Source organism: Brevibacterium salitolerans (assembly GCF_039531405.1).
In the GTDB taxonomy this organism is placed as follows: Bacteria; Actinomycetota; Actinomycetes; order Actinomycetales; family Brevibacteriaceae; genus Brevibacterium; species Brevibacterium salitolerans.
In genome coordinates this window covers 1-57671 of record NZ_BAAAPZ010000005.1, presented here as the reverse complement: position 1 = coordinate 57671, position 57671 = coordinate 1, and the positions used below count along the sequence as shown (strand labels likewise).

Genomic DNA, 57671 nt, shown 5'->3' with positions numbered 1-57671 from the left:
GAACACTGCGACCGTCACGCCCAGGTCCTCCTTGACGAACACGAGGAGGGCGATCGCCACCGCGGCCGGCAGCTTGCGGTCGCGGATCCACCACACGAGGCCGAAGGCCATGAGCGGCACCGCGAGCGCGATCTCGTGGAACTGGGCGGTCACGGCGTTGAGCAGGCCCCAGGAGAAGACGTAGGAGAAGGCGAGCAGCCACGTGCCCCGGACGGAGAGCCGGGTGGACGCCAGCGAGACCACCGGCCACACCGAGGCGGCGAAGAGGGCCGCCTGCGCGAGCATGAGGGTGAGTCCGGAGGGCCAGATCCAGAACAGCGGGGTGAGGACCATGAGCAGGGGGTGGAAGTGGTCGCCCCAGAGGTTGAATCCCGGTCCCTTGATATCCACGATGGGGACGCTGAACTCCGCGTACCGCGTCATCATCTGCGTGAAGATGCCGAGGTCCCAGGAGGGCGAGTAGAAGACCCGCCACATGATGACGGACAGCGCCCCGTAGAGCAGGAATGCCGCGACCGAGGCCACGGCGGGCTCCCGGCCGCGCAGCAGGCGCGCGCCCGCACGTGTGGAGCGGGACGGGCCGGAGGGAGCGGGCACGGTCGTCTCGTCGGAGAACTGAGTCGTCACACTGGGACAGTATCAACCGGGAACGAGCGAAGGCCCGGACTGATACTGTGATCAGTCCGGGCCTTCCCGCTGTGCGCCATGAGGGATTCGAACCCCCAACCTTCTGATCCGTAGTCAGATGCTCTATCCGTTGAGCTAATGGCGCTTGGTGTTGTCCGCGCTGCGCTTGGCAACGGAGATAACTATACACAGCGCCCGAGGCCGCCACAAACCACGGGCGGGCGATCTGCGTCACAGGATCCGCGGGCTCGGCTCACGGCTGAGCATCTGCAGGCAACACGAAACCCGCAGGGATCGCTAGAATGGCACACACAGCCTCAAGCCAGAAAGCGCGCTCCCCGCACGGCAGGGGTGAACCCAGCGTCAGCGCCTCGAAGGCCGCACGCTCTGCATGCGCCCCGCACAGCGGGGATGAGCGCCGGCGCGAGTGTCGGATGTGCGCACCCGGCACTCGCCCCAAGCGCCCTACAGGCAATTGAGAAGAAGGGCCGATCATGAGCACAGTCACTGTCACCGCTCGTCGCTGGGCAGGTGGCTGGGAGCTCATTCTCGGCAAGAATGACGCAACCCAGGTTCGCAACCCCGACCGCGCCATTCAACAGGTGCGCGACTACCTCGACACTCGCGACCCTCACATCGACCACTCTGGCGTCGAGGTTGTGGTCATACCTGAACCGGAGCGTCGCATAACGCCGGAGCATCCGAGGAACGGACCAGCGCAGGAGGAGAAACCTCTTCCATTCACCCGGAAACGAACGCGATCCGATCCCGCATGTCCCGACGGCGCCTCATCTCAACACTGAGGCAGGGAGCTGCGCTCGCACATCAAAGCGCACGCCCCTTCTCGCCCTCCATCTAGTCTATGGCAGCTCAAACCATCTATTTGGCAAAATACGTCACACTAATGATACAAACACAGCACACACCCCGCCTCTGTGAGTCAGTGCACAGCTTCTGGCGCCCAGAACGCCGGTTCCACCGCGCCACACGGGCCGTACGGTGAGTGTCATCCCGAGACGCACGGGACAAACCCCACCCCAGGAGATTGGCGAAACATGACTGTCATCGACACCGGCTCGGTCGAGGACCTGCTTCAGGGAGCACCCACCACCAATGCGCGTGTGCTGGACTTCGTCGCATCCGTTGCGAAGCTCACCACCCCTGACTCCGTCGAATGGATCACCGGCAGCGCTGAGCAGCGCGAGGCCCTCATCGCCAAGGCGGAGGCCGCCGGCACCATCGTCCGCCTCGCCAAGCAGAAGGACTCCTACTACGCCGCGTCCGACCCGGACGACGTCGCCCGCGTCGAGAGCCGCACCTTCATCTGCTCCGAGAAGGAGGAGGACGCCGGCCCGCTCAACAACTGGAAGGCCCCGGCGGAGATGAAGGAAACCCTGAACGAGGTCTTCACCGGCTCCATGCGCGGCCGCACCATGTACGTCATCCCCTTCGTCATGGGCCGCGCGGACGCCACGCACCCCATGTTCGGCATCGAGGTCACGGACTCCCCCTACGTCGTCCTCTCCATGGACATCATGGCCCGCTCCGGCTCGGAGGCGCTCGAGGCCATTGACCGCCTTGATGCGGACTTCGTCGAGTGCGTGCACTCCGTGGGCGCTCCCCTGGAGCCCGGCCAGCAGGACGTCCCGTGGCCCTGCAACCCCACCAAGTACATCACCCACTTCCCGGAGGAGCGTTCGATCTGGTCGTACGGCTCCGGCTACGGCGGCAACGCCCTCCTCGGCAAGAAGTGCTACTCGCTGCGCATCGCCTCGGCGATCGCCCGTGACGAGGGCTGGCTCGCCGAGCACATGCTCATCCTCAAGCTCACCAACCCGGCAGGCGAGGTCCGCTACATCGCCGCAGCCTTCCCCAGCGCGTGTGGCAAGACCAACCTCGCGATGATCGAGCCCACCATCCCCGGCTGGAAGGCCGAGACCCTGGGCGACGACATCGCCTGGATGCGGTTCGGCGAGGACGGACAGCTCTACGCGATCAACCCGGAGTTCGGCCTGTTCGGCGTGGCCCCCGGCACCGGCTACGACACCAACCCCACCGCCATGCGTGCCATCGAGGCCGGCGGCAACGTCTTCACCAACGTCGCGCTCACGGATGACGGCGACGTCTGGTGGGAGGGCATGACCAAGGAGAAGCCCGCGCACCTCACGGACTGGCGCGGCAACGACTGGACCCCGGAGTCCGACACCCCGGCCGCCCACCCCAACTCCCGCTTCTGCACGCCGCTGGCCAACGTGCCCACGATCGCGCCGGAGTGGCAGAACCCGGACGGCGTGCCGATCTCCGCGATCCTGTTCGGCGGTCGCCGCAAGACGACCATGCCGCTCGTCACGGAGACCCACGACTGGAACCACGGCGTCTTCATGGGCTCCACGCTCTCCTCCGAGACGACCGCTGCCGCCGAGGGCCAGGTGGGCGTCGTCCGCCGGGACCCCATGGCGATGCGCCCCTTCATCGGCTACAACGTCGGCGACTACCTGCAGCACTGGATCAACATCGGGAAGACGGAGGGTGCCAAGCTGCCCAAGATCTTCTACGTGAACTGGTTCCGCCGCGACGAGGACAACAGCTTCCTGTGGCCCGGGTTCTCGGAGAACTCCCGCGTGCTCAAGTGGGTCTTCGAGCGCACCGCAGGCACCGCCGAGGCCGTGGAGACCCCGCTGGGCTACGCACCTGCCGAGGGCGGCCTCGACCTCGACGGCCTGGACATCTCCCAGGAGCAGGTCTCCAAGGCGCTTGCGATCAAGCCCGAGGAGTGGGCGGCCGAACTCGCCTCCATCGACGAGTGGTACGACGAGCTGGGCAGCCACGTGCCGGCCGAGCTCCGCGCCGAGGTCGGCGAGCTGCGGGAGCGCCTGGGCGTGAAGTGATCGTGCCGGGCCCGGCTGCAATGCGTCGCAGCTGAGCCGGCCATAGCAAGAAGGACCTGCATCCTGAGCCGGGATGCAGGTCCTTCTTGCTGTTCGCAGCGCGCTCACGCATACCTCCGGGAGTGCCTCACTGCTCCGCGGCACCGTCCGCTCATGGACGGCGCCGCGGAGCAGCTCTCAGCCGGAGAACGCCCCGATCAGCTCGTTGACGCCCAGCACCACGAAGATCGCGGCGATGATGACGAGCACCACGTTGAGCCACCAGCTGTTCTTCCACTCCTTGGGCATGTGCCTGGAGTTGAGCAGGAACAGCAGCGTGATCGCGAGGAACGGCATGAAGAACGAGCCCAGCACGCCGTAGGTGATGATGATGCCCACCGGCTTGCCGATGAACAGCAGGAGCATCGGCGGGAAGGTCAGCCAGAGGACGTAGGCCTTGTAGTACTTGCCGCCGAGGCCCCGGTCCGGGTGATCCTCCGCCAGGCCGCGCGTGCGCCCCCAGAAGTCCGCGAACATCAGGGACACGCCGTTCCACACGCCCAGCACGGACGAGAACGACGAGGCCCAGAAGCCCACGAGGAACACGTTGGCCATGAACGCGCCGTGGCGTTCTGCGAGGACGTCCGCGAGGTCGAGGAGTCCCTGATCCCCGCTCTGGATCGCGATGCCGGCGGAGTAGAGGAACTCGGCGCCGATCACGAGCATCGAGATGACGAAGATGCCGGAGATGATGTAGGCCATCGAGTTGTCGATCCGCATGACGCGCATCCACGTGGGCGTGACCCAGCCCTTCTCCTTGAGCCAGTAGCCGTACGCCGCGAGCGTGATGGTCCCGCCCACGCCGCCTGCGATGCTCAGCGTGTAGATCACGCCGCCTTCCGGAATCATCGGGATGAGTCCCTTGAGGAGCTCCGGGACGTTCGGCAGCGTGGCGACCGCGAGACCCACCACCGTGACGAACATGAGGCCGACCAGGATCGCCACGATCTTCTCGAGCGCGTGGTACTTCCCGAACCACACGAGCGCAGCGCCGATCAGCCCTGAGATGATGCCGTAGAAGATGACGTCGTAGTTGGAGTGGAAGATCGGCAGCGCCGTCGCCAGCGGCAGCGCCGAGGCGGACATCGCCGTGGCACCGTAGACGAACCCCCACACCACGATGTAGGGACCGAAGTAGATCGAGGTCCACTTCCCCAGCCGTCGCCAGCCCTCGAAGATAGAGTGCCCCGTGGCCAGCGTCCACCGGCCCGCACCCTCCACGAGGAAGATCTTGATGACGACGCCGACCACTGCCGCCCAGAGGAGCGCGTACCCGTACATGGAGCCGGCGACCAGCGTGGCGACGAGGTCACCGGCGCCGATGCCCGTCGCAGCCACGACGAGACCCGGACCGATCAGCTTCCAGCGGGGCTTGCCCTCCGACGCGGCGACAGCGCTGCCGCCCGCCGGCTCTTCTGCACCTGCACCGGTGCTCTGCGTGTTCTCATTCACAGGGGAACCTTAAAGGAGGTTGTCCGTCTGCGCACAGGGTGCCTGGTGACGAGTGCGCCGGTCCGGGGCAGCGGAGGCCCGTCTCACACGTCGTCGTCTCCGGCGAGGCCGCCTTCGCCCTCCCAGTTCTCCACCCTCTCGGTCTTGTCCTCGGAGAACTTCAGCCGGACGCCGTGGCCGCGCCCGTTCGCTCCGTCCGCGAGGAAGAACGCCCCCAGACGCTCGAGCGTGTGCCTCAGGGACGCGAGCTGTGCCTCATCGAGGGAGCCCCGCCCCTTCTCGAAGTCCCGGAGCTGCCTGCGGGTGAGCCCCGCCGCGTCCGCGGTGTAGGTGGCCGAGGTCGCCACGAGTGCGCGCGCAGCCCGAGCGAGGCTGCCATTCAGGTGCATTGTGTTCTGCGTCATACCACAACTGTGCCAGATCCACACTGCACGGACTCCGCACCGCGCCGCCCGCGCAGCGAGGCGAGCAGGAGCCGTGCGCGACCCACGGGGCACGGAAAAGGCCCTCCCGCCCGCTTATGGATGCAAACGACAGGGCCTTTCGAAAAACGCGGAGCCGGTGGGATTTGAACCCACGGTCCCCCTAACGAGGGACTCCACCTTAGCAGGGTGGTGCTTTCGGCCGCTCAGCCACGACTCCCCACTGACCAGCGCGCCGGACAGCTTCTACAGACTACACAAGGGGACGCGCTCACGCCAAAGCAGGAAACGATGTGCGGCGAGGCTCACGCCGCTGCACCTCTCACCATGCGGCGGCGCGCCCGGAGATGTCACGAAAACCTCAAGTTCGGCCAATACTATGTACTGGCGATCAGGTATGCACTGGTGACCAGATCCGCACTGATCCACCGGAGACCACCGGAAGCGCCCCGCCGCTCCTCGCGAGGGACAGGGCGTGCACCACCCCCTGCACCACCGAGGAGACGCATCAGTGGCCGAAGACGAGAGCAGGCGGAGAGGCGAAAGCGCACAGGGCGAGGATCCCTCGGCAGCGCACAGCCCCATCCGCGCCTCCCGGCGTGCCCGCCTGCGCGGTCTCGACGGCGTCCGGCGTGATGACTACCGCCTCAAGGCGGACTCGGGCAGCCAGCCGGCAGCGAACTCATCAGCACAGCAGCCGTCTCCTCACGCGCCGCCCTCACGCGAAGAGCGCGCGGGAGCCACCCCGGCTCCCAGCGGTATGAGAGCTCCCAGCGAGATGCGGCCGGCCCGCGAGTTCCCCTCACGGCGCGAGCTCCGCGAAGCGGCCTCCCCCGCCTCGGGCGCTTCCGCGAGGGGAACCGCGGGTGGGGCCTCTGGACCTCCCCCGGGGTCGTCGCAGTCCGCGGTTCCGGCCCGCTCTCCCGAGGACACCGCACGCGCAGCACGTGCGCAGGACGCCCCTCAGGAGTCCGCCCCACGGTCGGCACCCTCCCCGTTCGACCAGATGACCACGACCGCGGACATCGCCCGCCTCCCCACCTCGTCGCCCAGGCACGCCACGCGGAGCCGGGACCCGCTGCCTCCCGGCTCCGCGGCAGGAGCCTCCGAGCTGGTGAATCAGGGATCTTCCTCCGGACGCCCCTCCGTCTTCCCCGGCGCCGAGGCCGCCTCCGGAACAGCGGGAGCCTCCGCAGGTGCGACGGCCGGAACAGGCGCGGGAGCCTCCGCAGGAGTTGCAGGCCAGACAGCCGCAACAGCGGCAGGAGCGGCCTCCGCAGCGGCAGGCCCGGCGTCCGCGAGCGCGGCGACGGGTGCTGCAGGCGCGGCAGCCGGCATGGCAGCATCGGCTGCCGCCCCGGGGGCTCATGCCGGCGATGAGTCCGCTCCCCTCACACGACGTGCGCTCCGCAGCCGCAGGGACGCGCGAGGTGCGCATAGCAGGAAGCATGCGGAATCCCGGCGCTCGGATCAGCCGTCCGCACAGGACCAGCCAACACAGAGCGCAGCGGCCGAGCGCACGACCGGCCACGGTGCGTCCGCACCGGAAGCCTCCGATGCCGGCCCCACTGTCGGCAGGACCACAGTCGGCAGCGCTTCAGCCGGCAGCGCCGCGGCCCCCGTCCGCCGCCGCCTCTCGGACAGCGCCCGCCCCCGCCATTCGCGGCGCGAGGGCGAGGCCTTCAGCTCCATCGTCCGCTGGACCACGCTCGGCACCCTGGTGCCCGGCCTCGGGCTCATCCACGGCAAGCACCGCCGCGGCTGGATCATCCTCCTCGGGTTCCTCGCCGTCATCCTCGCCGCTGCCGTCTGGGTCCTCTGGAGGGGGCCCGTCCGCGCGCTCTCCCGCCTCGCCGGGGACCCCGTGGTGCTCTACACGATCGCGATCGCGCTGGCACTGGCGATCGTCATCTGGGCGATCACCATCCTGCGCTCCTACCGGGTGCTGCGCGGCGGCCGGCGGATCACACGCGTCCAACGCGGCCTCGGCTGGGGGCTGGTCGCCTCGCTCATCCTGTGCGTGGGGGTGCCGCTGGGCGTGGGCTCCGCGTACTCCAAGGTGCAGGCGGACACCATCCGCTCCGTGTTCGGCGAGTCCGGCGGGTCCGTTCAGGACAAGGCGGCGCTGTGGGCGAACCAGCCGCGGATCAACGTCTTCCTCATCGGCCGCGACAACGGCGACGGACGCGAGGGCACCCGTCCCGACACCATGCTCGTCGCCTCCATCGACACGCGTTCGGGGGACACCACCCTCATCAGCGTCCCCCGCAACCTCAACTACGCCCACTTCCCCGAGGGCACTCCCCTGGCGGAGCGCTTCCCCGACGGCTTCGACGGCTTCGGCCCGGACGAGAGCCTCATCAATGCGGTCTGGACGTGGGCGGAGCAGAACCCGGAGGCCGTGGGCGAGACGGAGGAGGGCCTCGAGGTCGGCATGTACGCGACCATGCAGGCCGTCGAGGGCTCGTTGGGCCTGGAGCTGGACTACCACTCGAGCGTGGACATGGAGGGCTTCGAGGACGTCGTCGATGCGATCGGCGGCGTGAAGATCGATGTGGAGCGCCCCATCCCCATGGGCGGCGGCACCAACATGAACACCGGTCTGAAGAACCCCATCAAGGGCTGGATCGACCCCGGCGAGCAGGTGCTGCAGGGCAAGAAGGCCCTCTGGTACGTGCGCTCCCGCGACGGCGCGGACAACTACGACCGCATGTGCCGTCAGCAGCGCATGCTCAAGACCACCCTCGACCAGGTGAATCCGCAGGAGCTCGCCGCGGCCTATCCCAAGCTGGCGGGATCGGCCGAGCGCAACATCCAGACGGACATCGCGCAGAACGCCGTGCCCGCCTTCGTGGAGCTCGCCATCGCCATGCAGGGCGGCGAGATCAAGTCCGCCCAGATCACCAACGACGTCGTGTCCACGAGCAACCCGGACTACGACGTCCTGCACGAGTGGGTGCAGGAGCAGATCAACCCCGCTGAGCCCAGCCAGGCCGAGGAGGCCGCCCCGGCGGAGGAGGAGACGGAGGCTCCCGAGGAGGAGCCCACCCCGGAGGAGACCCCGGAGCACAAGGACGGCATCGAGGACGCCGACGGCAAGTGCTACCCCCGCGGCTACGAGCCCGGCTCCGGCTGGCCCGGCTACCCCGGCCCCGAAGGGGACCAGGGTTGAGCGGAGCTCTGCGGGTCGGCATCGTCGGTGCCGGCCCGCGAGGTCTGTCCGTGCTGGAGAGGCTGCTCGCGCACGCCCGGCGGTGCCGGGAGGAGAACCCCGCCGCCGAGGTGTCCCTCGACATCCGCCTCTTCGACCCCTTCCCGCCCGGGCCCGGCAGGGTGTGGCGCACCGACCAGTCGCCGCACCTGCTCATGAACACCGTGGTCGAGGAGCAGACCGTCTTCCCCGATGCCTCCTGCCGTGTGTCCGTGCCCGGCACCGGCCCCTCGATGGCGGAGTGGGCGCGGAGCGCAGACGGCGCAGGAAGCGCGGAGGAGGAGAACGCCTCGGCCCCCGCGACCGCGACATTCGCGCAGCGGCGTGAGTACGGCGCGTACCTCGCCGACGCCTACGACCGGATGGCTGCCCAGGCGCCGCCGGGAGTGACGATCGCGCACGAGCCGTGCGAGGTCCTGCAGATCCTCGATCTGCCGGAGAACGCCTCGGTCCCCTCCGGGCCCGGCACGCGCAGCTTCGCGGGCGTGCACCGTCCGGCGCCCACACGCGGCCCGGCCTCACAGGCCCGGGACCAGGAAGCGGGCGTGCCGCCCCTCCCGGAGGGCCGGACGCTCGCGTCCGCGCCGCAGGCGCTGCGCCTGTCCGACGGCCGCACGCTGGAGGCGGACGCCGTGGTGCTCTGTGTGGGGCACATCCCTGCCGCACTCAGCGACGAACGCGCAGGCTGGCAGCGATTCGCGGATGCCGCCAACCTCGTCTACCTGCCTCCCGGCCTGCCCGCGGAGACGCGCGTGGACCGGCTGCCGGCGGGAGAGCCCGTGCTCATCCGCGGTTTCGGGCTCAACTACTTCGACCTCCAGTCCCTCCTCACCCACGGCCGCGGCGGCCGCTTCGAGGAGACGGGCGAGGGCGAGCTGCGCTACCTGCCCAGCGGCTCGGAGCCGATCCTCGTGCCGGGCTCCCGCCGCGGCGTGCCGTACCGCTCCAAGCCCCTCACCTCCCGGCATCCGCTGCCGGTCCCGCCGGGCTCGCACCTCCGGTTCTTCACCGCCGAGCACATCGACCGGCTGCCCGCTCCCGAGGCCGGCCTCCGTTTCGACGCGCAGCTCTGGCCGCTCGTCCTCGCCGATCTCCGCCGCGCCTGGTACGCCGCGCTCGCGCGCTCCCGCCCGGAGGTCTTCCGGGAGGACCCCGCCGTGCTCGACTCCGCGCTCGCGGAGGCGGTCGCACGCCACCTGGACGACGGCGGGCGTTCCAGTGCCGCCCGGACCTCAGCGGTCACCGGCACCGCGCCCGTGCCGTCCACACCGGCGGCGGGGACTGCGGCAGGTGCCGCGACCCCTGCGGCCGAGTCCTGGCGCGAGACGGAGGAGCGCGTGCTCGACCCGGACGCGGTCAGCGCGGAACCCGGCCTGCTCCTCGACCTCCATCGCTACATCAGACCGCTGGGCCACACCGGCTTCGCAGACCGGGAGGAGCTGCGCGGCGCACTGCTGGCCTACCTCCGTGAGGATCTCGCCGCCTCGCGCCTGGGGCCGGCGCTCTCCCCGGAGAAGGCGCTGTTCCCGGTGCTCTGGCAGGCGCGGATGCTGCTCAAGGAGCTCGTCGCCCAGGAACGGCTGGAGCCGGCCAGCTTCGTCGCGGAGGTGCGCGGCTGGTTCGAGGACTTCGTCTCCGGGATCTGCGACGGGCCGCCTCCGCAGCGGTACGCGGAGCTCATCGCCCTGGCGGAGGCCGGGCTCGTGGACTTCGCCGGACCGGAGGTCCGCATCCGCACCTCGCGCACCGGGGAGCCTGCCGGGTTCGTCGCCACGACCTCTGCGGTGGACGGCGAGGTGCGCGCCCGCGCACTCGTGGACGCGAGCTCCCCGGCCAACCGCGTGACACAGGCCGACGACCGTCTCATCCGCGGGATGCTGGACCGCGGGCAGCTCCGCGTCGCCGAACACCGGCTCGATCCGACCACCGTCGTGCCGTCCTCCGGCCTCGCGGTCACGCGCCCGCCCTACCGCACGGTCGATGCCCGAGGCCGCGTGCACCCCGCACGCTTCGTCCTGTCCCTGCAGCTGTCCTCCGTCCAGCTGGGGCTGGCGATCGCCGCGAACCCGGACTCGGACGCCCGCACCTTCCGCGACGCGGACGCCGTCGCCCGCGCGATCCTCGACCTCTGCTGAGCGCCCTCGCCTGTGCTGAGCGCCCTCGCCCGCGCCTACCGTGACGAGGGCGAGCGGCGCAACGCTCCGGACGCGCACCCGGCGCGGAGGCGCACCTGGCGCGGGCGCGGCACACCCTGCGCGGACGCAGCGTACCCTGCGCGGGCGCAGGCTCTGCTACGAGGCCATCCGCTCCCGCGAGCCGCCGCGCCCGCCTGCGGGCGCCTCCGCGACCGTCTCCGCTCCGCTGACCTGCGCCCAGATCTCGTCCAGCGACAGATGCAGTTCCGCAGCGAGCACGGCGATGGTGGAGAAGGCCGGTGTGGCCACCCTGCCCGTCTCGATCTTGCGCAGGGTCTCCGCAGAGATGCCGGCGGCAGCGGCGACTGCAGGCATGGAGCGCTCGCCTCGGGCGCTTCGCAGCAGGGCTCCCAGACGCTGACCTCGTTCGATCTCTGCGGGGGTGAGCGGTAGTCGGACCATGAGTCGATGATAATGCCGTTATTATAGTACCGGCATTATCATCACACACCTGCATTCCCGCCCCACAGAGAGGCCCACCCATGGTCGAAATCCTGAGCCGCCGCCGGCTGTCCCTCGCCTCGGAGACGGGGCAGCTCGTCGGCACGATCCTGCGCACGCTCAGGGAGCGCGTCACCGTGGGAACCAACCTGCTGGAGATCGACGCCTGGACGGCGGAGATGATCGCCGAGGCCGGCGCGGAGTCCTGCTACGTCGACTACGCCCCGTCGTTCGGCCGCGGCCCCTTCGGCCATGTCATCTGCACCTCCGTCAACGACGCGGTCCTGCACGGCCTCCCCCGCGACCAGGTGCTCGCACCCGGCGATCTGCTCACGCTCGACCTCGCCGTCTCACTGCGCGGCGTCGTCGCGGACTCCGCGATCAGCTTCGTCGTGGGGGACGATCCCGCACCGGCCGACCTCGCGATGATCGAGACCACCGAACGCGCTCTCGAGGCCGGCATCGCCGCGGCGGGCCCGCACGCACGCATCGGCGATCTCTCGGCCGCGATCGGCGCGGTGCTCAGAGCGGCCGGCTATCCCATCAACATGGAGTTCGGCGGGCACGGCCTCGGCTCCACCATGCACCAGGACCCGCACGTGGCCAACGCAGGTGCACCGGGGCGCGGCGTCCGTCTCAGACCCGGCATGCTCCTGGCGCTCGAACCCTGGGTGATGGCGGACACCGCGGCGCTGCGCACGGATGCCGACGGCTGGACGCTGCGCAGCGCCACGGGGTGCCGGGCTGCGCACAGCGAGCACACCATCGCGATCACCCGCACGGGCGCGGAGATCCTCACGCTCCCCACGGCCTGACTCGGTCCGGCACGCCCCGGCGCGGCCTGACTTGCCCCGGCGCGCAGCCGAACGAGGCTGCACATTTCCATTGTCGTCTGATCACTTTCCCCAGCCACCGCCGCCTGCGTGGCTGGGGAAAGTGATCACACAGGGGGAAGGTGGGGAGGGAGGGTGGGAGCGCCCGCGGCCGCCCCGCCCTCAGGTGCCACCCCGTCCCCACGGCCTGGCTCGGCCCGGCGTGGCCCGGCACGTCCTCCGCCCAGCCCCCGCCCGGGCCTCAGGCGCCGGAGCCGGGGAGCTCCGCAGCCCTCAGGCTCCGGAGCGGGAGAGCCGCGCGAGGCCCGCACTGCCGGCCACCCGGCTGCGCACCACCGCCGTGATCGCGCCGATGACGCCCAGCACGCCCCACCCCAGCAGCCCGCCGAAGGCGGCACCCAGCCCCGGCGTGCCCGCCGCCAGCGCGGTCATGCCGTTCATCGCCGGGGTGAGCGGCAGGAGCGGCGCGAGCGCGTCGAACCAGGCCGGCGTGGCGCTGAACAGCCTGCCCGCCACGGCGGCCACCACCGCCGCGACGGAGAGGATCCGGCCGAATCCGCCCAGCCAGGCCGTGAGCGCGAAGTTCACGAGGGTGAAGACGAGCGCGGCGAACAGCAGCAGGCAGACCAGCGGCCCCAGTTCGAAGAGCGGGATGTCGAGGACCGCGACCGCGAGCACCGTGAGCACCACGGCCTGCACCGCACCCACGAGGAGCCCCGGCACCATGCCCCTGCCGAGGATCGCCCAGGAGGAGGTGCGGGAGGTCAGCGCTCTGGCCGGCACCGCGCGGAGCACGGTGTAGGTCACGAGCGCGCCGATCCACATCGCCATGATGACGAGCATCGCGATGGTGGAGTTCTGCGCCAGGCCGCTGAAGCCCTCACCGTCTCCCGCGACCGGTTCCGCGACCACCTCGGAGAGGTTGTCGCGCTCCTGCGCGCTGTAGCTCGGCACCTCGTCCGCGCCCTCGGCGATCCCGTCGGAGAACTCCTGCGTGCCGTCGGCCAGCTGACCGGTGCCCTCGGAGAGCTGGTCCACGCCCTGCGCCAGCTGGGAGACGCCGTCCGTGTACTGCCCCAGGCCGTCCTCGAACTCGCCCATGCCGCTGTCGAGCTCGCCCGCACCGTCGGCCAGCTGCGTGGCGCCGTCGGCCAGCGGGGTCATGCCCTCGGCCAGCTCACCGGCGCCGTCGGAGAGCTGCCCGGCACCGTCGGCCAGATCGGAGGCCCCTGATCCGGCGTCGCGGATGCCGTCGGCCAGCGGACCCATGCCATCGGCAAGCTGTCCCGTGCCGTCCGCGAGCTCACCGGTGCCGTCGGCCAGCCCGGAGGCTCCGTCGCGCAGCCCCTGCGAGGCCTCGAGCAGCTCCGGAGCCTGCTCCTCGAGCTCGGTGAAGCCGTCCGCGGCCTGCTGTGCTCCGTCGGCCACGCCCTCGGCACCGTCCGCCGTGCCCGCCGCGGCATCCTTGAGAGACATCCCGGTCGCCGGGTCCGCCTGGTCCAGCCCGGCAGCACCGGTGCCCAGACCGGTGGCCGCACCCGAGGCCGCGGAGGCGACCAGCAGCGGCTCCAGCTGCGCGCACAGCTGCCCGGAGTCGTCGGCGGCGCACACCTCGTCCAGCTGCGACTGCAGCGCACTCGCCTGCTCGGAGGTGAGGATCCCCTGCTGTGCGAGGCCGCTGAGCGAGGTGGAGCCGGGGTTCTGCGCCAGCTGCCCGGCACCGGCGGCGCCGTCTTCCAGCTGACCCTGGTACTCGCCGAGGCCGTCGGAGACTCCGCGGGCACCCGTCGCCACCTGATCCGCGCCGTCCGCGAGCTCGCCGAGGCCGCCGCCGTCGCCTGAGCCGTCACCTGCCAGGCCCTCGACGATTCCGTCGATGCCCTGCGTATAGGCGTCCACGCCCTCGGAGAGGTCCGAGGCGCCGTCGGAGACCTGCGAGGCCCCGTCCGCGAGCTCCTTCGTCTGGTCGGGCAGATCCTTGGCACCCGGCGAACCGTTCTCACCGTTGTACATGAGGTCGAGCCCGTCGGAGAGCTGGCCGGCACCGTCCGCGAGCCCGTCGGCACCGTCGGCCAGCTCCGAGGCTCCGTCGCCGGCCTGCCGCGCGCCGTCGGCCAGGCCGGAGGCGCCGTCGGCCAGATCGCCCACGCCGCTACGCATCTGGCCGAACCCGTCCGTGAGCTCGCTGCTGTTCGCGCTCAGCTCCTCGCCGCCCTCGGCCAGCTCGCCCACACCGCTGTCGAGCTCGCCGGCGCCGTCCGCGAGCTCGTCCGCCGCGTCGCCCATCTCGCGCATCTGCTTGCCCATGTCCGTGAAACCCACGAACACCTGGTCCAGGTAGTTCTGCGACCACATCGCGTTGAACTGCGAGGTCGCGGCAGAGGTGACGGCCTGCGCGATGGCGGAGTCGAGGAGCGGCGAGGAAGCGGAGCTCTTCACGTCCAGCGTGGCCTGACGGGCGCGCATGGGATCGTCGTCGCCGGAGGAGGTGACGGCCTCAGAGAAGCCCTCCGGGATCGTCACGACCGCGGCGTAGCGGCCGTCCGCCAGCCCCTCCTCGGCGTCCTCGGAGTCGGAGAGCTTCCAGGAGATGTTGTCCGCGGAGTCGCTGTCCACCAGACCGGCGGCGAGCTGGCGGCCCAGCGGCACCGTCTGCCCGTCGATCTCCGCGCCCTCGTCGGTGTTGACGATCGCGGCGTCCACCCGGTCCAGCCGGTCCCCCATCTTCCAGGTCGCGAAGACGAAGCCGGCGGCGATGAGCACCGGCACCAGGATGAGGCCCAGGACGGTGATCCAGGAGGCCCTGCGCGCCGTGTCCGCGCGTTCGAACGTCGCCATCAGTGCGCACCTCCGTGCTGAGAGAGCAGTTCTGCTTCAAGGTCCATCTGCGTGTACTGCGCGCCGGCCGGGATCATCCAGTCCGCGTCCGGGTCGACAAGCCCCAGCACCACCGCGCTGCCGCGCTCCAGTGCGGCGCGCACCAGCTGTGCGCACGCCTCGGCGGCCTCCCTGTCCTGGGGTCTGTCCGCGTGGTCGAGGATGAGCAGGTCCGGCGGGTTCGCCGCGGCGGCGCGCAGTGTGGCCGCATCGGCGATGAACTCCGGCTCCGGGGAGTCGAGGGTGAGGAAGGGGACCTCGCGGCGGATCTTGCGGCTCTCCTCCGGCACCACCATCCCGCCGATCTTCAGCCGCCCGGCATCCGGCGCGATCCGCCCGGAGAGCGTGAGCAGCAGCGCCGAGGAGCCGCGGCCGGTGGCTGTGAGCACCTCACCCGGCCGCACGGCCACGTCCACGTCGCGGTAGACGGAGGTGCCGTCCGCATGGTCGATCCGCAGCCCCTCGCCGTAGGCGGCGAAGTCTGCGTCCGGGTGCGGCCAGTCGCGCAGCTCCACCTGGTGCACGAGCCCCTCGCCCTCCACATCCACGTGCGGGAGGATCTTCTCCAGCCTGCGCGGCAGCTTCCACGACCAGTCGCCCAGCAGCGCGAGCACGGCGGGCACGAGCGTCATCCGCACGATGAACGCGTCCGTGAACACGCCCACCGCCAGGCCCAGGGCGATCGCCTTGATGATCGGCTCACCCGTGGGCACGAACGCGAAGAACACCGCGAACATGATGACCGCGGCGGCGGCCACGACGGAGGCCGAAGCGACGAAGCCCTTGACGATCGCGGTCCGCGCGTCCGCACCGTGCACGTACTCCTCGCGCATCGCGGTGACGAGGAAGACCTCGTAGTCCATCGCCAGGCCGAACAGGATTCCCATGAGGATGATGGGCAGGAAGCTGATGACCGGGCCGGTCTCCGTGAGTCCCAGCGGACCGGCGAGGAAGCCCTCGTGGAACACCAGTGCCACGGCGCCGAAGGCGGTGACGACGGAGAGGAGGAAGCCCACGGTCGCCTTGATCGGCACCACGATGGAGCGGAACACCACCATGAGCAGGACGAGGGAGAAGCCCACCACGAAGACGCCGAACGGCAGCAGCGCCCCGCCCAGCTGGGTGCTCACGTCGATGGCGAGCGCGGTGGCGCCGGTGACGGCCGTGGCGAAACCGTACTCGTCCATGAAGTGCGGCTCGAGGGCGCGCAGGCGCTCGACGGTGTCCTCCGTGGCCGGGTCGTCCGGCGCGGTGGTGGGGATGACCTGGACGATGCCGGTGTCCGCATTGCGGTTGGGGGTGGACAGCACCACCGTCTCCACGCCCTCGACGTCCTCGATCTCGTCCGCGAGCGCGTCCATGTCGCCCAGCGGGTCCGCGGAGGAGAGGATGTCCGCCTTCACCACGAGAGGGCCGTTGTAGCCGGGGCCGAACTCCTCTTCGATGAGGTCGTAGGCGACCTTCTGCGGGGTGCCCTCCTCCGCGCCGCCGCCGTTGGGCAGGGCGAGCGCGAGCTTGGAGGCCGGGAAGGCGAAGAGGCCCAGTCCCACGACGATGAGCACGATGGTGAGCACGGGGACCTTGATGGCCGCGCGCACCCAGCCCGCATAGAACCGCTGCATGCCGCGGTAGCGCGGGGCGGCGCCCTCGCCCGAGGCCGGCTGGGCCGGGCTGCCGGAGGCAGAAGCGGTGGCGGCAGGATCCGCATGGACGCCCGAGGCCGGTGCGCCCGTCGGGACGGGGGCACCGGCGCTCGCGGCGGCCTCGGGCGCGGGGTCCGTGCCTGCGGAACCGGCACGGACCTTGGGGCGCATGCGCTCGCCGGCGAAGCCCAGCAGCGCGGGCAGCATGGTGAGCGAGACCGCCACCGCGATCCCCACGGTGCCCGCGGCGGCGATGCCCATGACGGAGAGGAACGGGATCCCCGCCACGGCGAGACCGGTGAGCGCGACCATGACGGTGACGCCGGCGAACACCACGGCGGAGCCGGAGGTCGCGTTCGCGCGCGCGGCCGCCTCCTCCGCATCGCAGCCCTCCGCCATGAAGCGGCGGTGACGGGAGACGATGAACAGCGCGTAGTCGATGCCCACCGCCAGGCCCAGCATGAGCGCGAGCATGAGCGTCGTCGCGTTGACGGTGAAGAAAGCGGTGGAGAAGACCACCAGCAGGAGACCGATCCCCACCGCCGTGAGCGCCGTGACGAGCGGCATGCCGGCCGCGCGCAGGGAGCCGAGGGTGAGGAAGAGGACGACGAAGGCGATGATGACGCCCAGCGCCTCGACGAGGGAGACGTGGACGCCGGTGACCTGGTAGAGCTCGCCGCCGGGTGAGGCCTGCGACCCGGCGGGCAGATCCGCGGCGAGGGAGTCCACGGCGGCCGCGAGCTCGTCCTTCACCTCGTCCGCGGGGAGGTCCTCGAGCCCGGCGTCGTACTGCACGGAGATCTGCGCGGCGGTGGAGTCGTCGTTGACCGCGCCGTCGATCATGTCGTCGTAGGGCGAGGCCGCCGTCTCCACGTGGGGCAGGTCCGCGATCTCGTCGACGGCCTCCTCGATGCGTCCGGCGTAGGGATCCTGCGTGATGTCGTCGCCGTCGGCCGCCACGACGATCACCTGTGCGCTCGCGCCGGACATCTCCGGGAACGTGAGCTGCATGGCGTCCAGCGCGTCCTGCGCCTCCGCACCGGGCAGGGCGAAGTCGTCGTTGAAGTCCTCCGCGAAGGCGGCGACGAGCCCGGCCACCACCGCGAGGATCGCCAGCCAGACGGCGACGACCGTCTTGCGCTTCCTGAAGGCCTGCCGGCCGAGGTCGTAGAGGAAGGAGGACACGCGGAGCCCTTTCGCACGAGAGGTGGAGCGGGGCCGGCCGGAGCCCGGAGGCTGAGCGGCGCGGTCGTTCGGGTTCGATACAGGACTGTATCGGATACACTGCTGTATTCTTACGGTTCCGTCCTGCAGAAGCAAACCGAGACGGCGGCGCGCTCGTGCGAGGATCGGCAGGTGCGGGGCTCCCGGCCCCTGCGAGGACCGTCCGCCCGGGCCGGAGACGGAGCAGAAGAGGAGAACAGAGGACAGTGACCATCAGCGACCGGCGTCTGCGGACCAGGGCCGCCCTGCGCGACGCGGCGACCACGGTGTTCGCCCGTCAGGGCGTGGCCGGAGCCTCCATCGAGGAGATATGCGAGGAGGGCGGCTTCACGCGCGGTGCCTTCTACTCCAACTACTCGTCGAAGGACGAGCTGGTGCTCGACCTCATCGACCAGGTGCTCGCCGCGGTCGCCGCAGGGGCGAACGCGCTGCTGGCGGGCATGAGCGGGACGGACGCGGAGAGCGCCGGCGGGCTCGCGCCCGCGGCCGGGACCGCGTCTGCGGACGATGCCGGAGACGTGAGCACCACGGGTATGGGCACCGCCTGTGTGAAACCCGGACAGCCGATCACCCCGGAGGAGAAGCGGACGATCCTGTCCGACCTGCTGAGCCACTTCCGCCTGCCGTTCAGCGAATCCCGGACGGCGATCATCGCCGCGCGGGAGATCCGGCTGCACGCCCTGCGGAACCCGGCGCTGCAGGCGCGCATGGACGAGGTCCAGGAGGTGCACATGGGGCGGCTGCGGGCCGTCATCGAAGCACTGCTCTCCTCCCACGGCGCACGGCTCCTCATCAGCGCGGACGATCTCATCATGATCTGCGAGGGCTGCCACGACGTGGCCGCGGACGAGGCCGTGGCCGCCCATCCCGACGCGGAGCAGGTGACGGTGGACAGCAGCCGGCTGCTCATGGTCCTCATGGCGTTCGTCCGCTTCCCCTGCGAGGAGGACTGAGCCGGCGACGGGCCCTCGGCGCCTCGGCCGCTGTGAGGCCCGCCATGCCGTGCGAGGCAGAAGACATCTCAGGAAGATGACAGAACCCTCCCTGCTCTGATTAGGCTGTCCCCCATGACGCACGACCCCACAGCGCCCGCGGACGGCACTGCGCACGAGGAGGCCTTCGACCGCTTCCTCGCGACCATGCCCGAACGGCTGAGCAGCTTCGTCTCCGCCGGGCTGCCCGCATCCGTGACGGTGGGCGAGACGGAGCAGGAGTTCGTCAAGGACCTCTCCCCCGCCTCGCTGCCGTGGGTGGAGGCCTATGCGGTCTCGCGGCTCGCCTCCCCCGCGATGGCCTCGGCGCCGGCCAACCAGCGCCTGTCCGAGGACCTCATGCGGTACGTGGGCGAGACCTTCATCCGCACCCTCGGCGGTGCCTGGGTGCTCGATCCCGAGGACACGGAGCACGGCATGCCCGCCGTGGAGGTGCGCACCGCCGCGGGTGCTGACTCGGCCCTCGGCACGGAGACCGGGCCCGGAGCGAACGCGGACTCCCGGAAGGGCGCAGCGCCCGCAGAGGGTGCCCCGACCGTCACCGTCTCCCTCGTGGCCCTCCTCATGACGGCGCTCCGGCAGCGCACCGGGGAGGTCTTCGTCTCCGCCCTGGCGACCGCCGCGGGAGACCCCCCGGAGGAGGCTCTCGGTGCGGACGCGCCGCGCAGCGGTTCCGAAGGACGCTGCGGTTCCGAAGGACGCGGGGAGTGAGCATCGCACAGCAGGAGAAGCGGGAGGAGGACACCTGCTCGCTCGAGCGCGCAGAGGCCCTGGTGAACCCCGCGGATGCAGGACCCCGCGACGCCCGCCCCCTCTGGGCGATCCTGCTCCTGCTCTGCCTCGCGGTTCAGCTCACCGGCCTGTACTCGCCCAGTGACTCCGGTCCCGCACCGTTCCCGCATTCGGACAAGGTGTTCCACGCCGCGGCGTTCGCCGCGGTGACGGCCACGGCGCTGCTGGCCGGCATCCGCATGCGCTGGGTGCTCGCCCTCAACGCGGCACACGCGATCGCGAGCGAGCTGATCCAGGGGTTCTTCCTCGACGCCCGCACCGGCGATCCCCTCGACGTGCTCGCCGACCTCGTGGGGATCGGGCTGGGAGTGGCCGCCGTGGCAGTGCTCCGCCGCCTGCTGAGCCGCCTCTCGCGGAGCCGCGGGGCACGGTCCCGCTGAGCTCCGGGACCGCGGTCTCGCACAGGTGCCGGTACATGGCACCCGCTTCTCTCCCCAGACACCCGCTTCATCCGGCGAATATCCGGGTCCCTGGAATGAGAAGCGGGTGCCCTCGCGATGCGATGCGTGCCCATCCCTCCGCGACACGCGCACAGCGAACACCGCGCCGGGGCTCAGCCCCGCTGCCCCACCTCCGGCACCGCGAAGCCGACGTAGTGCATGTGCGCCGCCGTCTCCATGAGCGCGGCGTAGAGCTGGAAGCCCGTGAGCGATTCGAAGCCGCGCGCCCAGTGCATTCCCTGGCACAGCGAGTAGACGGAGTGGTCATCCGTCTCCTCCGCACGTGCGCGCAGCTCGGCCAGACGCTGGTCGTGGTGCGACCGGAGCTGATCGGCGCGGATCCGCAGACCCTCGAACCGGTAGCCGTGCGCGGGTGCCACGGCGGTGGTCTCCGGCAGGCGGCCCATGCGCTCGAGCGAGCCCAGGTAGTCGCCGAGGCTGTGGGAGATGGACGTGACGTCCAGCCCGATGTTCGGCGAGATGCTGGGCAGCACGTGGTCACCGGAGAAGAACACACCGAGCGCCTCGTCATGGAGTGCGATGTGGCCGAAGGTGTGGCCCGGCGTCCACATCACGCGCACGCTGCGGCCCGGGACCGGCAGCAGCTCGCCCTCGTCCACCGTGAGGATGTGCGCGGGCCAGGCGAAGCCGGCCATCGGGCTGTCCCCGCGCTGCGAGGACGGTGAGGTGAAGATGCCGGAGAACTCCGCGGCGCGCTCGGCCGGGATGCCCAGCAGCCGGCCGCCGTCGGCCACCACGTCGTTGGGCGCACCGCCCTGCGAGATGAGCTGGGAGACCGCCTCGATGTCGTGACGGTGCAGCGCCACCCACGCGTCCGGGTTCTCCGCGAGGATCGCGGGGACGAGGCCCAGATGGTCGCGGTGGTAGTGCGTCACGGTGATGCCGATGATGTCCCGGAGCGCGAACCCTGCCGTCGCCAGGCCGTCCGTGAACGCCTGCAGGCGCTCCTTCCCGTCCCAGCCCGGATCGATGATCGCCACACCGCTGTCCGCGGCGAGCGCATAGGAGTAGGTGTACCGGAGCGGGTTGTTCGGGATGGGGACTGGAATGGCCCAGGTGCCGTCCGCGATCTGCTCCGGCGGGGGCATCACCCGGTCCTTCCACGCCTGCGCCTGCACTGCGCTCAGCGCATGGATGTCGGACTGTGCGTCCCCGGGATGTGCGCTCATCGACTGCGTCCTCCTCATGGCAGAGCGGGCCTGCCCGTCTCCGTGCCGAATATATCTGTGCCGTGCTTCACCTTAACGGCCGTTCGCTCCGCCGCTGCCGCCGGGTCGCTCCCGCACGCTCGATACACTCGCTCCCATGTCCTCACCCCGCCTCCACGTGATCGCCCTGGGCGGCACCATCGCCTCGGTCCCCACCGCCTCCGCAGGCTCCGCAGGCGTCGTCCCCTCCGTGGGCGCCGAACAGATCGCGGCCGCCGCACAGCTCGACGACCTCCCCGCGGCGCCCGGCCTCCACGTCACCTTCGAGCAGCTCGCGCAAGTGGGCTCCGGCTCCATCACGCTGGCGCACCTGGAGGCCGTGGTCCGCTCCGCGCGCCGGGCGGCTGCGGAGGGCGCCTGCGGCGTCGTCCTCACCCAGGGCACGGACACGCTCGAGGACTCCGCCTTCGTCCTGGCCCTCCTCAACGACTCCGGCATCCCCGTTGCGGTCACCGGTGCCATGCGCAACCCCTCCCTGCCGGGCGCGGACGGCGGCGCCAACGTCCGGGCCGCCGCACTCGCCGCGCTCAGCCCTGAGATCCGTGCGCTGGCAGCGGAGAGGAGGCTCGCCTCCGTGCTGGTCTTCGCGGACGAGCTCCACGATCCGCTCACCGTCGTCAAGGCCCACACCACCTCCGTGGCGACCTTCACCTCCGGTCCGGGCCAGGGGCCGCTGGGGTGGGTGTCCGAGGACTGTGTGATCCTCCCGCACGTGCCGGCGGCCTCGCGCGCGGTGACGGGCTGGCAGGTGCCGGAGGAGCCGGACGGTGCCGAGGCCTCGGGCACCTCAGCTCACACCGAAGCCGCTGCGAGTGGAGCGGGCGACGCACCGCCGCAGGAAAGCGCGGCCCTGCCCCGCGTGGCTCTCGTCGAGGCCGGCCTGGACGACGACCTCGCGCTCCTCGACGCGCTCCCGCACGCGGGATACGCCGGGTGCGTACTGGCGGGTGTGGGCGGTGGTCACGTGCCGGCGGGGGCGGTCGAACGCGTGGGCGCCCTCGCCGCGCGGATCCCCGTGGTGCTGGCCTCCCGCACCGGTGCGGGAGCCGCGCTCCAGCGCACCTACGGGTACCCGGGTTCGGAGCTGGATCTGCTGAACCGCGGCCTGCTCACGGCGGGCACGCTCCACCCGCGCAAGGCACGCCTGGCGCTCGTGCTGGCACTGCGGTTCGGCACGGACTTCCCGGCGTGGCTGCGCTGAAGCAGCGCAGAACCGGGCAGACGGGCCAGGGGGCAGCCCGGCCCCTCCGGTCCTCTCAGTCCGCGACCTTGATGACGGTCTTGCCGAAGTTGCGGCCGGCGAGCATGTCGTTGAAGGCACCCACCACGTCGTCGAAGCCGTCGATGACGTCCTCCTGGTACCTCACCTGGCCGGAGCGGACCCACTCGGTCATGTCCCGGAGGAAGTCCGCGTGCATCGTCTGCACGAACTCCGTCTGGATGAAGCCGCGCAGCGTGAGGGACTTGGTGAGCACGGCCCGCATGAGGCGCTCCATGGAACCGGCCGGTGAGAGCGCGCCGGTGCCGTTGTAGCCGGCGACGAGTCCGCAGACGGGAACGCGCGCATAGGTGTTGAGGCGCGGCAGGACCGCGTCCCACACGTGACCTCCCACGTTCTCGAAGTAGACGTCGACGCCGTCCGGGGCAGCCGCCTTGAGCCGGCCGCGCAGATCCTCCTCACGGTGGTCGAGAGCCGCGTCGAAGCCCAGCTCCTCGAGCAGCCGGACCTTCTCCGGGCCTCCCGCGATGCCCACGGCGCGAGCGCCGCGGATCTTCGCGATCTGCCCCACGGCGGAGCCCACGGGCCCGGTCGCCGCCGCGACGGCCACGGTCTCACCCGGCTTGGGATCGCCGATCGCCAGCAGCCCCGCGTACGCCGTGAAGCCGGGCATCCCCAGGACGCCCAGCGCCGTGGTGACGGGAACCGCGTCCGGGTCGAGCACCCGCAGGGTGGAGGCGTCCTCCACGGAGTACTCGGACCACCCGCCGTAGCCCAGGACCACGTCGCCGGCCTGCACGGCCTCGGAGCGGGACTCCACGACCTCGGAGACGGTGGCACCCACCATCACCTGGCCGATCTCCACGGGCTTGGCGTAGGACTTCGCATCGTCCATGCGACCGCGCATGTACGGATCCAGCGAGAGGTAGAGGGTGCGGAGCAGGGCCTGGCCTTCCCCCGGCTCCGGCACCGGGGCCTCGGCGATCTCGAAGTCCTCCTGCGTGGGTGCGCCCTGCGGACGGGAGGCCAGCCGGTAGCTGCGGTAGGTCGAGGTCATCATCGTTCCTCTCGGAGGGTGCGGGTGCCACCCCTCACACTACCCGGCACGACTACCCTGGCTGCATGACATCTCACTCGCCGGGCCCCGGAGCCGCTGCCGCATCGGGACGACCACGCGTGCTGGTCACCGGGTTCGAACCCTTCGGCGGCGACCCCGGCAATCCCTCGGAGCATGCGGTCCGTGCGCTCGGCACGCAGCTGGACGATCTCGCGGACCTCACGGCGGAGATCCTCCCCGTCGAGTACGCGCGCGCCCAGGCCCGCCTGCGTGAGCTCATGGCGGAGACCTCACCTGCCGTGATCGTGTGCGTGGGGCTGGCCGGCGGGCGCGCGGAGATCACCCCGGAGCGCATCGCCGTCAACCTCGCGGAGGCGCGCATCCCGGACAACGCCGGGGCCCAGCCGATCGACGAACCGCTCGTGGCAGGTGCTCCGCCCGCACGGTTCTCCACGCTCCCGGTGGCCGCCATGGCCGAGGCCGTGCGAGCGGCCGGCGTGCCCGCAGCGGTCTCCTACTCGGCAGGCACCTTCGTCTGCAACGCCGTGATGTTCGCGGCGCTGGACGCGGCAGCGGCGATCGGCGCCTCCGGTTCCCCGGCGCCGATCGCCGGCTTCGTCCATGTCCCGCGTGCAGCGGAAGACGGTGGCAGCCCCGCCGGCGGTGCGGCGGAGGAGCACGCCCTGCCGCAGCACCTCATCGACGCCGGTGTCCTCGCGGCGGTGCGCGCCGCCGTGGACCACGCGGGGCGGTCCCCGATGGCCGGAGCCGCCCGCGGTGCCGTGGGCGCGGAGGACTGACCCAGACGCCTGCGCAGCGCATCAGGTCTGGGCGTGTGCCTCATCCTCGGCGGCATCGGCACGGGGTCCGCTCCCCGCGTCCGGCGCCTCCTCGGAATCGCCTTCCCGGTCCGCTCCCGGACCGCGGCCGTGGTCCTCGCGAGCACCCGGACCGCCGTCCCGGCTCTCGTCCCCCGGGCCGGGGCCGCGCTACCGGTCCCCGTCGTCCCACGGGCCGCCGGGCTGCTCGTCCCAGCCCGAGTCGTCCCACTCCTCGTCCCAGCCCGAACCGTCCGCGTCGTATTCGCCGTCGGTGTACTCCACCGCGATCTCACCGCTGGAGGTGCTCACCGTGAGCGGGAGGATCCCCTCGCCCGGCTGGCGCTGGGCGATCTCCACCCGGCTGCGGCCCACCTGGGTCTGCGCGGACACGGAGTATCCGGTGATGTCCGGATCGGCGATCTCCTGTTCCAGGGGCACCTCCACCGTGACCGCACCGCTCTTGGCCGCGACCTCCACGCCGTCCACCGGCACGCCGGCGGGGTCGAGCTCGAGGTCGATCCACCCGCTGCGGGTCTGCGCCTTCAGCAGCGAGTTCACACGTACGTCGTTCACGGAGATCGCACCGGTGCGGGTGGAGACCTGGAGGACGTCCATCGATCCGCCCCAGACGTCGACGGCTCCCGTGCCCGCGGACAGATCCGCCGTGCCGGTGATGACGTCCGCGGTCACCGCGCCCGTCTCCGTCTTCGCCGTCACGGACGTGTACTCGCCGGAGACGTCCACCATGCCGGTGCTGGTCGCGACGTCGAGGTCGAGGCCCTCGGCATACGCTCCCGGCAGGGTCACGGTGATCTCCGCGTAGCCCTGGAGCCAGGTGGTGGGGCCGTCCGGCGTGGGAACGTCGACCACCGTCCGGTCCCCGTCCTCCGTGACCACCGGTGCCGGGATGTCCCGCTTCCGCCCCTCGTAGCGGCTCTCCACCCGGGGCACCTCCGCCTCGTCGTCCACCTGGACGTAGACGGCGGCGTCGGAGGCCTCCACCCGCAGGGAGGCGGCCTCCGCGGGGAGGTCCGCGGAATGCTCGATCGTGGTCTGGTTGAGCTGGAAGTACGCGCCCGCGCCGATCGCCGCAGTCGGCACGGCCAGTGCGAGCACCGCCACCACGGCGATGAGCGTCCTGGCCGCGATGCGGCCGCCGCGCGTCACCGCGACCGGTTCGGCAGGACCGCCGGAGGCCGAGGTGGGGCCCTTGGGCGGGCGGGGCGGCAGCGGGGGCGCGCCCCCACCGGCGGGGGCGCCGTAGGCCGGAGCCCCATGGGCCTGGACGCCGTACGCCTGCGGGCTGCCCGGATGTGCGGCCGCGCCCGACGCGGAGGGCACGCCCTGCTGAGCGTGTGCTCCCGAGGGCGCGGACGCGCTGGGCTGTGCAGACGCACCGGGCGGCACGTCGGTGCCGTACTCGTCCCGGGACGGCACGGCCTCGGGTGAGGTCCAGCCCCGGCCCTCGTCCTGGGGCCGGTCGCCGTCGTGGTTCTGCGGAGGGATGTTCTGCTGCGGATCCTGCGGATCGTTCATGATCGGGTCCTTGTGGTCGAGGTGCGTGCGGCCGGATGCGATGCGACTCCCATGTCTGCCTCACACCCCCAGGAAGCGGAGGACGGCGAGCACGCGGCGGTTCTCGCTGGTGTCCGCGGACAGGCCGAACTTGGTGAAGACGGAGCTGATGTGCTTCTCCACCGCGCCGGCGGAGAGGTACATCGCCTGGGCGATCGCGGAGTTCGACTTGCCGGAGGCCATGTGCTCGAGCACCTCCCGTTCACGCTCGGTGAGATCGGCCAGGCCGCCCTGGCTGCGGGATCGCACGAGGATCTGCGAGACGACCTCCGGGTCCAGCACGGTCCCGCCGCCGGCCACCTCCTCGAGCGCTCCGAGGAAGTCCTCGACATCCGCCACGCGGTCCTTGAGGAGATAGCCAAAGCTGCCCGCGCCGGAGGCGATGAGGTCGCTCGCGTAGCGCTCCTCCACGTACTGGCTGAGCACCAGCACCGCCACGTCCGGGTTCTGCTCGCGGATGAGGGTCGCGGCGCGGATCCCCTCGTCCGTGAACGAAGGAGGCATGCGCACGTCCACGACCGCGAGGTCCGGGGCGAGCGCGGCGACCGCGCTGAGGAGGCCGCTCGCATCCGCGGCCGCCGCGACGACCTCGTGTCCGGCGTCCGTGACGAGGAGGGAGATGCCCTCACGGAGGAGGACGTTGTCTTCTGCGATCACGATGCGCATGGCACCTCCACGACTATCGTTGTCGGACCGCCCACCGGGCTGGTCACGGACAGGGTTCCCTTGGCTGCGGCGACGCGGTCGGCCAGGCCCTTGAGACCGGTCGACGTGCCGTCACGGACGATCCTCGCACCACCCGCGCCGTCGTCGGAGACGGCCACCTGGAGCAGGGGCGCCTCAGCGGTGCCCACCCCGGCGATGGTCACGCGGGCTTGGCCCGCCCGGGCGTGCTTGGCGATGTTGGTGAGCGATTCCGCGACGACGAAGTACGCGACGGACTCCGCCTCCGCGCTCACGCCCTCGGGCACCCGCACGTCGAGCGCCACCGGCACGGAGGAGCGGGCGGCGAGCGCGCTGATCGCGGCGTCGAGCCCACGGTCCTCCAGCACTGCCGGGTGGATGCCGCGTGCCAGCTGGCGGAGCTCCGTGATGGCGGCCTTGGAGTCCTCGTGCGCCTGACCCACCAGGCGCTTGGCACCCTCCGGGTCCGAATCGAGCTTGGACTTGGCCATGCCGAGCTTCATGCTCAGCGCCACGAGCATGGGCTGGACCCCGTCGTGCAGATCGCGTTCGATCCGCAGCCGTTCCGTCGTCGCCGCGTCCACCGCGCCGGTGCGCGCCGTCTCGAGCTGGCCCACCTCGCGGCTGAGCGTCTCCCGCTGCTCCTCGAGCTCCTCGGTCTTGGCCGGCGGCAGCAGTGCGCGGTCGAGCATGCGGTCCAGCCACGGGGAGAAGGCCAGCAGCGCGAACCCCACCAGCATCACGAGGATGCCCAGGGCGCCCACCCAGAAGCGCACGGAGAACGGGACGTCGCCGTCGAAACCGCCCAGCAGCGCGTCCGGCAGGTCGCCGAACCCCAGCGTGAGCCGGGAGCCCGCACTGCCGGGGTTGATCGCCACGGTGAGCGCTCCCGCGCCGGTGCCCACGGTCAGCGTCACGAGGACGCCGATGACGACTCCGTAGAGCGACTTCACATAGTGGTGGGCGACAGAACGCCAGTACGCCCCCGAGGAGAGGATCAGCCACTGCTGGTGCAACCAGCCGCCGAATCCGCTGCGCAGGGTGCGCCGGTACCGCGGGACGAGGATGCGCTCCCCGTAGACCGCCTCCGCGCGCAGACGCTCGACGTGGTTGACGCCGCGCTGCAGGAAGAACCAGACGAGCAGCGCGAAGAGCCCGCTGCCCAGCGCGAAGAGCCCGCCCAGGCCCACGAAGAAGAGGACCGTGGGGATCCACAGGAAGAACGTGCCGATCACGGCGGAGAGGGTGACGTTGAGAACGCCCATGAGCCAGGGCATCCGGGCCTTCGTGTAGCGGGCGGGGGCCGGTCCCCAGGCGCCGGGGTCCCAGCCGCCGGAGCTGCCGCCTGCGCTTCCGCCCGCCTCCGCCGGCGGCTGATCCGCCGGGGCGGGCTGGACGGGCTCCCCTGTCCGCTCCTCCGTCAGCGGCTGATGCGCCGCAGCGGGGAGCTGCGCCTCGTCCTGAGGAGGCTGCGGCTGCACGCGCGTGGGTGCCTCGCCCTCCGGCATGATGCGGGTAGGGGCGTCTCCGGCCGGCATCACGCGGGTCGGTGCCTCGCCCGCCGGGGGCACCTGCCCGTCCGGGAGCGGTCTGGTCGAGTCGTCTTCGTTCATGCCTCCACTCTCCCGCCTCCGGCAGGAGCGCGGCTACAGGGCGAACTGCCGTCCGAGGTGGGGAAAACCCTCCTCCTGCACCTGGGGGTTCTCCGCGAGCGGCCTCCGCGCTTTCTGCCTACCATGGTGAGAGCCGGACCGCCGGCGGTCGCGGCCGGCACCACGGATGACGACCGGCACAGCAGCGAGGAGTCGAGACGCATGTCCCCAGCCGCCCCGCCTGCGCGGTCGCCGCGTGGCAGCAGGAACAGGACGACCGCGCTGGTGCTCGTCTCCGCCGTGCTCGGGCTCATGTACTCGTTCTTCTACCACGCCGCAGCCATCAACGCCTGGCTGCCGGGCACACAGGTGGCGGACCCGGAGCTGTTCTGGGTCACCCTCGTCTCGGACGCGGTGCTGGGCATCCTCGCGCTCTGCCTCGTCCCCGCCGCGATCCGCCACGACGACGAGGAGCTGGAGGAGGACACCTACATCGGCCCTCCGTCCGCGCTCGTCGCGGGTCTCGTGGTCATCACCGTGTGGCAGGTCGCCCCGCTGGCGATCGCCGCCGGAGCCGTCGTCATCATCTCGATCTCCTCGCGCATCTCCGCCTCGTGGACGATACCCGCGGTGTGCGCCTCCCTCTTCTCCGCGCTCATCGCGGAGCTCGCGTTCTTCCACTCCTCCGTGGGGATCGACTGGGTCGTGGTGAGCGCGGTCGCCGCGGCCACCGTCATCCTTGTGCTGTTCGGCACCGTCCGTGGGTACCACCTCCGCAGCCTGTTCCGCGAGCGGGAGGCGGCGGAGCAGACGCCCAGCGCGGATCCCGGCCCGCAAGCGGAGCCGCCGCAGGCCTCGGCGGACTCCTCCCGCTGATCCGCGGCCTCGGGCCCGGGCTCTCGCAGCGGCGCACCCAGGCCCGAGGCAGCCTCACACCTCAGCCGGCTCCTCGCCTCGATCCGCCGCCTCGACCCTCTCCTTCCGCACGCGCTCGCGCTCCGCGGAGACCGTCTGATCACCGGCGTTCCAGAAGCGGGTGACCACGGCGAGCACGGCGCAGCCCGCCAGGCACGCGCTGCTCACCGGGAGGGACGGTGCGAACAGGCCCAGGGCGAGCACCGCCATCGCCGTCCGCACCGGGAGGGTGAGAGCTCGGCCCACACCGGTCATCCATCCCTCGAAGGCGCACGCGAGGAAGAAGACGCCCGCGGCGGAGAACACCACGGCGAGGACGATGTCCGTGCCGGCTCCCTGGCCCAGCAGCGCCGGGTTGAAGACGAAGGCGAACGGCACGATGTACTTGACCGCACCCAGCCTCGTCGCCGTCCACGCCGTCGCCATGGGCGGGGTCTTCGCGATGTTCGCCGCGGCGAAGGCCGCGAGCCCCACCGGCGGGGTGATGTAGGAGACGGTCGCCCAGTAGATGACGAAGAGGTGGGCGGCGATCGGATTCACCCCGAGCTGCGTGAGCGCAGGAGCCATGACGATGGCGAGGAACACGTACACGGCGGACACCGTCATGCCCATCCCCAGGATGAAGCAGGTGACCGCACCGGCGAGGAGGATGAGGACGAGGTTCTCCCCCACCGCCGCGACGAGCTCCCGCGCGAGCGAGAGCGAGACCCCCGTCATGGACAGGCCGCCCACGATCAGTCCCACACCGGCGATGATGCCGATGATCTCCGCGATGGTCCTGCCCGCGGAGACGAGGAAGTCGAACAGCGCGGCGGGCACCTGACGCGCCTTCCCCTCCCCCGTCAGCCGGACGACGAGGACCACGAGCAGGAACGCGACGATCCAGTACGGTGCCTGCGACTCCCGCTGCTGCACGACGAGCAGCGCCACGAGGCCGATGAGCGCGGCCAGATAGGGCCAGCCCCGCAGCAGGATGCCGCCGACCGCGGCCGGCCCCGGTCCGCGCTGCCCCATGAGCCCGGACTTCGCCGAGTAGGCGTCCACCTGGACGAAGATGCCCAGGAAGTACAGAATCGCGGGGATGGCGGCGGCGAGCGCGATCTCGCTGTAGGGCACGCCGATGAACGAGACCATGATGAAGGCCGCGCTGCCCATGATGGGCGGGGTGATGGTGCCGCCCGTCGAGGCCGTCGCCTCGATGCCGGCCGCATAGCGTCCGGGGAAGCCCGCGCGCTTCATGGCCGGGATGGTCATGGGGCCGGTGGTGAGCACATTGGACACCGCGGACCCGGACATCATCCCCATGAAGGCGGAGGAGAACACCGAGACCTTCGCCGAACCTCCCCGATAGCGGCCGAACAATGCCTGTGCGAGGTCATAGAAGAAGGTCGCGCCGCCGGTGTGCTGCAGTGCGACGCCGAAGAGCAGGAAGCCGATGAGGATGGTGCCCGCCGTCTGCAGCGGCAGGCCGAGGACGGAGTCCGCGCCCATGATGTGCCCCTGGGCCGCGCCGCTGAGATCCGTCGAGATGCCGCGGAGGAAGCCCAGAGGCATCTGTCCGGCGGCGAGCGGGTAGAGGGAGAACGCGAGGGCGATGAGGGTGACGATGAGGCCCGCCGTGCGGCGCAGCGCTTCCAGCACCAGGAGCCAGAGGAGGTAGGACAGCAGCACCGCGGTCTGCGGTGCTGCGTAGTCCCAGCCCTGGTTCACGATGGTCTCGCCGTTCGCCCCGAAGTACGTGCAGACGCCGGCCGCGAGCAGTGCGAGGATCACGTCGTAGAACGGCACGGGCCGGTTCCGCACGGACTTCAGGAGGGGGAAGGCGAGGAAGCAGATGGGGAGGAAGCACGCGAGGACCAGGTACAGGTAGGAGCTGCGCAGCAGCGTGAAGCCGCCCGGGTTCCAGAAGAACACCTGGTTCATCGCGAGGAGGACGCCCGTGACGGTGAGCACCGCGACGACCGCCTTCCACAGTGGAGTCAGTCGGGTTTCCATATGAGTCCAATCGGTTCGGGGGACGGTGCCGCCGCTTCGTCCCGAGGCGGCGGCACCGCACGGCCGGTCTGCGTCATCGCAGCCGGTCAGGCGAGGTTCTCGTCCTTCCACGCCGTCCAGGACTCGTGGTCCGGCTCAGCGCCCTCCTCGGACTCCCGGTACTCGTCCCATGCGGTGCGCAGCTGCTCCTGACGGTCGATGAGCTCCTGATTCCGGGTCTCCGCCTGCTCGGTCCACATGTCCTGCTCCTCGAGGAACTGCACGAAGCCGTCGTGGAACGGGACCTGGGTGGGGACGCTCTGGATCTCGTCGAGCCCCCAGCCCGAGGTCGTGGGCGTCGCGTCCTCGTAGCTGACGAAGTTCCCGTGGAGAGCGGTGGCGAGGTCGTGCACGGCCTCGGCGGAGGTCTCCGCGTAGGTGATCACCGGGACGGTGTACATGAGGGCGGTGGTCTCCTCGCCCTCCTCCTGTGCGGGGCCGCCGGAGAAGGAGCCCACGAAGGTGGAGGGGGCGACCTCCAGCATGCGCTCGACGGCGGCCTCGTCGTCAGGGTCGAGCTCCAGCCACTGCACGTCGTGCTGGCTCTCCAGCTCGTAGAGCGAGGAGCCGTAGACCTGCTGGTAGACGACGTCCACCTGGCCGTTCTTCACGCCCTCCGCCTGGTCGCCGTAGCTGATGTCGACGGCCTCCACGTCGTCCCAGGTGAGACCGCCGTACTCGAGCAGCGCGGTCATCTTGTTCTGCACCGAGGGGTTCGCGGTGGCCCAGGGGACCTTCTTGCCCCGCAGGTCGGAGAAGGTGTCGATGCCGGAGCCGCTCAGCGACATGACGCTGTGCGGAGCGGTGGGTGTCCAGGTCATCCTGATGTCCTGCGGGCCCCACTCCGGCACCGCGAAGTCGTACTCCGCCTCGAAGGCGTAGATGTACTCGTCGCCGCCGCGGGAGAAGAGCGCCTGCCCGTCCCGCATGGGGGCGATCCGCCCGATCCCGGTGTCGGAGGGCACCACGCGGATGCTCATCCCCTCCTCGGCGGTGAGGGCCTCCGAGACGGCAGAGGTGTCCGCATAGGTCGAGGTGCCCGTGCCGTAGGTCGCGATCGCGAAGGTGTCGGGGAGTGGCCCCTCGGAGACGGTCTCCGGTTCCGCGCCGTCGCTGCCGCAGGCGGAGAGGACCAGTGCGAGTGCCGCGGCGGAAGCGGCTGCGGGAAGTTTCCTCATTGAAGCTCCTTGTGCATCTGTCGGCGTCGGTGATCTCGCCGATAGCCGGTGAGCCGCTTATATGCGGCACGTCAACTATGCACAGAAGAGGGCTGAATCACAAATCTTTGATGCGGAATCGTTAACAAATCCGCCTCGTGCTCCCCCGGACGGCGCCGCGGAGACTGCAAGCCCCGTGTCGATGTGGTTGAGTACTGTGTGAACGTTCGCTTATATGACGGACGGTTCGGCCACGGCTCGCATCCAGACAGTCAGGTCACGGCTTCATCGCCGGTCGGTCACCGCAGATCGACCGCACAGACCGAGGAGGGTCCCATGAAGGTATTCGGCATCGCCACCCCCAACGCACCCGCAGAGGAGATCGAGATCGAGACGCCGGAGCTCACCGGCGCATCCGTCCTCGTCCGCATCACCCACTCCGGCGTCTGCCACTCCGACCTCCACGCACGCGAGGGCTTCTTCGACCTCGGCGACGCGGGCAGGCTCCCCTACACCTCGGCCGGGGCGGAGTACCCGCTGGTCCTCGGCCACGAGATCGTCGGCGAGGTCGTCGCCGCCGGCCCCGACTCCACCGTGCAGCCCGGCGACGAGCAGTTCATCGTCTTCCCCTGGATCGGCTGCGGCGAGTGCCAGGCCTGCGCCGAGGACCGCGAGAACTACTGCATCGGCGCCAAGCGGAACCTCTCCGTCGCCCTCAACGGCGGCTACGCCCGCGAGGTGTGGGTGCCCGATTCGCGCTACCTCGTCCCCGTGGGCGACCTCGACCCGTCCTGGGCCGCCACCCTCGCCTGCTCCGGGCTGACCTCCTACGCCGCCACCACCAAGGTCCTCACCCCCGAGGTCGACCGCCCCATCGCCGTCATCGGCACCGGAGGCGTGGGCCTCAGCGTCATCCCCATCCTGCGCGCACGCGGGCACCGGAACATCGTCGCCGCGGACGTAAGCGAGGCCGCGCTGGAGAACGCGAAGGCCGCGGGTGCCACCGCGACCGTCCTCACCACCGGGGAGAACGCGGTCGCGGATCTCGTCGAGGCGGGCGGGGGCAAGCTCGCGGGCGCCATCGACTTCGTCAACAACGGCGCGACCTCGTCCCTGGCGCTCAGCGCGCTCGGCGTGGGCGGCAAGCTGGTGAGCGTCGGCCTGTTCGGCGGACAGCTGGCCTTCCCCACGACCCTCGTCGCACTCAGCCAGCTCAAGATCGAGGGCAACTTCGTCGGCAGCCTCCCCGAGCTCAAGGCCCTCGTGAAGCTCGCGGGCGAGACCGACCTCCCCCGCCTGCCCATCCAGGAGCGCCCCCTGGAGGCGGAGAACGTCACCGGCGCGCTCGACGACCTCGCAGAGCGCAGGGTCGCCGGCCGCGTGGTGCTCGTCGCGAACTGACGCCTGCGTCCAAGCGCCCATGTCTCACTCTGCTTCGCCTTTCCGGCGGAAATGCGAAGCAGAGTGAGACATGGGCGCTGTTCACGCGCGCGGGGTCAGCCCTGGGCCGCGCGCACCGTCTTGAAGCCCTCGGCCCAGGCCAGCAGGTCCTCGAGCATGGGCTCGAACGTCTGCGCGGAGACCTCCTCCGGGGCGAATGCGCCGTCAGTGAAGTCCGTGAAGATCGAGAAGGACGCGGTGCCGCGGACCGTCGCCGCGCGGAAGTTCGCGAAGGCGAGGCGCCACGCCTCGACCGCCCGCACGCCCTTATCCGCCCCGTAGCTCGCGAAGGCCACGGGCTTGTGCGCGAACTCCGTGCCGACGAAGTCGATCGCGTTCTTCAGCGGACCGGGCACGGAGTGGTTGTACTCCGGGGTGACGACGATGTAGCCGTCGAAGGGCTCCACCGCCGCACCCCAGGCCACCGTGTGCGCGTTCTGGTACTGGTGCGCGCCTCCGGGGATCGGCTCGTCGAGGATGGGCAGGTCGAAGTCCGCATACCGGAGCACCTCGTTCTCCACGCCGCGCTCGTCCAGCTGCGCCTTCACCCAGTCGACGACCTGGGGGTTGAGCGCTCCCGGGCGGTTGCTGCCTGCGATGATTCCGATCCGCGTCATGTCATGGGCTCCTAGGGCTCAGATGAGTGAAGTGGCGCTGCGGCGCACGCCCCGTTCCCGGCACGTGCGGCCGCCCTGCGCCGGACACCGCACATGCAGCGGGTCCGCCGGATGCAAGGATCTGCGGCGGCGGAGTATTCCTTCGACTGCGTCACACTCGGCGTGCGCTCCGCCTCGCGTCCGCTCCGTCCGCCTCGGCCGGCGCTCGGCCCGGCGCTCGGTCCGTCTCGGCCGGCCCCGGCACGCAGCGGAGCAGCACGGCCCGGTGAGAGGCCCTCCCCCTCGCCCAGCCCCTCAGATCCGGCCCGAACGCAGGATGTCGAGGGCGTAGGCGGCGAGCGGCTCCACACCCGCCCCGGTCTCCTCGGGATCGAGGTCGAGGTCGCCCATGCGGCCCTGCTTGAGCCGGGTGTAGACGCCCTCCCGGATGCAGGCCAGCTTCCAGGCCGCGAAGGCGGCGTAGTACGGCACGCGGGAGGTGTCCTGGCCGGTGAGCTCCGCGTAGCGGGCGGTGACCTGCTCCGCGGTGAGACCGCCCTCCTCGACCGTGGGCGTCCAGATGCCGGTGTACTCGATGGGCACGAACATCATCGCGAGCAGGTAGCCGAGGTCCGTGACGACATCGCCCACCGAGGACAGCTCCCAGTCCACGACCGCCTGGACCTCACCGCTGGTGCGGTCGAAGAGCATATTGTTGGGCTTGACGTCACCGTGCACCAGACCCGTGACGGTCTCGGGCGGGATCTCACGGGAGAGCGCGGCCTGCACCTCGCGGATCACCGGGATGTCACGGGTGGTGATGGCCTCGTACTGACCCAGCCAGCGGCGCAGCTGGCGCTCGACGAATCCGCCCGGACGGCGCAGATCGCCGAGGCCCACCGCGTCGATGTCCACCCGGTGGATCTCGGCAAGGGCGTCGACCATGGACCGCATCGAGCCGGCCACGGAGCCCGAGGCCGAGATGAGTTCGAGATCGGCCGGCTCGTGGATGGGGAAGCCGTCGCAGTGGTCCTGGAAGACGAAGGGGACCTCGAGCACGGTGGGGTCGTCGACGATCTCGAGGATGGTCGGCACGGGTACGGACGTGGGGCCCAGCGCGGCCATGATCCTCCCCTCGCGGGAGACGTCGTGCGCGCTGCCGCCCTGGTGCCCCAGCGGCGGGCGGCGCAGGACCCAGCGGTCTGCACCGTCGAGGGTCACCGTGAAGGTGAGGTTGGAACGTCCCACGGAGAGCACGCGGAAGCCCACCGCAGCCTCCTCCACGCCGGCGCGCGCCGCGACCCACGGACGGACCCCCGGCCCGATCCCCGTCGGCAGTCCGGACGGATCCTGAGCGGCTGCGGATGGTGGTTCGTTCGACGTCATCGTCGTCTCTCCTCGTGCCGGGACGCGTCACGGTCCCTCCGGTGGCGGCCGTGCGCGATCCGCCGGACAGCGGTCCGGCGACCGTCTCAGTGCTCGGCCTTATCAAACGTTCAGCAGTCTGGACTATACGCTAGGGAGTCGCGCGCATCACCGCAATCCGCCAGAACACACCCTCGCAGCGAAGGAAGACGATGACTGGTCTGCCACCCACCTCTGCCCCCTCCTCCTCGGATCTGCCCGCCGGGCCGCTCAGCGGCATCGTCGTCGCGGACTTCTCCCGGGTGCTGGCAGGACCGTTCTGCTCCATGACCCTGGGCGATCTGGGCGCGACGGTCATCAAGGTGGAGAGCCCCGGCGGCGACGACACCCGCTCCTGGAGCCCGCCGGTGTACATGGGCCAGGCGAGCTACTACCAGGCCGTCAACCGGAACAAGCACTCGATCGCCCTGGACTTCAAGGATCCGGAGGACCTCGAGGTCGCCAAGCGCATCGCCGCACGCGCGGACGTCTTCCTCCACAACTTCAAGCCCGGGTCCATCGACAAGTTCGGGCTGGGGTACGAGGGCGTGCGGGAGCTCAACCCGCAGGTCATCTACGCCCACATCAGCGGCTTCGGCACGAAGAAGGGCGCGGACATGCCCGGCTACGACGTCCTCGTGCAGGGCGCGGCGGGCCTCATGGACATGAACGGGGATCCGGACGGCCCTCCCGTGCGCTCCGGCGTCTCGATCTTCGACATCACGACCGGGATGACGACCGCGCTGGGCATCACCGCCGCCATCCGCCACCGCGATCTCACGGGCGAGGGCCAGCTCATCGAGAACAACCTCATGAGCAACGCCCTCTTCACCATGACCAACCAGTACCAGGTCGCGCTCAGCGGACAGACCACGCGGCGGGCAGGAGCCGAGCACGGCACCATCTACCCGTACAACGCCTTCCCCACGGGCGACGGCGACCTCATCGTCGTGGGTGCGAACAACGGACAGTTCGCCCGTCTCGCCGAGGTGCTCGGCCACCCGGAGTGGAGCACGGACGAGCGCTTCGACTCGCCGGAGAAGCGCAACGTCAACCGCGCCGAGCTCCGCCCGCTCATGGAGGAGGCGCTCTCCCACAAGGGCAAGCAGGAGTGGTTCGCGCTGCTCACGGAGGCCGGTCTGCCAAGCTCGCCCGTGCAGAGCGTCAACGAGGGCCTGATGACGGCGGAGGAGCTGGGGCTCGAACCGGTGTGGACCACCGGCGAGGAGGGCGGCATCCCGACGATCCGCCCCTCGCTCTCGTTCTCCGCCTCGCCCGTGAGCTACCGGAAGCAGCCGCCGGAGCTGGGCGAGGACGGCGACGCCGTCCGTGCCTGGCTGGACTCCGAGGACTGACACCCGCACCCGGCGCAGACCGGAGGGGCCCGGGCGATTCGTTCGCCCGGGCCCTCTCGCGTCCGCCGGGGACGGGATCGCGGCGGGCCGCACCGGACCCTCGGGCTCGGCCTTGTGGGATCCGGACTCCTCCCCTAGTGTGATCGGTGACATGCAAGAACGATCGTTCTTCCTCCGTACGCTCCGGAGCCGACACAGGGAAAGAGACGATGAAGTCACTGGCCTCCGCGCTCTCACGCGCCTTCTACCGATTCCTGCCGGACTCCCTCGTGGTGGCCGTGCTCCTCACCCTTGTCACGTTCGTCCTCGCCGCGACGGTCGAGAAGCAGAACCCCATCGATCTGGTGAGCATGTGGGGCGGGTCCGCCTGGGACCTGCTCGCGTTCTCCATGCAAATCGCGATGCTTCTCCTCACCGGGTACATGCTCGCGAGCACACCCCTCGTCGATCGCGGACTCGACGCACTCGCGCAGAGGGTCCGCAGCCCTCGCGCCGCGGTGGCCATCGCCACCTTCGCCGGGGCGCTCGGCACGTGGCTCAACGTCGGATTCGGCCTGGTCATCGGTGTGGTCCTCGCGAGGAAGCTCGCCCGCACGGTGCCGGGGATGCACTACCCGCTCGCCGTCGCAGGGGGATATGCGGGCTTCTCCCTCTACGGGATCGGCCTCTCCGGCACCATCCCGCTCACCATCGCAACGCCGGGGCACATCCTCGAGGAGCAGATGGGAGTCGTGCCGACGACGGAGACGATCTTCGCTCCCCTCGTGCTCCTCACGGCGGCGGTCGTGATCCTCGGCCTCCCGGCATTCGTCGCGCTCCTCCACCCGAAGGACGCCGCAGAGGTCATCGAGCTGCGGCTGCCGCAGCCGGCGCCTCAGGAGGAAGCCGGGAAGGAGGCCGGCGGGGGAGAGACTCTGGCAGATCGGCTCAACCGCAGCCCTGCGATCGGCATCTTCATCGGCCTGCTCGGAATCAGCTACACGGTCCTCCACTTCGTCGGCCGGGGAGCCGTCGACTTCGACATCATCAACCTCGCCTTCCTCTCCCTCGCCCTCCTTCTCTTCGCCCGGCCCAGCGCGTTCCTCGCAGCGCTGCGGAACAGCATCGGGGTGGTCAGCGGGGTCCTCGTCCAGTACCCGCTGTACGCCGGGATCATGGGCGTGCTGGCGGGCTCCGGGCTCATGGTGACCTTCGCGGGGGTCTTCGCCGGCGTCTCGACCCCGGAGACGCTGCCGTTCTTCAGCTTCCTGTCCGGCGGGATCATCAACCTGCTCGCCCCCTCGGGCGGCGCGCAATGGGCCGTGCAGGGCCCCATCATGGTGGAAGCCGCCGGCAGCATGGGCGCCGACTATGCGGCGACCGCGCTCGGTGTGGCCTACGGGGACCAGTGGACCAACTCCATCCAGCCCTTCTGGATCCTGCCGGTGCTCGCCATCTCGGGAATCAAGCTGAGAGACGTGATGGGGTATCTCTTCCTCATCATGCTGTTCCTGGGCATCGTCTACGGCGCCTCGATACTTCTCCTCGGGTTCCTGTGATGGGCCGGCGACGACCGCTCGGCACGCTGAGCGGACCGCACGAGACCGAGAGCCAGGTCCACCTGCAGCCGCACGAGCTCGTCCGCACTGTGCGGGCCGTCAGGCCGGTACCAGGCGGACATGGAATTGCACAGGGACACCGCCGCACGCGTCGCGCTGGGCACGTCCAGCACGTCGAAGTCGCCGGCCGCCCGCCCTTCGCTGATCACCGCACGGAAGACGGCTTCCGAGCGGTCCCGCTGCTCGACCACGGCCGCGCGCCTCTCCCCTGCGAGATACCGGAACTCCGTGATGCCCACGAGCGAGGCCTGCGGCTTGTCGACGATGAATCGCACGTAGGCGCTCACTGCCGCCGCCAGCCGCCCAGGAGGTCCGCCTCCTGCGTCCGCGACCGCGGTCTCGAGGGAGTCGGCGAGCTCCCGCGAGGTCGATTCGAGCACGAATTCGAGGATCTCGTCCTTCGAGCCGAAGTAGTTGTAGAGGTTCGACAGCGACGTCCGGGCGAGCGCGGCGATGCTCCGCGTCGACGCTCCGTGGAACCCGCGTTCGGCGAACGCCTCCAGCGCAGCGGCGATCACCGTCGCCCTGTCGATGAAGTGGGGCGCCGCCCGCCGTCTCGTCCCGTTCTCCCGCACAGCTCGACATCCTGCCACACGACCGCACCGCCTCCGCCCCGTCGGAAAGGACTGACAATGGCCGATTCCCCCACGGAGACCGCTCCGGACACTGCGACCGTCCGCCCGGGCAGACGGTTCAGCGCCGGCGTGCGCGCCGCCGCCGGCACCTCTCCCCTGTCCGCGGCCGCCGAGGCGGTGCGGATCGCGCTGGCCGAACTCGCGGTGCCGGACACCGCCGTCCGCTGTACCGCCGTCGACGTCCTGCGCCCCTTCGGGCGCGGACGGGCGGATGCACGGCCGGGGACGCTCACCGTCGACGTTGTGGTCACCGCCGTCGCCGCCTCCCCGCCCGGCGGGATCGTCGAAGCCGTGCTCACCGTCGTCGAGGACGCAGCTGCCGCACAGCGGCCGCCGGCCGCCACCCGGCCCGAGGCCGATGCGGCGGATCCCCAGCGCGCCGGCGAGATGCGGATCAGCATCACGGCGGGGATCGGCCTCCCGCCCGCCGATCCCGCGGACTGCCCCGGATCCCGCCTGTGGGGGCGCCTGCTGCAGGCCCGCCTGGACGGAGACCCCCGCACAGCGGATCTGCTGGCGAGCTACGACGGCACGATGGGGATCCGGATCGGAGGCCGCGAACTGCACATCCGGTGCTATCGCGGTCAGGTGCTGGAGATCGTCCCACGGTCGCTGCTCGGCGCGGACTTCATCGTCGACATCCCGGGAGACGAATTCATCGCGCTCATGACCCACGACCGCTACTCGTTCATGGAGTCCGCCATGCGCCGCAGGCTCGGCTCCTCCGGGTCTGGCTACGAGTATCTGCGGATGACCTCCGCCCTCGTCCACATCATCGAGCTCGCACGCACCATGGCGGTGGAAGCCGGCTGGGGCGTCCCGTTCGCACCCGGTGCCGCACGGAGCGGAGAGTCCGCATGAGTGCCGCATCCACCACGCTCCGCGCGCATCAGCTGACGGTGGACGGGCGGACGGCCTTCGTCCAGGACTGGGGGCCGGAACACGGCCGTCCGCTCCTCGCCATCCACACGGCCGGACAGTCCGGGGTCCAGTACAGGGACGCGGCCCGCGAACTCGCAGCCCTCGGGTACCGCGTGCTCGTGCCGGATCTGCCGGGCCACGGCCATTCGGAACCGGCGCGCGGCGGTCCCGTCACGGATCTCGCCGACTACGCGAGGTTCTGCCTGAAGGCGCTCACACTCCTGCGGATCGACCGTCCCGTGGTCGTCGGCTGCTCGATCGGCGGGAAGATCGCGCTCGAGATCGGCGCTCTCGCCGGGGACGGGATCGCGGCGATCATCGCGATGGCGGCGAACGCCGAGGCGGGGCATGTGAACATCCGCGCCATGCGCAGAGAGCTCACCGACATCTCCGCACCCTCTCGCTCCGATCGCACCTACTGGGGAACGCTCGCGGTGATGGGAAGCGCCGTGAGCACCCGTCGCAGGGAGCTCATCGGCCGCATGCACTGCAGGGAGGATCCGCAGGTCTCCGGCTCCGACCTCCTCGCGTGGGGAACTCACGACGTCGCCGAGCGACTGCCGCGGATCACCGCGCCGACCCACCTGGTGGTGGGAGACGACGACCTGTGGGTCGATGCCGAGCGCGTCGGACGTGCCGCCGGACGAATCGGCCGCTCCCGATTCACGCGGCTCCCCGGGATCGGGCACTATCCCATGGAGGAGATGGACGACTTCGCGGACGTGATCGACGGATGGGTCGAGGACCTGCTCGCCCTCGGTGCACACACGGCCGCAGGCGCTTCGGCCCCGGCAACCCCACCAGAAGGAGAGAACCCATGACCGCAGCGACCTCCGCACCCACTCTCTACGGCAGCCTCCGGACCTGGGCGGACGCCGCTCCTCAGCGAGAGCTCCTGATCCAGGTGGACCCGGTTCCGGATGAGCACCGGGAACGCGGCAGGCCCGGAGGCCCCCGCCGCGCGGAGGCGAGCGCAGTCTCCACCACCGTCGCAACGGCGGAGGAACTCCTCGCCCTCGCGGATTCCCGCGCGGCCTGGATGCAGGGGCGGGACATCGGGCCGGGCTCCTGCATCGCCGTCTGGCTGCCGTCGTGGATCGAGGCGGTCGCCTGGCAGTTCGCAGCGTCCGCGGTCGGCGCCCACGTCATCGGCGTGAACACGCGCTACAACGTCGCAGAGGTGGGCCACGTGCTCAGGAAGGCCCGGCCCTCGGTTCTCGTCGCCGCTCACGGCTTCCAGCGCCTGGACCTCCTGCGCACCCTCACCCGTGCCGCCGAAAGCCTCCCTACAGACGCCCCCAGGCCCTTCGTCCTCGTCGCACCCGCACCGAACGCGCCCGCACCGCCACGCCCGGAGGACTGGGACCTGGGGGCGGGAAGCGCGACCACCCTGGACATGCCCCGTCCCGATGCAGGCGCCTCGGCCTCGTTCCGGCTGGTGACGACGGGGACGCAGCAGGGCACCCCCTCTCCGGCGGAGCGCACGGGAGGTGCGGCGAGCGTGCAGGATGTCGCGGACGATGACCGTGACGTGCTGGCGGTGGCCTTCACCACCTCGGGCTCCACGGGCATGCCCAAGCTCGCGGCGCACAGCGAGGCCGGAACGGTCGCCCATCTGCGGGCCGTGGCCGCTCGCCTGGAGTTCCGCACGGGTGACGTCATGGTGGAGCCTCTCCCCTACTCCGGCACATTCGGATACACCGCGGTGATGGCCGCGCTGTTCGGCGGAGCGAGTGTCGTCATCCAGCCCGCGTTCGACCCGGCCGCGCTGCTGGAGGTGTGGCACGCACGCGGGGGCACGCACTACGTCGGAGGGGACGACATGCTCGTCCGGATCGCACAGGCCTGGAGAGAGCGTCCGTACGACCTCTCCACGTGGCGGTGGACCGGGGTGGCGGACTTCCAGGGCGCCTCCCACGAGATCGCCCGCTGGTCCGCCGACAGGTTCGGGACGACGACGGTGGGCGTCTACGGCTCGTCCGAGGTCTTCGCCCTCACCTCGTTCTGGCCCTCCGGGACAGCCGCGGAGCTGCGTGCACGCGGGGGCGGTCAGCTCGCATCACCCTCCTACGCCTACCGGATCGCGGACCCTGCCACGGACGCCGAGGTGCCGACCGGAGAGCGCGGAGAGATCCAGCTGCGCGGTCCCAACGTGGTCGACGCGTACCTGGGCGACGAGGGCGAAGGTGCGAAGGCCTTCACCGGGGACGGCTGGTTCCGCTCCGGCGACCTGGGAGACCGGGTGGACGAGCACTCGTTCGCGTACGTGTGCAGGATGGGCGACGTCCTCCGGCTCAAGGGGTTCATGGTCGATCCGGCGGAGATCGAGGGTCACATCGCCGGCCATCCGGCCGTCGACACCGCGAAAGTGGTGGGACGCACCGGCCGGTCGGGGGAGACCGAAGCGGTGGCCTTCGTGGTCCTCGCCGCAGGCGCTGAGGTGACCGGCGACGAGCTGCGGGACTACACGCGGGAGAGCCTCGCACGCTACAAGGTGCCGGCCGAGGTGCGGATCGTCGAGGAGATGCCGACCACGGCCGGGACCAACGGCTCGAAGATCCGCGCGGTCACCCTGCGCGAGTGGGCTCAGCTGCCCTCCTCGCCCCGCTGAGCCCGGCGGGGCATCCGCCTTACGCCGCCCTGGGCCCGCTGTCGCACCGCCTTCTCAGCTGGGACGGTGCGGCAGCATGACCTCCTCGAAGTACCGTTCTCCCAGTGGGGTGAGGAGTTCGCTGTCGTCGTCCGGGTACCACTCGTCGAAGTCCGCGAACGTCCCCTCGTCCTCATAGCCCAGCTCCGTGACGACCTCCCGCCATTCGTCCACGGCGGCGGGGACGGCCTCGACCGAACCCTCCGGCAGCAGACCGTCCCGCACCTTCTCCTCCACGAGGCCCTCGGAGGCCGCGCGGATGAGCGCCTGGGTCTCGTCGTCCATCTCGGCGAAGGAGCCTCCGTGCTCCCGGACCAGCTCAGCGGCCGCGTAGTTGCCCGCGAGGTCACCGCGGCGCGACTGGACGAACTCATCGGCCATCGCGTCGAAGACGAGCTGCCGGACCGCCAGCGGCCACGACTCCCATGCGCTGCCCGCGAACACCCCGCCCGGCCCGCGGGCGAAGGTCACATCGGTCGTGTAGGCGACGTCGTTGGCGACCTCGAACACCCCGGCCGTCTCCGCGGGCAGGGTCGCGGTGAGCGTGCAGTCGATGGTGTTGCGCTGGAGAGCTTCGAACACCTCGGTGTATTCGAGCGAGACCGGCGAGGCGGAGACCGCTTCCAGCTGCGCGCTCTGGGCGGTGGACGAGGCGCGCACCTGGTTCCCGTTCCAGTCGGCGGCGGTGGTGTGCGGCTCCGAGCACAGGGACATGACGGCGCCGGCGGCGTTGAGGGGGCTGAGGGGCACGAGGCCCTTGTCCTCGAACTCGGCGAGGAGGTTCTCGTCCTGCCAGGCGAGGTCTCCCAGGGCGGCGTTCGCGGCGAGCTCGTCGACGAGCGGAGAGGTGCCCGTGAGTGTGGTGCCGGTGACCCAGGCCTGGAAGACCGGGTACTCGTCCGGCTGGTAGATGGGGAGCATGTAGGCGATGTCGACGCGCCCGTCCACCAGCGCGTCACCGAGCTCCGTGTAGCCGGCGATCCCCTGCGCATAGGTGGTGTCGACCGTGATCTTCCCTCCCGACTTCTCCTCCAGGTTCTTCTTGAACGCCTGCGCACGGTAGGAGTCCGGCCCCTCCGCGGACTGCGCGGAGGGCTGATACGTGATGGTCAGGGGCTCGATGTCCTCGAAGGCGGCCGCGATCTCCGCGTCCGAGGCGTCGTGCGCGTAGCCCTCCCCGCCGCCGGCTCCTCCGCCTCCGCTCCCGGCAGATCCCGCCGAACCCGCACAGCCGGCGAGAGCGAATGCGGCGACGCCCATCGTCGCCGTCACCTGCACGGCCTTCGTCCTCAGAGCTTTCACGGTGGACCTCCTCGTCTTGCACCAGATCTCTGATCATGATCCACAGTGATCATTCGATAAGGCGCTGTCAAGAGCCCAGCATCCAGAGCATCGCGTCGAACTTCGACACGCCGGGGCGGCATGCAGAGGCAGACCAGAGCGCCAGGACTGATTGAAAAGTTATATGGACAGAAACATTTTCAGTTGAAAACTGTCTATTGACTCTGACTATGCATATGAGTAAATTGACTGACATCCAGGCTCACCGACAGGCCGAGGTGTCGCGAGCTCCGGTGCAGAAGACCTGGAATCCACACGAGAATCAAAGGAGATCCTCATGCGCATATCCACCAGGAGCCTCTGCGGAGCGGCGACGACTGCCGGTGCCGCGTTCGCACTCGCAGCCTGTGGCGGCGTCGCCGGGGCAGGCGGCGGCGATGCCGGCACCGCTTCATGGCAGGGAGCGAACTACATGCCCGAGCAGAACTCATTCAGCCGGGCATTCGTCGGCGTCACGGAGTTCCTGGCGGAGGAGGGCGTCGCGGACACCGAGGTGTTCCACCAGGAGTCCCTGCTGGCCGCCGCGGACATCCTGCCCGGGATCGCGGACGGCCGCGCGAACGTCGGGATCATCAATCCCTTCTACTACCCGGGTGAGCTGCCGCTCACGAATGTCGCGAGCGTTCCCTTCATGTCCCAGGACCCGGCCTCGCACACGGACGCCATGAACGAGATGTACCGGAGCAGCGAAGCGCTGCAGGCCGAGTACGACAAGGCCGGGGTCCACCTCGTCTCGTTCGTCCCGGTGGCCACGACGATCGTGGGCTCGAGCTCTCCCATCGAGACGGTCGAGGACTTCGACGGCAAGCAGATCCGGGCCGTCGGTCTCCTCTCGGACACCATCAGCCAGATCGGCGCGAATCCCGTCTCGATCTCCGCCGGCGAGGTCTACCAGTCGGTGGAGACCGGGGTCATCGACGGCTACACGTCCTATCCCTTCGACATCGCGATCCAGAACAGCTTCCACGAGGTCGCGCCCCATGTGTCCGATCCCGGCTTCGGGGTGTACTCGGTGGGCGCCATCCTCATGAACGGCTCCGACTGGGACGGGCTCACGGATGAACAGCGGTCGGCCATGGAGGCACAGGTGGACACGTTCGCCGCAGACGCCTCCGGCTTCGTCGCGAGCGATCTCGAAGAGAGCTGCACCGCCTATCTGGAATCCGGCAGCACGCCGGTCGAGTTCTCCGAGGAGGAGCGGGAGAAGCTGCGGGACCAGGTGGGCGATTCACAGATCGAGTCGTGGAAGTCCGATGCGGTCGCCGCCGGTGTCGAGGCGACGGACGCCGATGCGTTCCTCGAGGAGCTGCAGTCGCAGATCGCCGAGCGCGAAGGAAGCTCGGACACAGATCTCTCCATCCGTCCCTGCCTCGCACAGGCCGGCTGACGACAGCGGCGCGGGCCGCAGCCCTGCCCTCATCCCCCTCCTCTCGAACGACGGGTCGCAGAACATGAAAGCACTCGACACATTCTCCAGACGCCTGTCACGCACGTTCGCCGTGATCGCCTCGCTGACCATCGCGCTCATCATGCTCCTGACCGTGGCTGACGTGGTGCGCAGGTCCCTCACCGGCCGGTCGATCCCGGGCACCACGGAGTTCAGTGAGGTGTTCCTCGTCGCTGCCGCGTTCCTCGGCCTCGCGTACGCCATGCGCACCGGGGCACATGTGGCCGTCGACCTCGTGATCGAACGGATGCCTGCGCGTGCGGGCAGGATCATCTTCACCGCAGGCATGGTCCTCGCGCTCGCCGTGCTCGTCTGGATGATGTTCCAGACGGGCAACGCGGCGCTGCGTTCGATCTCCGCAGGCGAGTACCGCTACGGGCTCATCCAGGTGCCGATCTGGCCGGCGAAGGCCGTGATCCCCCTCGCCCTGGCCGCACTGATCCTCGAATGCGTCGTCACCCTGGCGAAGACGTGGCGCAGCGGGACGGCGGAAGACGGTGCAACCGAGGCCGGCGCGGAAGGGAGGGCATGAACATGGAGCCGATCATCCTCCTCGTGGTCGTCGCGGCCATCGTCATCCTGCTCGCGCTGCTGGCCGCCGGCATTCCCGTCGCCTTCGCTCTCGCAGTCTCCGGAGCGCTCGGCCTCTTCGTCCTCTCCGGCTCGTCCACCGCTTCCTCGGCGCTCGCGAGCCTCCCCTACCAGTCCACGGCGAAGGTGGCACTCGTCGTCATACCCATGTTCGTCCTCATGGGAGTGCTCGCGGAGAAGGCGCGGATCGCCGAGGACGTCTTCCTGCTGGGCCACCGCCTCCTCAGAAGGCTCCCGGGCGGTCTCGCCCTCGCCTCCCTGTTCGCATGCGCGGCCTTCGGCGCGGTCTCCGGATCCAGCGTGGCGACCACCGCCACCATCGGCCGGATGTCGATAGCACAGATGCAGAAGTACGGGTACAGCACCTCCTTCGCCGCCGGAGTCGTGGCGGCCGGCGGAACGCTCAGCTTCCTCATCCCGCCGAGCATCGTCCTGGTGGTCTACGCTCTGCTCACGGGCGAGTCCGTCGGTGCCACGCTGAGCGCGGGCATCATCCCCGGCATCATCACGGTGATCGTCTTCGGACTGCTCATCCTCGTGCGCGCGAAGCTCAAGCCCTCGCTGGTCTCCGGCAATGTGCCAGTGCTCACCGGCGCAGCAGCGGCGGGGAGGACTGCGGTCGCCGAGGCGGCCCCGACCTCCGCAGCAGCCTCCCCCGGCGGCGAGAGCACGCACCCCGCAGACCCCGATGACCCCACCGACGCGATGCTGGCGGAGAAGCGCAAGGGCTATGCGGGGGCGCTCAAGATCGCGCTGCTCTTCACCATCGTGATCGGCGGCATCTACTCCGGCGTCCTCACCGCCACCGAATCCGCCGCCTTCGGCGCGGCCACGGCACTCGTCATGCTGCTGCTGGACGGCTTTCGCCAGGGGCGCAGCGCGCTCATCGTGAGCATCCGCGAGTCCTTCTCCGAAGCCGCCTCCGTCTCGAGCTTCATCTTCGGCATCCTCATCGGGGCCACAGTGTTCACGTACTTCCTCGTGTCCGCCGGGGTTCCCACGCAGTTCGCCACGTGGGTGATCAGCCTGAATCCGTCACCGGCGCTCGTGGTGATCCTCCTGCTCGCCCTCATGATCCCGCTCGGGATGTTCCTCGACTCGCTCTCCGTCCTGCTCATCGTCATCCCCATCGCATATCCCCTGGTCACCGGCCTGGGATATGACGGCATCTGGTTCGGCATCCTCATAATCAAGATGGTCGAGCTCGGACTGATCACACCGCCGGTGGGAATGAACGTCTTCGTCCTCGCCGGTACCCGCGGGGTGACGGTGGCCAACGCGTTCCGCGGCGTCGCATGGTTCGTCCCTGCGGAGCTGCTGGTGGTCTCGATCCTCTTCACCTTCCCGGATCTCGTGACCTGGCTGCCGAGCACCATCCGCGGCTGAACGGCCTCCCTCGGCGGCTGCGGGCGCACGGGCTCCGGCTCCTCGATCCGCCCTCCTCCACTCCACCGAACGCCCCCGGGCACAGACCCATGCACACCCCTCTGCGAAGGAGCATCCGCACAATGGAACGACGTGAACTGCTGGACGCCTCGGGCGCTCTGGCCCCGGACACCGAACCACCGCTGGACACGGCGGCCACGCGCAGTGCGCTCGAACTCATGCTGCTGTCCAAACTCGTGGACGAGCGGGCGTTCAGCCTGCAGCGGCAGGGTCGCATGGGCACCTACTCCGCCGTCCGAGGGCAGGAGGCCTCCGTGGTGGGAAGCTGCCTGCCGCTGGATCCGGGCACGGACTGGATCGTGCCGCAGTACCGTGAGCTGCCCGCCCTGCTGCGCCACGGACTCTCGATCGAGGGCATCCTCTCCTACTGGAAGGGCAACTCTGCGGCCGCCCGCATCCCCGAGGGCGTGAAGGTGCTGCCCCCGCAGATCGGCCTGGCCGCGCAGCTGCCCCACGCAGTGGGCCTCGCCTGGGGACTGAAGCTGCAGGGCGACCCGGGGGTCGTCATGACCTTCGTGGGCGACGGCGGTTCCTCCGAGGGCGATTTCCACGAGGCCCTCAACCTCGCCGGGGTGAGGAAGGCGCCCGTGGTCTTCGTCCTGCAGAACAACGGCTGGGCCATCTCCACACCCCGGTCCAAGCAGTCCGCAGCGGAGAGCTTCGCGGAGCGCGGAGCCGGCTACGGCGTGCCCTCCGCGCTGGTTGACGGCAACGACCTGTTCGCAGTGACCCGGGCCGCCGCCGAGGCCGTCGCCCGGGCACGCGCAGGAGACGGACCCACCCTCATCGAGACGCAGACCTACCGCCTGGGTGCGCACAACACCGCAGACGATCCCAGCAAGTACGTGGACACGGGCGAGAAGCTCAGCTGGGAACAGCTCGATCCCATTCCTCGCGTCATCGCCCATCTCCGCGCGCAGTCCGCGCTCACTGACACCGACCTCGCCGAGATCGAGGAACGCAACCGCAGCGAAGTGGACAGGGCGATCGAGGCGCTCGGTGCCGTGGGTCCACCGCCGCCGGAGTCCCTGTTCGACCATGTGTGGTCCCAGCCGGACGCCCGCCTGCTCAGACAGCGGGAAGAGATACTCCACACAGCTCAGAAGGGAGCTGACCGATGACCGTCATGACCATGATCGAAGCGATCCGGAGCACCATCCGCGAGGAGATGCTGCGCGATGAGAGGGTGATGGTCCTCGGCCAGGACATCGGGAAGCTGGGCGGCGTCTTCCGAGCCACGGAGGGCCTGCAGGCGGAGTTCGGGGAGGACCGGATCGTCGACATGCCGCTGGCCGAGGCCTCCATCGTGGGCTCCGCCCTGGGGTTGTCGTTGTCGGGGATGAACCCCATCGCCGAGCTCCAGTTCATGGGCTTCACGCATCAGGCCTACCATCAGATCGTGCCGCAGCTGGCACGCTTCCGGTACCGCTCGCAGGGGCGCTTCACCACGCCCGTGACGATCCGCGCGCCCTTCGGCGGCGGAGTGCGCGCCCCGGAGCTGCACTCGGATGCGATCGAATCGCAGTTCACGCACGTGCCCGGCCTGCAGGTCGTCATGCCCTCGACCCCTGCCGAGGCCAAGGGCCTGCTCACCACAGCAGTGCGCGGCGAGGACCCGGTGCTGTTCTGCGAGCCGCTCAAGGGCTACCGCCTGGTGAAGGGAGACGTGCCCGAGGGCGAACACACGATCCCCTTCGGAAAGCTGCGAGTGGCGCGCGACGGTACGGACGTCACGCTCTTCGCCTGGAGCGCCGCGGTCCAGCTCGCGGAGAAGGCAGCCACAGAACTCGCACGCGAGGGGATCTCCGCCCAGGTGGTGGACCTCCGCACCCTTGTGCCGCTGGATGTGGACGGAATCCGCGAGGCGGTTGCGGGCACCGGCCGCGCGGTGGTGGTGCACGAGGCACCGCTGACCTCGGGTTTCGGCGCAGAGGTCGTCTCCACCATCCAGGAGGAGGCGTTCTACTCGCTCGAGGCTCCTGTGCTGAGGGTCACGTCTCCGGACGTGCCCTATCCGAACATCGGCATCGAGGAGACCTTCCTGCCTGATGCGGACCGTGTGGTCGCGGCCGCGCGCACGGCGGTGAACGCCCGATGAACACGTTCTCCTATCATCTGCCCGATGTGGGCGAGGGCCTCGACGAGGCAGAGATCATCAGCTGGAAGGTGTCCGTGGGCACGAAGGTGGTGCCCGACCAGGTGCTCGCCGAGGTGGAGACGGACAAGTCCGTGGTCGAAGTCCCCTCCCCCGTTGCGGGAACCGTCACGGCACTGGCCGGAGAACCCGGCGACATGGTCGAGGTGGGTGCCGTCTTCGTGGAGATCGCGCTCGCCGAGGCCGGAGACGGTGACTCTCCCGCGGCCGGCGCTCCCCTCGCCCCGGCTGCCGACGGACATCTGGCGGGACAGGAGGCTCCCCCCTCACAGAAGGCTCCTGCGGCCACGTCGACCGGAGTCTCCGCGGCCTCGGACCCGGCCGCCGCCTCGGCGGAATCCGCAGCGGGCCGCAGGCGCGTGCTGGCTTCCCCTGCTACGCGCAGGGCGGCACTGGACCTGGGCGTGGATCTGCGGGAGGTGCCGGGATCAGGCCCTGGTGGCCGGGTGACCAAGGACGATGTGCTGGCAGCCGCCCAGGTCGGTTCCGTCGCCGCGGCTGCCGTGGAGGCAGGCCTCCCGGCCGAGGGCGCAGCGACATCCGAGGACACGGCTGCCACCACCGGCACAGCGAGCGGGGTCCTCCCTTCCGCGGCCTCGGCGGCGGCTGCTCCCACGAAGGGCGCCTCTGCCGCAGCCGGCAGATTCCGGGCCGATGCCCCCGTACTGCCCTCAGCGGCAGGTCCTCGCAGGGAGGACGAAATCGCACCGCTGCGGGGACTGCGCAGGCAGATCGCGAAGAACATGACGGAGTCATGGCAGCAGGTCCCGCACATCACGGACTTCCGCGAGATCGACGCCTCCGGGCTCGTCGCCGCGCGGCGTGCCGTGAACGCGCATCTGGCCGAATCCGGCCGGGGAGGGAAGATCACCTATCTGCCGTTCCTGGTGCGGGCGGTGTCGATCGCCCTCGCCCACAACCCCACGTTCAACGCCGCACTCGACATGGAGAAGGAGCAGATCACCTACTACGGGCATCGCAGCATCGGTCTGGCGGTGTCGACGGAGGCAGGGCTCTTCGTGCCGGTGCTCAAGAACTCTCAGGCGCTGTCGCTGGTGGGGATCTCCCAGGCCGCTCAGTCCTTGGCGGAGCGGGCACGGGCGCGGACGATCACCAGCGAGGAGATGTCCGGCGGCACCTTCACGATCACCAACTTCGGCTCCTACGGCGGCTGGCTGGGCACGCCCATCATCCGCCCACCCGAGGCCGCCATCGCGGGCTTCGGCAGGATCGCGGACCGGGTGGTCGCCGAGGACGGCGCGCCGGTGGTCCGCCCGATCCTGCCGCTCGCGGTCTCGGCCGACCACCGGCTCATCGACGGGGCGGACATGGGCGTGTTCCTGGAGCAGCTGACGGCGCTTCTGGAGGACCCCGTACGGATGCTGGCAGAGGAGTTCTGATGGTTATCAGGAGACGGAGTGTGTGCATGCGGGAGAGGAACGGCTGATGGTCGTCGGAGAGATGCCGGAAGGGCTCGACCTCCTCGTCATCGGCGCGGGCCCCGGCGGGTACACCACTGCACTTGAAGCCGCCGCACAGGGGCGCAGTGTGACGCTGGTCGACAGAGCGGGCGCGGAGGGAATCGGAGGAACCTGCCTGCTGGAGGGATGCATCCCCTCCAAGGCACTCATCGAAGCCGCGGAGCTGCGCAATCGCGCGGTGACCTTCGCCGACTCCGCTCTGGGCTTCTCCTCTGGGCCGGTGGACCTGGGGCGGTTCCAGGCGTGGAAGGGTGGACTCGTCTCACGCCTGTCGAAGGGGGTCCACGGCGCGCTGAGGAAGGCCGGGGTCCAGATCGTCGCAGGCTCCTTCACCTTCACGGGGAAGGCCCGCGGCGTCATCGAGCTGGGAGGCGAGAGCCCGCCCCGGCACGTCGAGTTCGAGGATGCGGTGATCGCGGTCGGCTCCGCCGCCGTGCAGATCCCGCCGGTGCCGTTCGACGGGGCAACGGTGTTCGACGCCGCGGGCATCCTCGCACTCACGGAGCTGCCCGAACGGCTCGCGGTGGTGGGCGGCGGATACATCGGGATCGAGATCGGCACGGCGCTGCGCAAACTGGGCAGCTCCGTGACGGTGGTCGAGGCCGCGGACACGATCCTGCCGGGCATGCCCGCGGGAGCGCAGAAACAGGTGGCGCGCCGTGCCGGCCGGTTGGGGATCGAACTCCTCACCGGCCGCACCGCCCAGGGCTGGGACGGCAGGCGCCTGAGCATCGCCGATTCCTCCGGGGCCACGACCGCCGTCGAGGTGGATGCGGTGCTGGTCGCCGTGGGGCGCAGGCCGGCCACCGGTGATCTGGGCCTGGCCGAGGCCGGCATCCGGGTCGACGCCTCCGGGCTCATCCCCGTGGATGCGGGCTTCCGGGCGGCACCCCGGATCGCCGCAGTGGGCGATGTGGTCACCGGCCCGGCGCTCGCGCACAAGGCCATCGCAGAGGCGAAGATCGCCGTGCGCTCCCTGTGCGGGCAGAGCGCCGCGCTGTCCTCCACGACGATCCCGCTCGTCGTCTTCAGCGATCCCGAGGTGGCTGTCACGGGCCTCACCTCAGCGGCCGCCGAGGCCGAGGGCCTGCACACGCGCGTGGTGCGGCTCCCGCTGGGCGCCTCGGGCCGCGCTGCGACGATGGAGGCGGCGGAGGGCTCCGTCGAGCTGGTCGTGGACACGGAGACCGATGCCGTCATCGGCGGCGTCCTGGTGGGACCGCACGCCTCCGAGCTCATCGGGGAGGTCACCCTCGCCGTCGAGATGGCGGCGAGTCCGGCGGACCTCGCCCTCACCGTCCATCCCCATCCCACGCTCTCGGAGCTGGTGCAGGACACCGCGGCCGCACTGCTCCCCCGTACCTGATCCCCCTCCCACAGCCGCTGTCGGGCCGGCGTCCGCCGGTCCAGGAAGAAGGCACACATGGTCACGATGGCCGTACTCCACGAGGTCGGAAGGCCTCTCGTTCTCGAAGACCTCGAACTGCCGTCCCTCGGCCCCGACGATGTCCGGGTCAGGATCGCCGCCGCCGGGGCCTGCCATTCGGATCTGTCCTATATGAACGGAACCGTCGTCTCGGAGCTGCCCGTCGTCCTCGGGCACGAAGCCTCCGGCCGCATCGCGGAGGTGGGGGCGAACGTCACGGACCTGGAGCCCGGGCAGCCGGTGGTCCTGAACTGGGCGCCGCCGTGCCGGGAGTGCTGGTTCTGCCGCGCGGCGCAGCCCTGGCTGTGCTCCGCCGTTGAGAGGGCAGGCACCTCGGCCCCCTACACCGCACGGGCGGATGGCACAGCGGTGCACAGAGCACTCGGCGTGGGAGCCTTCGCCGAGGAGGTGATCATGCCCGCTCATGCCGTGGTGCCCGTCCCGGAGGGCCTGGACATGGCCCACGCGGCACTGCTCGGCTGCGCAGTCCTCACCGGGGTGGGAGCCGCTGTCAACACCGCCGGCATCGGTGAGGGGGACAGCGTTCTGGTCGTCGGGCTGGGCGGCATCGGGCTCTCGGCGATCATGGGCGCCCGCCTGGCCGGGGCATCGCGGATCATCGCCGCCGATGTCTCGGAGGCCAAGCGCGATTTCGCCCTGCAGATGGGAGCGACGGACTTCGTCCTGTCGACGGACTCCCTCAGCCGTGACGTCCGTGCGCTCACCGAGGGCCGCGGCGCAGATCACTCCCTCGAATGCGTGGGTCTGTCGGCCACCATCAGAGCGGCGTGGAAGTCGACCCGCCGAGGCGGCGAGTGCACGGTCGTGGGTGTCGGAAGGGCGGATGACCAGGTCAGCCTCAGCGCGATGGAGATCTTCCACTTCAACCGGACCCTGCGGTCTTCCGTCTTCGGCTCGAGCGATCCCGTCCGTGATGTGCCCCGTATGGCAGAACACGCTCTCGCAGGTGACCTCGATCTCGAGGCCATGATCTCCCATAGAATCGGCCTCGATGAGCTCTCCGACGGCTTCGAACGGATGGGCCGCGCGGAAGGGGCGCGGTCCGTCGTCGTCATGGAGTGATGAGAGGTTCGAGTGAACAGTCGCAGGCCTGCCGCCCGGGGTACCCGGGCCGCGCGGAAGGACCTCGATCGGATCGACCTGCAGCTGCTGCGGCTCCTGGTCCAGGATTCCCGACGCTCCCAGCGGTCCCTGGCGAAGGAGGTGGGGCTGTCCGCTCCTGCCGTCGCGGAGCGGATCGCGCAGCTCGAGGCCGCGGGAGTGATCACCGGGTACACCACGCAGATCGACCTCGAGGCGCTGGGCTACGGCCTCACGGTCTATGTGAACGTGCAGCGCGAGCTGGGACCGGAGCACCGCGAGCAGTCACGGCAGCTGACCGACATCGAGGAGGTCGAGAAGGTCGTCATGACGACCGGCTCACACGATCTCCTGCTCAAGATCAACGTGCGGGACAGGGACCATCTCAACGATGTTCTGTTCAACAAGCTGATCGAAGGCAACCTCCGCATCCTCCATTCCGACACCCGGGTGAGCCTGGCCGCGTTCGAGCGCGACGACTACCGCGTCAGAGTCCTCGACCAGCTGCTCGCCGACCTGGGAGCCGAGGACTGACCGACGCCCGGCTCCCGCCGGTGCGCAGCGTCCCCTTTCGAGTACCGGGGGCCGCCAGGGCCGTCGAAGGCCGCGTGCCGCCGAGTACCGCGTGCCGCCGGGGCCGGCTCTCTGTCCGCTTCCGCCCCGCACCAGCCCCGACAGTCATTTCACCCCCTGCAAAGGAGCAACAGCATGTCGATCTATCAGGTTCTCAATCCCGCGACCGGTGAGGTCGTGGAGACGTATCCCACTGCCACGGACGCTCAGATCGCTGAGGCCCAGCAGCGTTCCCATGACGCTTTCGGTCCGTGGGCGGCCCGGCCGGTGGCTGAGCGGGCTGCGATCCTGAACAAGGTCGCAGACATCTACGCCGAACGCGCCGACGAGCTCGCCGGGATCATCCACGAGGAGATGGGGAAGAAGGTGGTGGAGGCCAAGGGCGAGCTGAAGCTGTGCCAGCTGATCTACCGGTACTTCGCCGAGCACGCCGAGGCGTTCATGGCCGATGAACCCCTGCGGGGGACAGCGCCGGAAGACCAGGCATTTGTACGCCGGCGTCCGGTCGGGTCGATCCTGGGGATCATGCCCTGGAACTTCCCCTACTACCAGGTCGCGAGGTTCGCGGCCCCCAACCTGGCACTCGGGAACACGATCATTCTCAAGCACGCACCCCAGGATCCGAAGTCCTCGGCCATCATGGAAGAGATCTTCCACGAGGCCGGAGTCCCCACGGATGCCTACATCAACGTGTATGCCACGAATGAGCAGGTCGCGGACATCCTCCTGCCCTCACCCCTGAACCACGGTGTGTCCGTGACCGGGTCGGAACGGGCAGGGTCGGCCGTCGCCGCGGAGGCGGGGCGGAACCTGAAGAAGGTCGTCCTGGAGCTGGGCGGCTCGGACCCCTACATCCTTTTGGACACGAAGGATGTGAAGAAGTCGGCGAAGACCTTCTTCGCCACACGGATGGGTAACACAGGTCAGGCGTGCAACAGCCCGAAGCGGATGATCATCGCAGAAGACCTCTACGACGAGTTCGCCACGGAGCTCACGGCGCTGGCGAAGGCTGCGACTCCGGAGGATCCGACGGTGGAGGGCTCGCCCCTGTCGCCGCTGTCCTCACCGGCGGCCAGGGAGCGGTTCATGGAGCAGGTGGAGGCGGTGAAGGCCGATGGGGCCACGGTCCTCGCCGGCGGAGATGCGTATGAGACGCCCGGGGCGTTCGTGCAGCCGGTCGTATTCGAGGGAGTACGGCCGGGCATGCGCGGCTATCACGAGGAGCTGTTCGGTCCCGCGTTCATGCTGTTCAAGGTCAGCAGCGAGGATGAGGCGGTGGAGCTGGCCAATGATACGCCGTTCGGTCTGGGCGCGGCCGTGTTCTCGGAGGACCTGGGACGGGCCGAGCGTGTGGGCTCCCAGATTCAGGCCGGCATGGTGTTCCTCAATACCCCGGAAACGTCCCGCGAGTTCCTGCCGTTCGGTGGGATCAAGCGCTCGGGTGTGGGGCGTGAGCTGGGACCGCTGGCGATGGATGAGTTCGTCAACAAACAGCTCGTCTACAAGAAGGGCTGAGGCTTGTGGGCCGTCCCGGGCGCCGCAGCACCGGGACGGCCCATACCGCACATTGATTCCCGGAGTACACTGATTTGCGGGTGATTATTTCGCTTCCGAGCGCTAAAGGAGATGTTCGATGACGCACAAGCCGCGCCCCCGCCCCGACACCCCGCACTACATGACCGAGGACCGCCTCGAGCTCCAGCAGCTCGCCCGCCAGTTCTCCCGTGAGGTCGTCCTGCCCATCGCCAATGAGCTCGATCCCGTCGAGGGCGACTTCCCCCGCCACATGGTCGACCAGATGGCAGACATGGGATTCTTCGGCATCCTCATCCCCGAGGAGTACGGCGGGCTCGGCCTCGGCGTCTTCGAATACTGCCTCGTCGCAGAGGAGCTCTCCCGTGCCTGGATGAGCGTGAGCGGCCTCCTGGCCCGCGGCAACGGCATGGGCGGCGGCTTCTCCGAGGAGCAGGAGCAGCGTCTCCTGCCCAAGGTCGCCACCGGCGAGTACCTCGGCGCCTTCGCCCTCTCCGAGGCCGAGGCCGGCTCCGATGTCGCGAACATCCAGTGCCGCGCAGAACAGGATCCGGCCACGGGGGAATGGGTCATCACCGGTACGAAGATGTGGTGCACCTACGCGGATCAGGCCGACTACGTCATCCTCTTCGCCCGCACCGGCACGGATCCGGATCCGTCCAAGCGTCACCGGGGGATCTCGGCGTTCCTGCTGGAGAAGGAGCGCGGGACGTTCCCGGAGGGCATGACGGGAACCCCGGCGCGCAAGATCGGGTACTTCGGGTGGAAGACCTGGGATCTGAACTTCGACGGCCTGCGGCTGCCGGCAGATGCGCTCCTCGGCGAGAAGGGCCGCGGGTTCTACCAGGCGGTGTCCGGGCTCGAGGTCGGGCGCGCCCATACCGCAGCCCGCTCGATCGGACTGGCGCAGGCCGCGCTGGAGGACTCCGTCGCGTACATGAAGGAGCGCGAGCAGTTCGGCCACAAGCTCGCCGACTTCCAGCATCTGCGGTTCAAGATCGCAGACATGGCCGCCAAGATCGAGGCATGCCGCCAGCTCATGTACCACGTGTGCACACAGATCGACACAGGCGCCCGGTGCGACAGGGAGGCGGCGATGGTGAAGTACCTGGCCGCGGAGATGGCGGAGGAGGTCACCAGCCAGGCCGTGCAGATCCACGGCGGGGCCGGCTACACCAAGGACTTCCCGGTGGAGCGCCACTGGCGAGATGCACGTCTGACCAAGATCTTCGAAGGCTCCTCCGAGATCCAGATGCGCATCATCAGCGACGACATCCTCGGCCGCAGCTGACCCCTGAACCGACCGCGGGCCTCGGGAGGCGGGAAGCACCGCCCCCGAGGCTCGCGCCGGTTCTTCTAGGCCTTCATTTTATTGGTCAAACGGCCAATATTATGGGATGCTTACGTGTGATGCGGGGTACACAAGCCTCTGCGCAGAGCTTCCATCCTCGACGCTCACGCAGACCGGCACCGCCATGCGCATCAAGCATGGGAAGAGACACGTCCTGGCAACAGGCCGACGCTCTGAGTACTGCCGCATGTCACTCGCTGCAAAGGAGCATCACCATGTCGACATACCAGATTCTCAACCCTGCGACCGGTGAGGTCGTCGAGGAATA

Annotated in this window: 45 protein-coding genes and 2 tRNA genes (1 of these 47 running past the window's edge); 28 read left to right on the top strand and 19 right to left on the bottom strand. The window is 70.1% G+C overall.

Features of this window, described 5'->3' with window-relative positions; translation table 11 throughout:
* Nucleotides 1-627, bottom strand: the start of a protein-coding gene (locus ABD240_RS07840) for a DUF2079 domain-containing protein (protein ID WP_344336763.1). 765 nt of this gene lie to the left of the window's left edge; only the first 627 of its 1392 coding nucleotides appear in the window; the start codon lies at nt 625-627; its stop codon lies off the left edge, out of view.
* Between the two features lie 72 nt (nt 628-699).
* A tRNA-Arg gene (locus ABD240_RS07835) sits at nt 700-772 on the bottom strand.
* 349 nt (nt 773-1121) lie between these two features.
* Between ABD240_RS07835 and ABD240_RS07830 the strand changes: the two genes are divergently transcribed.
* A complete protein-coding gene (locus tag ABD240_RS07830) occupies nt 1122-1430 on the top strand; it encodes a hypothetical protein (protein ID WP_344336761.1) in 309 nt (102 codons plus the stop codon).
* A gap of 252 nt (nt 1431-1682) precedes the next feature.
* Entirely contained in the window at nt 1683-3515 is a 1833-nt protein-coding gene (locus ABD240_RS07825) for a phosphoenolpyruvate carboxykinase (GTP) (RefSeq protein WP_344336759.1), read from the top strand.
* A 177-nt stretch (nt 3516-3692) separates the two neighbouring features.
* Here the strand turns inward: ABD240_RS07825 and ABD240_RS07820 are convergent, their stop codons facing one another.
* From ABD240_RS07820 to ABD240_RS07810, 3 genes are all read right to left on the bottom strand, one after another.
* Nucleotides 3693-5006 (bottom strand): Nramp family divalent metal transporter, encoded by a 1314-nt coding sequence (locus tag ABD240_RS07820; RefSeq protein ID WP_344336757.1) that lies wholly within the window; start codon nt 5004-5006, stop codon nt 3693-3695.
* Nucleotides 5007-5089: 83 nt separating this feature from the next.
* A complete protein-coding gene (locus ABD240_RS07815; RefSeq protein WP_344336756.1) occupies nt 5090-5410 on the bottom strand; it encodes an XRE family transcriptional regulator in 321 nt (106 codons plus the stop codon).
* A gap of 149 nt (nt 5411-5559) precedes the next feature.
* Nucleotides 5560-5648 (bottom strand) — tRNA-Ser (locus ABD240_RS07810).
* 1500 nt (nt 5649-7148) lie between these two features.
* Between ABD240_RS07810 and ABD240_RS07805 the strand changes: the two genes are divergently transcribed.
* Both ABD240_RS07805 and ABD240_RS07800 read left to right on the top strand, forming a co-directional pair.
* The gene (locus tag ABD240_RS07805; RefSeq protein ID WP_344336754.1) at nt 7149-8600 is read left to right on the top strand and encodes an LCP family glycopolymer transferase; all 1452 of its coding nucleotides are present in this window, start codon (nt 7149-7151) and stop codon (nt 8598-8600) included.
* On the top strand, nt 8597-10774 hold the full coding sequence (locus ABD240_RS07800; RefSeq protein ID WP_344336753.1) for an FAD/NAD(P)-binding protein: 2178 nt from the start codon (nt 8597-8599) through the stop codon (nt 10772-10774). The genes ABD240_RS07805 and ABD240_RS07800 overlap by 4 nt, the downstream gene beginning before the upstream one ends.
* A 156-nt stretch (nt 10775-10930) precedes the next feature.
* On the opposite strand, the gene ABD240_RS07795 is transcribed toward ABD240_RS07800, so the two are convergent.
* Nucleotides 10931-11236, bottom strand: a complete 306-nt coding sequence (locus tag ABD240_RS07795) for a helix-turn-helix domain-containing protein (RefSeq protein WP_344336751.1) — start codon at nt 11234-11236, stop codon at nt 10931-10933.
* 80 nt (nt 11237-11316) lie between these two features.
* Here ABD240_RS07795 and map point away from each other — a divergent pair, with 80 nt between their 5' ends.
* Nucleotides 11317-12090: a type I methionyl aminopeptidase gene (map, locus tag ABD240_RS07790; RefSeq protein WP_344336750.1), complete on the top strand. Its 774-nt coding sequence runs from the start codon at nt 11317-11319 to the stop codon at nt 12088-12090.
* A 291-nt stretch (nt 12091-12381) separates the two neighbouring features.
* On the opposite strand, the gene ABD240_RS07785 is transcribed toward map, so the two are convergent.
* Both ABD240_RS07785 and ABD240_RS07780 read right to left on the bottom strand, forming a co-directional pair.
* Nucleotides 12382-14946 (bottom strand): YhgE/Pip family protein, encoded by a 2565-nt coding sequence (locus tag ABD240_RS07785; protein WP_344336748.1) that lies wholly within the window; start codon nt 14944-14946, stop codon nt 12382-12384.
* Entirely contained in the window at nt 14946-17813 is a 2868-nt protein-coding gene (locus ABD240_RS07780) for an MMPL family transporter (RefSeq protein ID WP_344336746.1), read from the bottom strand. Before ABD240_RS07780 ends, ABD240_RS07785 begins: the two co-directional genes overlap by 1 nt.
* Before the next feature lie 245 nt (nt 17814-18058).
* Between ABD240_RS07780 and ABD240_RS07775 the strand changes: the two genes are divergently transcribed.
* From ABD240_RS07775 to ABD240_RS07765, 3 genes are all read left to right on the top strand, one after another.
* Nucleotides 18059-18805, top strand: a complete 747-nt coding sequence (locus ABD240_RS07775; RefSeq protein WP_344336745.1) for a TetR family transcriptional regulator — start codon at nt 18059-18061, stop codon at nt 18803-18805.
* A gap of 114 nt (nt 18806-18919) precedes the next feature.
* Entirely contained in the window at nt 18920-19555 is a 636-nt protein-coding gene (locus tag ABD240_RS07770; protein ID WP_291791496.1) for a hypothetical protein, read from the top strand.
* Complete coding sequence (locus ABD240_RS07765) at nt 19552-20016, top strand: VanZ family protein (protein WP_291791493.1); 465 nt, start codon at nt 19552-19554, stop codon at nt 20014-20016. The genes ABD240_RS07770 and ABD240_RS07765 overlap by 4 nt, the downstream gene beginning before the upstream one ends.
* 173 nt (nt 20017-20189) lie before the next feature.
* On the opposite strand, the gene ABD240_RS07760 is transcribed toward ABD240_RS07765, so the two are convergent.
* The gene (locus tag ABD240_RS07760) at nt 20190-21266 is read right to left on the bottom strand and encodes an MBL fold metallo-hydrolase (protein ID WP_344336743.1); all 1077 of its coding nucleotides are present in this window, start codon (nt 21264-21266) and stop codon (nt 20190-20192) included.
* A 136-nt stretch (nt 21267-21402) separates the two neighbouring features.
* Here ABD240_RS07760 and ABD240_RS07755 point away from each other — a divergent pair, with 136 nt between their 5' ends.
* On the top strand, nt 21403-22506 hold the full coding sequence (locus tag ABD240_RS07755) for an asparaginase domain-containing protein (RefSeq protein WP_344336741.1): 1104 nt from the start codon (nt 21403-21405) through the stop codon (nt 22504-22506).
* A 55-nt stretch (nt 22507-22561) separates the two neighbouring features.
* Here the strand turns inward: ABD240_RS07755 and ABD240_RS07750 are convergent, their stop codons facing one another.
* On the bottom strand, nt 22562-23581 hold the full coding sequence (locus ABD240_RS07750; RefSeq protein ID WP_291791485.1) for an NADP-dependent oxidoreductase: 1020 nt from the start codon (nt 23579-23581) through the stop codon (nt 22562-22564).
* Nucleotides 23582-23646: 65 nt separating this feature from the next.
* On the opposite strand from ABD240_RS07750, the gene ABD240_RS07745 reads away from it, so the two are divergent.
* On the top strand, nt 23647-24381 hold the full coding sequence (locus ABD240_RS07745) for a pyroglutamyl-peptidase I (RefSeq protein ID WP_344336738.1): 735 nt from the start codon (nt 23647-23649) through the stop codon (nt 24379-24381).
* Between the two features lie 189 nt (nt 24382-24570).
* On the opposite strand, the gene ABD240_RS07740 is transcribed toward ABD240_RS07745, so the two are convergent.
* From ABD240_RS07740 to ABD240_RS07730, 3 genes are read right to left on the bottom strand one after another with little or no spacing between them, the layout of a single operon-like run.
* Nucleotides 24571-25938 (bottom strand): DUF4097 family beta strand repeat-containing protein, encoded by a 1368-nt coding sequence (locus tag ABD240_RS07740; protein ID WP_344336736.1) that lies wholly within the window; start codon nt 25936-25938, stop codon nt 24571-24573.
* Nucleotides 25939-25998: 60 nt separating this feature from the next.
* Nucleotides 25999-26643 carry a response regulator transcription factor gene (locus ABD240_RS07735; protein ID WP_291797707.1) on the bottom strand — a complete coding sequence of 215 codons (645 nt, stop codon included), beginning with the start codon at nt 26641-26643 and terminating at the stop codon, nt 25999-26001.
* On the bottom strand, nt 26631-28274 hold the full coding sequence (locus tag ABD240_RS07730; protein WP_344336733.1) for a sensor histidine kinase: 1644 nt from the start codon (nt 28272-28274) through the stop codon (nt 26631-26633). The genes ABD240_RS07735 and ABD240_RS07730 overlap by 13 nt, the downstream gene beginning before the upstream one ends.
* 201 nt (nt 28275-28475) lie before the next feature.
* Between ABD240_RS07730 and ABD240_RS07725 the strand changes: the two genes are divergently transcribed.
* Nucleotides 28476-29129, top strand: coding sequence for a hypothetical protein (locus ABD240_RS07725; protein ID WP_344336731.1), 654 nt, complete (start codon nt 28476-28478; stop codon nt 29127-29129).
* 54 nt (nt 29130-29183) lie between these two features.
* Here the strand turns inward: ABD240_RS07725 and ABD240_RS07720 are convergent, their stop codons facing one another.
* Together ABD240_RS07720 and ABD240_RS07715 are read right to left on the bottom strand one after the other, a co-directional pair.
* Nucleotides 29184-31163, bottom strand: a complete 1980-nt coding sequence (locus tag ABD240_RS07720; protein ID WP_344336730.1) for a TRAP transporter permease — start codon at nt 31161-31163, stop codon at nt 29184-29186.
* Nucleotides 31164-31249: 86 nt separating this feature from the next.
* Complete coding sequence (locus tag ABD240_RS07715; protein ID WP_344336728.1) at nt 31250-32380, bottom strand: TAXI family TRAP transporter solute-binding subunit; 1131 nt, start codon at nt 32378-32380, stop codon at nt 31250-31252.
* A gap of 315 nt (nt 32381-32695) precedes the next feature.
* Here ABD240_RS07715 and ABD240_RS07710 point away from each other — a divergent pair, with 315 nt between their 5' ends.
* The gene (locus tag ABD240_RS07710) at nt 32696-33760 is read left to right on the top strand and encodes an alcohol dehydrogenase (RefSeq protein WP_344336726.1); all 1065 of its coding nucleotides are present in this window, start codon (nt 32696-32698) and stop codon (nt 33758-33760) included.
* 95 nt (nt 33761-33855) lie between these two features.
* On the opposite strand, the gene ABD240_RS07705 is transcribed toward ABD240_RS07710, so the two are convergent.
* Both ABD240_RS07705 and ABD240_RS07700 read right to left on the bottom strand, forming a co-directional pair.
* Nucleotides 33856-34416: an NADPH-dependent FMN reductase gene (locus tag ABD240_RS07705; protein WP_344336724.1), complete on the bottom strand. Its 561-nt coding sequence runs from the start codon at nt 34414-34416 to the stop codon at nt 33856-33858.
* Nucleotides 34417-34710: 294 nt separating this feature from the next.
* On the bottom strand, nt 34711-35781 hold the full coding sequence (locus ABD240_RS07700; protein WP_344336722.1) for a phosphotransferase family protein: 1071 nt from the start codon (nt 35779-35781) through the stop codon (nt 34711-34713).
* A 191-nt stretch (nt 35782-35972) separates the two neighbouring features.
* Here ABD240_RS07700 and ABD240_RS07695 point away from each other — a divergent pair, with 191 nt between their 5' ends.
* Nucleotides 35973-37154 carry a CaiB/BaiF CoA transferase family protein gene (locus ABD240_RS07695; RefSeq protein ID WP_291791974.1) on the top strand — a complete coding sequence of 394 codons (1182 nt, stop codon included), beginning with the start codon at nt 35973-35975 and terminating at the stop codon, nt 37152-37154.
* Between the two features lie 209 nt (nt 37155-37363).
* Nucleotides 37364-38692 (top strand): short-chain fatty acid transporter, encoded by a 1329-nt coding sequence (locus tag ABD240_RS07690; RefSeq protein WP_344336720.1) that lies wholly within the window; start codon nt 37364-37366, stop codon nt 38690-38692.
* On the opposite strand, the gene ABD240_RS07685 is transcribed toward ABD240_RS07690, so the two are convergent.
* The gene (locus tag ABD240_RS07685; protein WP_344336719.1) at nt 38656-39327 is read right to left on the bottom strand and encodes a TetR/AcrR family transcriptional regulator; all 672 of its coding nucleotides are present in this window, start codon (nt 39325-39327) and stop codon (nt 38656-38658) included. The genes ABD240_RS07690 and ABD240_RS07685 overlap by 37 nt on opposite strands.
* Nucleotides 39328-39384: 57 nt before the next feature.
* Between ABD240_RS07685 and ABD240_RS07680 the strand changes: the two genes are divergently transcribed.
* Genes ABD240_RS07680 through ABD240_RS07670 form a run of 3 tightly spaced genes read left to right on the top strand, consistent with a single transcriptional unit; the run spans nt 39385 to nt 42919 of the window.
* The gene (locus tag ABD240_RS07680) at nt 39385-40248 is read left to right on the top strand and encodes a hypothetical protein (protein ID WP_344336717.1); all 864 of its coding nucleotides are present in this window, start codon (nt 39385-39387) and stop codon (nt 40246-40248) included.
* On the top strand, nt 40245-41129 hold the full coding sequence (locus ABD240_RS07675; protein ID WP_344336715.1) for an alpha/beta fold hydrolase: 885 nt from the start codon (nt 40245-40247) through the stop codon (nt 41127-41129). Before ABD240_RS07680 ends, ABD240_RS07675 begins: the two co-directional genes overlap by 4 nt.
* Nucleotides 41126-42919 carry an AMP-binding protein gene (locus ABD240_RS07670; protein ID WP_344336712.1) on the top strand — a complete coding sequence of 598 codons (1794 nt, stop codon included), beginning with the start codon at nt 41126-41128 and terminating at the stop codon, nt 42917-42919. Before ABD240_RS07675 ends, ABD240_RS07670 begins: the two co-directional genes overlap by 4 nt.
* A gap of 54 nt (nt 42920-42973) precedes the next feature.
* Here the strand turns inward: ABD240_RS07670 and ABD240_RS07665 are convergent, their stop codons facing one another.
* Nucleotides 42974-44260 carry a type 2 periplasmic-binding domain-containing protein gene (locus ABD240_RS07665; protein ID WP_344336710.1) on the bottom strand — a complete coding sequence of 429 codons (1287 nt, stop codon included), beginning with the start codon at nt 44258-44260 and terminating at the stop codon, nt 42974-42976.
* A 316-nt stretch (nt 44261-44576) separates the two neighbouring features.
* Between ABD240_RS07665 and dctP the strand changes: the two genes are divergently transcribed.
* The 11 genes from dctP to ABD240_RS07610 all read left to right on the top strand — a co-directional run bounded on the left by dctP (nt 44577) and on the right by ABD240_RS07610 (nt 57343).
* Entirely contained in the window at nt 44577-45686 is a 1110-nt protein-coding gene (gene dctP / locus ABD240_RS07660) for a TRAP transporter substrate-binding protein DctP (RefSeq protein ID WP_344336708.1), read from the top strand.
* Between the two features lie 64 nt (nt 45687-45750).
* A complete protein-coding gene (locus ABD240_RS07655) occupies nt 45751-46278 on the top strand; it encodes a TRAP transporter small permease (protein WP_291791997.1) in 528 nt (175 codons plus the stop codon).
* Complete coding sequence (locus tag ABD240_RS07650; RefSeq protein ID WP_344336705.1) at nt 46275-47723, top strand: TRAP transporter large permease; 1449 nt, start codon at nt 46275-46277, stop codon at nt 47721-47723. Before ABD240_RS07655 ends, ABD240_RS07650 begins: the two co-directional genes overlap by 4 nt.
* Before the next feature lie 122 nt (nt 47724-47845).
* Nucleotides 47846-48904, top strand: coding sequence for a thiamine pyrophosphate-dependent enzyme (locus ABD240_RS07645; RefSeq protein ID WP_291792002.1), 1059 nt, complete (start codon nt 47846-47848; stop codon nt 48902-48904).
* Nucleotides 48901-49881, top strand: coding sequence for an alpha-ketoacid dehydrogenase subunit beta (locus ABD240_RS07640; RefSeq protein WP_291792005.1), 981 nt, complete (start codon nt 48901-48903; stop codon nt 49879-49881). The genes ABD240_RS07645 and ABD240_RS07640 overlap by 4 nt, the downstream gene beginning before the upstream one ends.
* Nucleotides 49878-51338 carry a dihydrolipoamide acetyltransferase family protein gene (locus ABD240_RS07635; RefSeq protein WP_291792008.1) on the top strand — a complete coding sequence of 487 codons (1461 nt, stop codon included), beginning with the start codon at nt 49878-49880 and terminating at the stop codon, nt 51336-51338. The genes ABD240_RS07640 and ABD240_RS07635 overlap by 4 nt, the downstream gene beginning before the upstream one ends.
* 46 nt (nt 51339-51384) lie before the next feature.
* On the top strand, nt 51385-52785 hold the full coding sequence (locus ABD240_RS07630) for a dihydrolipoyl dehydrogenase family protein (RefSeq protein WP_344336702.1): 1401 nt from the start codon (nt 51385-51387) through the stop codon (nt 52783-52785).
* Nucleotides 52786-52842: 57 nt separating this feature from the next.
* Entirely contained in the window at nt 52843-53928 is a 1086-nt protein-coding gene (locus ABD240_RS07625) for a Zn-dependent alcohol dehydrogenase (RefSeq protein ID WP_291792011.1), read from the top strand.
* 12 nt (nt 53929-53940) lie between these two features.
* Nucleotides 53941-54480, top strand: a complete 540-nt coding sequence (locus ABD240_RS07620; protein ID WP_291792014.1) for an Lrp/AsnC family transcriptional regulator — start codon at nt 53941-53943, stop codon at nt 54478-54480.
* 174 nt (nt 54481-54654) lie between these two features.
* Complete coding sequence (locus ABD240_RS07615) at nt 54655-56034, top strand: NAD-dependent succinate-semialdehyde dehydrogenase (protein WP_344336699.1); 1380 nt, start codon at nt 54655-54657, stop codon at nt 56032-56034.
* A 118-nt stretch (nt 56035-56152) separates the two neighbouring features.
* The gene (locus tag ABD240_RS07610) at nt 56153-57343 is read left to right on the top strand and encodes an acyl-CoA dehydrogenase family protein (RefSeq protein WP_291792019.1); all 1191 of its coding nucleotides are present in this window, start codon (nt 56153-56155) and stop codon (nt 57341-57343) included.
* Nucleotides 57344-57671 lie beyond the last annotated feature (328 nt).

Bases quoted from the DNA above. Each gene is read 5' to 3' on its own strand.
- ABD240_RS07830 (WP_344336761.1), top strand. From the start codon at position 1,122: ATGAGCACAGTCACTGTCACCGCTCGTCGCTGGGCAGGTGGCTGGGAG.
- ABD240_RS07825 (WP_344336759.1), top strand. From the start codon at position 1,683: ATGACTGTCATCGACACCGGCTCGGTCGAGGACCTGCTTCAGGGAGCA.
- ABD240_RS07815 (WP_344336756.1), bottom strand. From the start codon at position 5,410: ATGACGCAGAACACAATGCACCTGAATGGCAGCCTCGCTCGGGCTGCG.
- ABD240_RS07795 (WP_344336751.1), bottom strand. From the start codon at position 11,236: ATGGTCCGACTACCGCTCACCCCCGCAGAGATCGAACGAGGTCAGCGT.
- map (WP_344336750.1), top strand. From the start codon at position 11,317: ATGGTCGAAATCCTGAGCCGCCGCCGGCTGTCCCTCGCCTCGGAGACG.
- ABD240_RS07785 (WP_344336748.1), bottom strand. From the start codon at position 14,946: ATGGCGACGTTCGAACGCGCGGACACGGCGCGCAGGGCCTCCTGGATC.
- ABD240_RS07770 (WP_291791496.1), top strand. From the start codon at position 18,920: ATGACGCACGACCCCACAGCGCCCGCGGACGGCACTGCGCACGAGGAG.
- ABD240_RS07760 (WP_344336743.1), bottom strand. From the start codon at position 21,266: ATGAGCGCACATCCCGGGGACGCACAGTCCGACATCCATGCGCTGAGC.
- ABD240_RS07755 (WP_344336741.1), top strand. From the start codon at position 21,403: ATGTCCTCACCCCGCCTCCACGTGATCGCCCTGGGCGGCACCATCGCC.
- ABD240_RS07750 (WP_291791485.1), bottom strand. From the start codon at position 23,581: ATGACCTCGACCTACCGCAGCTACCGGCTGGCCTCCCGTCCGCAGGGC.
- ABD240_RS07745 (WP_344336738.1), top strand. From the start codon at position 23,647: ATGACATCTCACTCGCCGGGCCCCGGAGCCGCTGCCGCATCGGGACGA.
- ABD240_RS07740 (WP_344336736.1), bottom strand. From the start codon at position 25,938: ATGAACGATCCGCAGGATCCGCAGCAGAACATCCCTCCGCAGAACCAC.
- ABD240_RS07735 (WP_291797707.1), bottom strand. From the start codon at position 26,643: ATGCGCATCGTGATCGCAGAAGACAACGTCCTCCTCCGTGAGGGCATC.
- ABD240_RS07730 (WP_344336733.1), bottom strand. From the start codon at position 28,274: ATGAACGAAGACGACTCGACCAGACCGCTCCCGGACGGGCAGGTGCCC.
- ABD240_RS07725 (WP_344336731.1), top strand. From the start codon at position 28,476: ATGTCCCCAGCCGCCCCGCCTGCGCGGTCGCCGCGTGGCAGCAGGAAC.
- ABD240_RS07720 (WP_344336730.1), bottom strand. From the start codon at position 31,163: ATGGAAACCCGACTGACTCCACTGTGGAAGGCGGTCGTCGCGGTGCTC.
- ABD240_RS07715 (WP_344336728.1), bottom strand. From the start codon at position 32,380: ATGAGGAAACTTCCCGCAGCCGCTTCCGCCGCGGCACTCGCACTGGTC.
- ABD240_RS07710 (WP_344336726.1), top strand. From the start codon at position 32,696: ATGAAGGTATTCGGCATCGCCACCCCCAACGCACCCGCAGAGGAGATC.
- ABD240_RS07705 (WP_344336724.1), bottom strand. From the start codon at position 34,416: ATGACGCGGATCGGAATCATCGCAGGCAGCAACCGCCCGGGAGCGCTC.
- ABD240_RS07700 (WP_344336722.1), bottom strand. From the start codon at position 35,781: ATGACGTCGAACGAACCACCATCCGCAGCCGCTCAGGATCCGTCCGGA.
- ABD240_RS07695 (WP_291791974.1), top strand. From the start codon at position 35,973: ATGACTGGTCTGCCACCCACCTCTGCCCCCTCCTCCTCGGATCTGCCC.
- ABD240_RS07690 (WP_344336720.1), top strand. From the start codon at position 37,364: ATGAAGTCACTGGCCTCCGCGCTCTCACGCGCCTTCTACCGATTCCTG.
- ABD240_RS07680 (WP_344336717.1), top strand. From the start codon at position 39,385: ATGGCCGATTCCCCCACGGAGACCGCTCCGGACACTGCGACCGTCCGC.
- ABD240_RS07675 (WP_344336715.1), top strand. From the start codon at position 40,245: ATGAGTGCCGCATCCACCACGCTCCGCGCGCATCAGCTGACGGTGGAC.
- ABD240_RS07670 (WP_344336712.1), top strand. From the start codon at position 41,126: ATGACCGCAGCGACCTCCGCACCCACTCTCTACGGCAGCCTCCGGACC.
- dctP (WP_344336708.1), top strand. From the start codon at position 44,577: ATGCGCATATCCACCAGGAGCCTCTGCGGAGCGGCGACGACTGCCGGT.
- ABD240_RS07655 (WP_291791997.1), top strand. From the start codon at position 45,751: ATGAAAGCACTCGACACATTCTCCAGACGCCTGTCACGCACGTTCGCC.
- ABD240_RS07650 (WP_344336705.1), top strand. From the start codon at position 46,275: ATGAACATGGAGCCGATCATCCTCCTCGTGGTCGTCGCGGCCATCGTC.
- ABD240_RS07645 (WP_291792002.1), top strand. From the start codon at position 47,846: ATGGAACGACGTGAACTGCTGGACGCCTCGGGCGCTCTGGCCCCGGAC.
- ABD240_RS07640 (WP_291792005.1), top strand. From the start codon at position 48,901: ATGACCGTCATGACCATGATCGAAGCGATCCGGAGCACCATCCGCGAG.
- ABD240_RS07635 (WP_291792008.1), top strand. From the start codon at position 49,878: ATGAACACGTTCTCCTATCATCTGCCCGATGTGGGCGAGGGCCTCGAC.
- ABD240_RS07630 (WP_344336702.1), top strand. From the start codon at position 51,385: ATGGTCGTCGGAGAGATGCCGGAAGGGCTCGACCTCCTCGTCATCGGC.
- ABD240_RS07625 (WP_291792011.1), top strand. From the start codon at position 52,843: ATGGTCACGATGGCCGTACTCCACGAGGTCGGAAGGCCTCTCGTTCTC.
- ABD240_RS07615 (WP_344336699.1), top strand. From the start codon at position 54,655: ATGTCGATCTATCAGGTTCTCAATCCCGCGACCGGTGAGGTCGTGGAG.
- ABD240_RS07610 (WP_291792019.1), top strand. From the start codon at position 56,153: ATGACGCACAAGCCGCGCCCCCGCCCCGACACCCCGCACTACATGACC.